This is a genomic window from Methylobacterium sp. BTF04 (assembly GCF_010692745.1).
Lineage (GTDB): Bacteria > Pseudomonadota > Alphaproteobacteria > Rhizobiales > Beijerinckiaceae > Methylobacterium.
On the sequence record NZ_JAAHTB010000012.1, the window covers coordinates 56826 to 114496 of the forward strand.

Annotated in this window: 47 protein-coding genes, 1 tRNA gene and 1 pseudogene (2 of these 49 cut by a window edge); 21 read left to right on the top strand and 28 right to left on the bottom strand. The window is 67.8% G+C overall.

Translation table 11 applies throughout. The features are described from left to right. The 8 genes from G3T14_RS09805 to truB all read left to right on the top strand — a co-directional run. Window positions 1-104: the final stretch of a hypothetical protein gene (locus G3T14_RS09805; RefSeq protein WP_163642175.1), read on the top strand. It extends 592 nt beyond the left edge of the window; only the last 104 of its 696 coding nucleotides appear in the window; the start codon falls outside the window, past its left edge; the stop codon is at window positions 102-104. Window positions 105-525: 421 nt separating this feature from the next. Beyond that, window positions 526-1212, top strand: a complete 687-nt coding sequence (locus G3T14_RS09810) for a hypothetical protein (RefSeq protein ID WP_163642177.1) — start codon at window positions 526-528, stop codon at window positions 1210-1212. Window positions 1213-1470: 258 nt separating this feature from the next. Then, window positions 1471-2232, top strand: coding sequence for a ribosome maturation factor RimP (gene rimP, locus G3T14_RS09815; RefSeq protein ID WP_163642179.1), 762 nt, complete (start codon window positions 1471-1473; stop codon window positions 2230-2232). 79 nt (window positions 2233-2311) lie between these two features. Continuing rightward, complete coding sequence (gene nusA / locus G3T14_RS09820; protein WP_163642181.1) at window positions 2312-3913, top strand: transcription termination factor NusA; 1602 nt, start codon at window positions 2312-2314, stop codon at window positions 3911-3913. Window positions 3914-4047: 134 nt separating this feature from the next. Beyond that, window positions 4048-4866 (top strand): RNA-binding protein, encoded by an 819-nt coding sequence (locus tag G3T14_RS09825; protein WP_163642183.1) that lies wholly within the window; start codon window positions 4048-4050, stop codon window positions 4864-4866. Next, complete coding sequence (gene infB, locus G3T14_RS09830; protein WP_163642185.1) at window positions 4867-7809, top strand: translation initiation factor IF-2; 2943 nt, start codon at window positions 4867-4869, stop codon at window positions 7807-7809. A gap of 153 nt (window positions 7810-7962) precedes the next feature. Beyond that, on the top strand, window positions 7963-8394 hold the full coding sequence (rbfA, locus tag G3T14_RS09835) for a 30S ribosome-binding factor RbfA (RefSeq protein WP_163642187.1): 432 nt from the start codon (window positions 7963-7965) through the stop codon (window positions 8392-8394). Window positions 8395-8496: 102 nt separating this feature from the next. Further along, window positions 8497-9540, top strand: coding sequence for a tRNA pseudouridine(55) synthase TruB (truB, locus tag G3T14_RS09840; RefSeq protein WP_163642189.1), 1044 nt, complete (start codon window positions 8497-8499; stop codon window positions 9538-9540). A 9-nt stretch (window positions 9541-9549) separates the two neighbouring features. Here the strand turns inward: truB and G3T14_RS09845 are convergent, their stop codons facing one another. The 3 genes from G3T14_RS09845 to G3T14_RS09855 form a co-directional block, all read right to left on the bottom strand. Further along, complete coding sequence (locus G3T14_RS09845) at window positions 9550-10722, bottom strand: M20 aminoacylase family protein (protein ID WP_163642191.1); 1173 nt, start codon at window positions 10720-10722, stop codon at window positions 9550-9552. 103 nt (window positions 10723-10825) lie between these two features. Further along, window positions 10826-11293 carry a Cu(I)-responsive transcriptional regulator gene (gene cueR, locus G3T14_RS09850; protein ID WP_163642193.1) on the bottom strand — a complete coding sequence of 156 codons (468 nt, stop codon included), beginning with the start codon at window positions 11291-11293 and terminating at the stop codon, window positions 10826-10828. Next, entirely contained in the window at window positions 11290-13800 is a 2511-nt protein-coding gene (locus G3T14_RS09855) for a heavy metal translocating P-type ATPase (RefSeq protein ID WP_163642195.1), read from the bottom strand. The genes cueR and G3T14_RS09855 overlap by 4 nt, the downstream gene beginning before the upstream one ends. Window positions 13801-13928: 128 nt before the next feature. Between G3T14_RS09855 and G3T14_RS09860 the strand changes: the two genes are divergently transcribed. Next, window positions 13929-14183, top strand: a complete 255-nt coding sequence (locus G3T14_RS09860; protein WP_163642197.1) for a hypothetical protein — start codon at window positions 13929-13931, stop codon at window positions 14181-14183. 6 nt (window positions 14184-14189) lie between these two features. Here the strand turns inward: G3T14_RS09860 and G3T14_RS09865 are convergent, their stop codons facing one another. The 10 genes from G3T14_RS09865 to G3T14_RS09910 all read right to left on the bottom strand — a co-directional run bounded on the left by G3T14_RS09865 (window position 14190) and on the right by G3T14_RS09910 (window position 25532). Further along, a complete protein-coding gene (locus G3T14_RS09865) occupies window positions 14190-15464 on the bottom strand; it encodes an ATP-binding protein (protein ID WP_163642199.1) in 1275 nt (424 codons plus the stop codon). Window positions 15465-15489: 25 nt separating this feature from the next. Next, entirely contained in the window at window positions 15490-16557 is a 1068-nt protein-coding gene (locus G3T14_RS09870) for a lysylphosphatidylglycerol synthase domain-containing protein (RefSeq protein ID WP_163642201.1), read from the bottom strand. A 204-nt stretch (window positions 16558-16761) separates the two neighbouring features. Beyond that, a complete protein-coding gene (locus G3T14_RS09875) occupies window positions 16762-17526 on the bottom strand; it encodes a PIG-L family deacetylase (RefSeq protein WP_163642202.1) in 765 nt (254 codons plus the stop codon). A gap of 4 nt (window positions 17527-17530) precedes the next feature. Beyond that, window positions 17531-18754, bottom strand: a complete 1224-nt coding sequence (locus G3T14_RS09880; protein WP_163642204.1) for a glycosyltransferase family 4 protein — start codon at window positions 18752-18754, stop codon at window positions 17531-17533. Beyond that, on the bottom strand, window positions 18751-19596 hold the full coding sequence (locus G3T14_RS09885) for a sugar phosphate isomerase/epimerase family protein (RefSeq protein ID WP_163642206.1): 846 nt from the start codon (window positions 19594-19596) through the stop codon (window positions 18751-18753). The genes G3T14_RS09880 and G3T14_RS09885 overlap by 4 nt, the downstream gene beginning before the upstream one ends. Next, on the bottom strand, window positions 19593-21182 hold the full coding sequence (locus G3T14_RS09890; RefSeq protein ID WP_163642208.1) for a YcaO-like family protein: 1590 nt from the start codon (window positions 21180-21182) through the stop codon (window positions 19593-19595). The genes G3T14_RS09885 and G3T14_RS09890 overlap by 4 nt, the downstream gene beginning before the upstream one ends. A gap of 16 nt (window positions 21183-21198) precedes the next feature. After that, complete coding sequence (locus G3T14_RS09895; protein WP_163642210.1) at window positions 21199-22203, bottom strand: Gfo/Idh/MocA family oxidoreductase; 1005 nt, start codon at window positions 22201-22203, stop codon at window positions 21199-21201. Next, a complete protein-coding gene (locus G3T14_RS09900; RefSeq protein WP_163642212.1) occupies window positions 22203-23387 on the bottom strand; it encodes a class I SAM-dependent methyltransferase in 1185 nt (394 codons plus the stop codon). Before G3T14_RS09900 ends, G3T14_RS09895 begins: the two co-directional genes overlap by 1 nt. Window positions 23388-23418: 31 nt before the next feature. After that, window positions 23419-24336, bottom strand: coding sequence for a hypothetical protein (locus tag G3T14_RS09905; protein WP_163642304.1), 918 nt, complete (start codon window positions 24334-24336; stop codon window positions 23419-23421). A 5-nt stretch (window positions 24337-24341) separates the two neighbouring features. After that, window positions 24342-25532 (bottom strand): inositol-3-phosphate synthase, encoded by a 1191-nt coding sequence (locus tag G3T14_RS09910; RefSeq protein ID WP_163642214.1) that lies wholly within the window; start codon window positions 25530-25532, stop codon window positions 24342-24344. 320 nt (window positions 25533-25852) lie between these two features. On the opposite strand from G3T14_RS09910, the gene G3T14_RS09915 reads away from it, so the two are divergent. Beyond that, window positions 25853-27001, top strand: coding sequence for a transglycosylase SLT domain-containing protein (locus G3T14_RS09915; protein WP_163642215.1), 1149 nt, complete (start codon window positions 25853-25855; stop codon window positions 26999-27001). A 16-nt stretch (window positions 27002-27017) separates the two neighbouring features. Here the strand turns inward: G3T14_RS09915 and G3T14_RS09920 are convergent, their stop codons facing one another. Both G3T14_RS09920 and G3T14_RS09925 read right to left on the bottom strand, forming a co-directional pair. Continuing rightward, window positions 27018-28712: a DHA2 family efflux MFS transporter permease subunit gene (locus G3T14_RS09920; RefSeq protein ID WP_163642217.1), complete on the bottom strand. Its 1695-nt coding sequence runs from the start codon at window positions 28710-28712 to the stop codon at window positions 27018-27020. Continuing rightward, on the bottom strand, window positions 28709-29968 hold the full coding sequence (locus G3T14_RS09925) for an HlyD family secretion protein (RefSeq protein ID WP_163642219.1): 1260 nt from the start codon (window positions 29966-29968) through the stop codon (window positions 28709-28711). Before G3T14_RS09925 ends, G3T14_RS09920 begins: the two co-directional genes overlap by 4 nt. Window positions 29969-30199: 231 nt before the next feature. On the opposite strand from G3T14_RS09925, the gene G3T14_RS09930 reads away from it, so the two are divergent. Further along, window positions 30200-30853, top strand: a complete 654-nt coding sequence (locus G3T14_RS09930) for an HdeD family acid-resistance protein (RefSeq protein WP_163642221.1) — start codon at window positions 30200-30202, stop codon at window positions 30851-30853. Between the two features lie 230 nt (window positions 30854-31083). Then, the gene (locus tag G3T14_RS09935) at window positions 31084-33567 is read left to right on the top strand and encodes a PBP1A family penicillin-binding protein (RefSeq protein ID WP_163642223.1); all 2484 of its coding nucleotides are present in this window, start codon (window positions 31084-31086) and stop codon (window positions 33565-33567) included. Between the two features lie 255 nt (window positions 33568-33822). Here G3T14_RS09935 and G3T14_RS09940 read toward each other — a convergent pair whose 3' ends face one another. Together G3T14_RS09940 and G3T14_RS09945 are read right to left on the bottom strand one after the other, a co-directional pair. After that, the gene (locus G3T14_RS09940; RefSeq protein ID WP_163642225.1) at window positions 33823-36183 is read right to left on the bottom strand and encodes an EAL domain-containing protein; all 2361 of its coding nucleotides are present in this window, start codon (window positions 36181-36183) and stop codon (window positions 33823-33825) included. Window positions 36184-36641: 458 nt separating this feature from the next. Then, on the bottom strand, window positions 36642-38111 hold the full coding sequence (locus G3T14_RS09945; RefSeq protein WP_204262771.1) for an AMP nucleosidase: 1470 nt from the start codon (window positions 38109-38111) through the stop codon (window positions 36642-36644). Window positions 38112-38315: 204 nt separating this feature from the next. Between G3T14_RS09945 and tsaA the strand changes: the two genes are divergently transcribed. Then, entirely contained in the window at window positions 38316-38807 is a 492-nt protein-coding gene (gene tsaA, locus G3T14_RS09950) for a tRNA (N6-threonylcarbamoyladenosine(37)-N6)-methyltransferase TrmO (protein ID WP_163642228.1), read from the top strand. Continuing rightward, a complete protein-coding gene (locus tag G3T14_RS09955) occupies window positions 38804-39505 on the top strand; it encodes an SGNH/GDSL hydrolase family protein (RefSeq protein ID WP_163642230.1) in 702 nt (233 codons plus the stop codon). The genes tsaA and G3T14_RS09955 overlap by 4 nt, the downstream gene beginning before the upstream one ends. On the opposite strand, the gene G3T14_RS09960 is transcribed toward G3T14_RS09955, so the two are convergent. Genes G3T14_RS09960 through G3T14_RS09970 form a run of 3 tightly spaced genes read right to left on the bottom strand, consistent with a single transcriptional unit; the run spans window position 39506 to window position 44860 of the window. Continuing rightward, a complete protein-coding gene (locus G3T14_RS09960) occupies window positions 39506-42598 on the bottom strand; it encodes an efflux RND transporter permease subunit (RefSeq protein WP_163642232.1) in 3093 nt (1030 codons plus the stop codon). Window positions 42599-42647: 49 nt separating this feature from the next. After that, on the bottom strand, window positions 42648-43721 hold the full coding sequence (locus tag G3T14_RS09965) for an efflux RND transporter periplasmic adaptor subunit (RefSeq protein WP_163642234.1): 1074 nt from the start codon (window positions 43719-43721) through the stop codon (window positions 42648-42650). Further along, entirely contained in the window at window positions 43718-44860 is a 1143-nt protein-coding gene (locus G3T14_RS09970; RefSeq protein WP_163642236.1) for an efflux RND transporter periplasmic adaptor subunit, read from the bottom strand. Before G3T14_RS09970 ends, G3T14_RS09965 begins: the two co-directional genes overlap by 4 nt. 104 nt (window positions 44861-44964) lie before the next feature. On the opposite strand from G3T14_RS09970, the gene G3T14_RS09975 reads away from it, so the two are divergent. Then, window positions 44965-45528 (top strand): TetR/AcrR family transcriptional regulator, encoded by a 564-nt coding sequence (locus G3T14_RS09975; RefSeq protein ID WP_204262765.1) that lies wholly within the window; start codon window positions 44965-44967, stop codon window positions 45526-45528. Window positions 45529-45531: 3 nt separating this feature from the next. Here the strand turns inward: G3T14_RS09975 and G3T14_RS09980 are convergent, their stop codons facing one another. Continuing rightward, window positions 45532-46431 carry a histone deacetylase gene (locus tag G3T14_RS09980; protein WP_348645248.1) on the bottom strand — a complete coding sequence of 300 codons (900 nt, stop codon included), beginning with the start codon at window positions 46429-46431 and terminating at the stop codon, window positions 45532-45534. Next, entirely contained in the window at window positions 46428-47426 is a 999-nt protein-coding gene (locus G3T14_RS09985) for an NAD(P)-binding protein (RefSeq protein ID WP_281409801.1), read from the bottom strand. Before G3T14_RS09985 ends, G3T14_RS09980 begins: the two co-directional genes overlap by 4 nt. A 78-nt stretch (window positions 47427-47504) precedes the next feature. Here G3T14_RS09985 and G3T14_RS09990 point away from each other — a divergent pair, with 78 nt between their 5' ends. Further along, window positions 47505-48650, top strand: a complete 1146-nt coding sequence (locus G3T14_RS09990; protein WP_163642240.1) for a glycosyltransferase — start codon at window positions 47505-47507, stop codon at window positions 48648-48650. Window positions 48651-48702: 52 nt separating this feature from the next. Here the strand turns inward: G3T14_RS09990 and G3T14_RS09995 are convergent. Further along, window positions 48703-48787 (bottom strand) — tRNA-Leu (locus tag G3T14_RS09995). A 145-nt stretch (window positions 48788-48932) separates the two neighbouring features. On the opposite strand from G3T14_RS09995, the gene G3T14_RS10000 reads away from it, so the two are divergent. Both G3T14_RS10000 and G3T14_RS10005 read left to right on the top strand, forming a co-directional pair. Further along, a complete protein-coding gene (locus tag G3T14_RS10000) occupies window positions 48933-49514 on the top strand; it encodes a YqaA family protein (RefSeq protein WP_163642242.1) in 582 nt (193 codons plus the stop codon). A 260-nt stretch (window positions 49515-49774) separates the two neighbouring features. Beyond that, the gene (locus G3T14_RS10005) at window positions 49775-50263 is read left to right on the top strand and encodes a disulfide bond formation protein B (RefSeq protein ID WP_163642244.1); all 489 of its coding nucleotides are present in this window, start codon (window positions 49775-49777) and stop codon (window positions 50261-50263) included. 36 nt (window positions 50264-50299) lie between these two features. On the opposite strand, the gene G3T14_RS10010 is transcribed toward G3T14_RS10005, so the two are convergent. From G3T14_RS10010 to G3T14_RS10025, 4 genes are all read right to left on the bottom strand, one after another. Then, entirely contained in the window at window positions 50300-50773 is a 474-nt protein-coding gene (locus tag G3T14_RS10010; RefSeq protein ID WP_163642247.1) for a DUF1178 family protein, read from the bottom strand. Window positions 50774-50799: 26 nt separating this feature from the next. Further along, complete coding sequence (locus tag G3T14_RS10015; protein ID WP_163642248.1) at window positions 50800-51645, bottom strand: carbon-nitrogen hydrolase family protein; 846 nt, start codon at window positions 51643-51645, stop codon at window positions 50800-50802. Continuing rightward, window positions 51642-51905, bottom strand: a complete 264-nt coding sequence (grxC, locus tag G3T14_RS10020) for a glutaredoxin 3 (protein WP_163642250.1) — start codon at window positions 51903-51905, stop codon at window positions 51642-51644. The genes G3T14_RS10015 and grxC overlap by 4 nt, the downstream gene beginning before the upstream one ends. An 88-nt stretch (window positions 51906-51993) precedes the next feature. Then, window positions 51994-52350: a response regulator gene (locus tag G3T14_RS10025; RefSeq protein ID WP_007558883.1), complete on the bottom strand. Its 357-nt coding sequence runs from the start codon at window positions 52348-52350 to the stop codon at window positions 51994-51996. 234 nt (window positions 52351-52584) lie between these two features. Between G3T14_RS10025 and G3T14_RS10030 the strand changes: the two genes are divergently transcribed. From G3T14_RS10030 to G3T14_RS10040, 3 genes are all read left to right on the top strand, one after another. After that, window positions 52585-53466, top strand: a complete 882-nt coding sequence (locus G3T14_RS10030; protein WP_204262773.1) for an N-formylglutamate amidohydrolase — start codon at window positions 52585-52587, stop codon at window positions 53464-53466. A gap of 167 nt (window positions 53467-53633) precedes the next feature. Beyond that, complete coding sequence (scpA, locus tag G3T14_RS10035; protein WP_163642254.1) at window positions 53634-55799, top strand: methylmalonyl-CoA mutase; 2166 nt, start codon at window positions 53634-53636, stop codon at window positions 55797-55799. A 159-nt stretch (window positions 55800-55958) separates the two neighbouring features. Next, complete coding sequence (locus G3T14_RS10040) at window positions 55959-57392, top strand: mannose-1-phosphate guanylyltransferase/mannose-6-phosphate isomerase (protein ID WP_163642256.1); 1434 nt, start codon at window positions 55959-55961, stop codon at window positions 57390-57392. A 193-nt stretch (window positions 57393-57585) separates the two neighbouring features. Here G3T14_RS10040 and G3T14_RS10045 read toward each other — a convergent pair. Continuing rightward, window positions 57586-57671: pseudogene (locus G3T14_RS10045) on the bottom strand (ATP-binding protein); its annotated part runs 820 nt beyond the window's last position; the annotation flags it as partial.

A 57671-nucleotide genomic window follows, 5' to 3' on the forward strand; every position in this document is an offset into this window, starting at 1 on the left:
CACTTTGCGCCCTGCTGGCGCAATGGGAGGCGGAAATCCTCGTCGGGAGCCCCGTGGAGCCGTACTGGCTGCGGACTGCGTTTCCGCTGGAGGGCGTTCGCTGACGCCCGTTACCTCGATCGCGTCCCGAATCAGCACTGGTTGCAGTCATGAAGCTGCGGTTCGGGAGTTCGCGTCCGTCAGTTGCCGCGCAAGTACAGCCCCGATCAGCCACGGGCGCCGGCCGGCCAGAGCGATGGGGGACGGCGGGTCAAGAATAGTCGAACTTTATCAGGCGTCCGCTTGCTCGAAGAAAACGCCGTTGTTTCGGATGGAATCCAGATCCGGTCATTCTCTAGCCACGGCGATACATCGCTAAGCTGTGATCAACGCCATTCCGTTCTCAACGTCGCTGATTCGAGTATAGTCTTTAAAATCCGTAGCAATGTCCGAACGATAAGGGAGTGGAACTCCTGCGAACTTGTCGGGCGGAGCACATCGACGGCTTCTAGACTCGCGTGCAATTAACCAATTCGGATTGAGCACATGACAGATGCGAGAGAGATAAAGACCCTTTTCAAATCCGTCGCATCACGAAATCCCGATTTATTTCTGCGCGGCCCATTTATAGCGCTAAAGCCAGTTGGGCATCTTTATAAAGGAATTTACATCGATCGAACGTTGACGAAAGATTTCTACAGTCCACGGCTCGTCGTTTTTCATCTCTTCGATTGGTGGCATAACATCGTCCCGAAGGAATCTGGGCGTTGGCTGGCACGGCGTACGGGCCTGCCAGGCGGCTGGTTTCACTCCGATCCGGTTGCGGCCCGCGAATTCATCGAGGTGGTGGAAGCGGACGCCTTACCTTTTCTGAGGGGACTGACCTCACTCGCAGAGTATTATGAGTTGAAGCTGAGCACGTGTTGCATCCCGCCGCTTCTCGCCTCCGATGAATTCGCGGTCGTCGTCGAGGTGGCTCTGGGCGATCTCGACCGCGCACGCCGCACATTTGCGCGGATCGAGCCGCACTATCTCGACATCGCCGGCGCATCGAACACGGTCAGGCGCGACGTTGCCGAACGGTTGACGCTGCTCGGGCATCATCTGATGGCCGATGACCGCGCCGCTCTGGCGACTCTCCTGCATCACTGGGAGCGAGAATCGGCCAGGAACTACAAGATCGAGGACTACTGGCAACCGACGCCGTTCCCTTTGGAAAATCAGCCGGCCTGAGCTAGGCTCCGCCGAACGCGCGGAGAAAACCGGTGCACGGATGACCCGGCACGGGCTGCGCGACGTTCGAAGCGCGGCACGTCGGTCAACACGAAAACGCTTGAAACCCGCCCGCGACAGGCTTACCTAGAGATCATCAGTTCTGGTTGCAGTCATGAGGCTGCGGTTCGGGAGTGGGCCCCACCGGGTCCGCTCTTTTTTATTGCCGCAATGCCCCGCACCGGATCACTTCACGTGAAGGCGGACTCAAAGCGCAGCATGGCGGACACTCCCGAAAAACGTCTGATCACCGAGACCGGCGTCGCCGCGCGGGTCGTCCAGGTCATCGAGGCCTCCATCGAAGGCCTGGGCTTCCGTGTGGTCCGGGTGCGGGTGTCGAGCGCCAATGGCTGCACCGTGCAGATCATGGCCGAGCGGCCGGACGGCACCATGTCGGTGGACGATTGCGAGACGGTGAGCCGGGCGATCTCGCCGCTCCTCGACCTCGACGACCCCATCGGCAAGCCGTACTACCTCGAAATGTCGTCGCCGGGCATCGACCGGCCGCTGGTGCGGGCGATCGATTTCGAGCGCTGGGCCGGCTACGAGGCCAAGATCGAGATGTCGATTCCCCTCGATGGGCGCAAGCGCTTCCGCGGCATCATTCGCGCCCCCAACCCCGACGGCGTCACGGTGCCGATCGACCTGCCCGACGTGAAGGCGGGCCTGCCGAGCCGCATCGACCTGCCGTTGCGCGATCTCGGCGATGCCTACCTCGTCCTCACCGACGAGCTGGTCCGGGAATCCCTGCGCCGCGGCGGCGGACCTCCGCCGATGCTCGACGAGGAAGACGAGAGCGAGGACGGCCCCGAGGCCGAGCCGGCGCCCCCGTTGAAGAAGAAGGTCTCGCGCCCGCTGAAGCCGAAGGCCTCGGCCAAGCCGAAGCCCGAGAAGATCGAAACCGAAGCGAGCCTCGCCAACAAGTCCAAGCCCATCCGCACCAAGGCGGTCCGGGTGAAGGAAGACGGCAAGCTCCACTAAAAACGCCAGGTCGGTCCCGCGCCGCTGCGGCGCAGAGCGACTCGAAAAAGTCTCACGACGAAGAGAAGGACGAAAACCGATGGCCGTCGTCAGCGCCAACAGGCTCGAACTCCTGCAGATCGCCGAAGCGGTCGCCCGCGAAAAGGTGATCGACCGCTCCATCGTCATCGACGCCATGGAAGAGGCCATCGCCAAGGCCGCTCGCTCGCGCTACGGCGCCGAGACCGACGTCCATGCCGAGATCGACCCGAAGACCGGGGCGCTCCGCCTGTCACGCCACCTCGTGGTGGTGGACCAGGTCGAGAACGACGCCCGCGAGGTCACCCTCGACCAAGCCCGGCGCTACAACCCCGGCGCCCTCGTCGGCGACGTGATCTCCGACACCCTGCCGCCGTTCGATTTCGGCCGCGTCGCTGCCCAATCGGCCAAGCAGGTCATCGTCCAGAAGGTGCGCGACGCCGAGCGCGACCGGCAGTTCGACGAGTACAAGGACCGCATCGGCGAGATCGTCAACGGCCTCGTCAAGCGCGTCGAGTACGGCAACGTCATCGTCGATCTCGGCCGTGGCGAGGGCATCGTGCGCCGCGACGAGATGATCCCGCGCGAGACCTTCCGTCCGGGCGACCGCATCCGCACCTACCTGTTCGACGTGCGCCGCGAAGTGCGCGGACCGCAGATCTTCCTGTCGCGCTCGCATCCGCAATTCATGGCCAAGCTGTTCGGCCAGGAAGTGCCCGAGATCTACGACGGTATCGTCGAGGTGAAGGCCGTGGCCCGTGATCCGGGCTCGCGCGCCAAGATCGCGGTGATTTCCCGCGATGGCTCGATCGATCCCGTCGGTGCCTGCGTCGGCATGCGCGGCTCGCGCGTCCAGGCGGTGGTCGGCGAGCTCCAGGGCGAGAAGATCGACATCATCCCGTGGTCCGAGGATCAGGCGACCTTCATCGTCAACGCGCTGCAGCCGGCGGAAGTCGTCAAGGTGGTGCTCGACGAGGAAGCCGACCGCATCGAGGTGGTGGTGCCCGACGACCAGCTTTCGCTGGCCATCGGCCGCCGCGGCCAGAACGTGCGCCTCGCCTCGCAGCTCACCGGCTGGGACATCGACATCCTGACCGAGGCCGAGGAATCCGAGCGGCGCCAGAAGGAATTCGCCGAGCGCACCGCCGTGTTCATGGAAGCCCTCGACGTCGACGAGACCGTCGGCCAGCTGCTGGCCGCCGAAGGGTTCCGCAACGTCGAGGAGATCGCCTACGTCGAGGCCGGCGAACTCGCCAACATCCAGGGCCTCGACGAGGAGAGCGGCACCGAGATCCAGGCCCGTGCGCAGGACCACCTCGCCCGCGTCGAATCCGAGTTCGATGCAAAGCGCCAGGAACTCGGCGTGCAGGACGAATTGCGCGAGATCGATGGCATCACCACCCCGATGCTGGTGGCCCTCGGCCAGAACGACGTGAAGACCATCGAGGATCTGGCCGGCTGCGCCACCGACGATCTCGTCGGCTACACCGAAGGCCGCGGCCCCGAGGCGACGCGCCATGCCGGCTATCTCGACGGCTTCGAGGTGTCGCGCACCGAGGCCGAGGCCATGGTGATGACCGCCCGTGTCCATGCCGGATGGATCGAGGCTCCGACCGAGCCCGAAATCGCCGAGGGCGAGGCCGAGGAAACCGCCTCCGCCTGATTCGCGACTCCGTGAAGACCCATGGGTGAGGACGGGGCGATGGCCTCGCCCTCACCTTCGTCTTTTCAGAAGACGGATCGAGACACCGATCCACCATCCCGATCCAAAGTACCGGCGAGGACGTTTTCAACAGCATGGTCCCTGATCCGACAGACCCGAGCGGCGATGCGCCCGAGCCGGACTTGAGCGATGCGCTCGATGCCGGGCTCGGTCGTGGCCGCTCGGGCGCCGAACGGACCTGCCTCGTCACGCGGGTGGCCCAGCCGCCCTCGAAACTCATCCGCTTCGTGCTGTCCCCCGATGGCGAGGTGGTGCCGGATCTGCGCGCGCGCCTTCCCGGTCGCGGCGCTTGGCTGACCCCGACCCGCGCCGCGGTGGCCGATGCCCTCAAGCGCCGCGTGTTCCAGCGTGCGTTCAAGACCAAGGATGCGGCGGCTCCCGCCGATCTCGCCGATCGAATCGCCGCGGGCCTGCGGGCGGATTTGCGCCAATCGCTGGCGCTCGCCAACAAGGCCGGCTGCGTCGTGGCGGGCTTTGCCAAGGTGGAATCGGCCATCGGCGACAAATTGGGCGTCGCCGGCGTGATTCAGGCGTCGGATGGCAGTGCAGATGGCCGTCGGAAGATCGCTGCGGCATTGCACCGGCGCTACGGCGATGCCATATCGCGGGTCCCGATCATCGATGACCTGTCCAACGAAGAATTGGACATGGCCTTGGGTCGGGATCATGTGATACATGCGGCTCTCGTCGCAGGAGTCGGGAGTACCGGCTGCCTTGCGCGTTGGCGTCGGCTCCGCTCCTTCGAGGGTTTGGCGACGACGGCCGAGGAGGCAGGTTCAGCCCGTAACAGGCGAACCGCTTCCGATCTGCAAGACGACGAAGTGACGGATTTGCCCGGCGCACAGCAGTTTGCCGGTTCACGGGACGATGGAAACCCTCAGGGTTTGGACTGAATGAGCGATACGAACAATCCGGGCGACAAGACGCAGGCGAGACCCCCTTCGAAGCCGCTGTCCTTGAAGCGCCCGATCGAGCAGGGAACGGTGCGTCAGAGCTTCTCCCATGGCCGCTCCAAGCAGGTCGTGGTCGAGACGGTGAAGCGCCGTGTCATCGGCGCGGCACCGGCCGCACCTGTGCGCGAGACGACACCGGTCGCACCTGCGACCCGCGTGGCGCCGCCGCCGCCCCCCGCTGCACCCCGGCCGGCCCAGCGCTCGGCATCGGGCGTCGTGCTGCGCACGCTGAGCGAGCAGGAGAGCAACGCGCGCGCCGCGGCGCTTGCCGATGCCCAGCGCCGCGAGGCGGAAGCCCGCAAGCGCTCCGAGGACGAAGCCGCACTGGTTCGCGAGCGGGAAGCCGCCGAACAGCGTGAGCGTGAGGCCGCGGAGGCCCGCAAGCGCGAGGACGAGGCACGCCGCGTCAAGGAAGAGCAGGAGCGTCTCGCCGCTGCCGAGGCGGCGCGCAAGCTCGCCGCCGAGGAAGCCGCGAAGGCCGCTGCCGCCGCTCCGGCCGAGGCCGAGCCGACCACGGCCGCTCCGGTGGCGGCCAAGCCGGTCTCCAAGACCGCGCCGATGGCGGCCGCTCCGTTGGTGACGAAGACCACGACGACCGCTCCGGCTCCCGCCCCGCGTCCGGCCACCCCGGCTGCTGCCCGTCCGGCTGCTCCCGCTGCCGCCGCTGGTGCTCCGGCGGCGCGCCCGCCGCTGACCGCACGGCCGACCCCGTCCGAGCCGCGCAAGACCATCACGGCGGACGTGCGCAAGCCGCGCGATCTGAACTTCATGGCCCGCCCCGCCCCGGCTCCCGAGCCGGAGGCGACGACGCCGAATGCGGCGACCGCCGCCCGTCCGGCCGGTGCCGCCGCGACCACGGCCCGTGCCCCGGGTCGTCCGCAGGCTGCCGAGGAGGAGAGCGAGCAGAAGCGCGTGATCCGTCGTCCGGGCATGCCGCTCAAGATCATCACGCCGCCCAAGACCCCGAAGCAGCCGGGCGGCGACCGGAATCGTGGACGTCTCACCATCGCCACGGCGACCTCGGGCGAGGACGAGCGTACGCGCTCCGTCGCGTCGTTCCGTCGTCGTCAGCAGCGGATGAGCGGCAACCGTCACGTCGAGCAGAAAGAGAAACTCTCGCGTGAGGTGACGATCCCCGAGACGATCACCATCCAGGAACTCGCCAACCGCATGTCGGAGCGGGCCGTGGACGTCATTCGCCTGCTGATGAAGCAGGGCGAGATCCACAAGATCACCGATGTGATCGATTCGGATTCCGCGCAGCTCATCGCCGAGGAGCTCGGCCACACCGTGCGCCGCGTCGCGGAGTCGGACGTCGAGGAAGGCCTGTTCAACGACGAGCCGGACCTGGAGGAGGATCTCGATCCCCGTCCCCCGGTGGTCACGATCATGGGTCACGTCGACCACGGCAAGACTTCGCTGCTCGACGCGATCCGCAAGACCACCGTGGTCTCCGGGGAAGCCGGTGGCATCACCCAGCATATCGGCGCCTATCAGGTCGCTGCGCCGTCCGGCGAGATGGTCACCTTCATTGACACCCCCGGCCACGCGGCCTTCACCTCCATGCGTGCCCGTGGCGCCAAGGTGACGGATATCGTCGTGCTCGTGGTGGCCGCCGATGACGGCGTCATGCCCCAGACGGTGGAGGCGATCAGCCACGCCAAGGCGGCCGGCGTGCCGCTCATCGTGGCGATCAACAAGATCGACAAGCCCGATGCGAACCCCCAGCGGGTCCGCACCGAGCTGCTGCAGCACGACATCCAGGTTGAGTCGATGGGCGGCGAGACCCTCGAGTTCGAGGTTTCGGCCAAGACCGGCGACGGTCTGGCGGATCTTCTCGACGGTCTTCAGCTCCAGGCCGAAATCCTCAACCTGCGCGCCAACGAGACGCGTGACGGTGAGGGTACGGTCATCGAGGCCAAGCTCGATCGCGGTCGCGGCCCCGTGGCCACCGTGCTGGTCCAGCGCGGCACCCTGTTCACCGGCGACATCGTCGTTGCCGGCGCCGAGTGGGGCCGCGTGCGCGCCCTCATCGACGACAAGGGCGAGAACGTTCCCTATGCCGGCCCGTCGGTGCCGGTGGAGGTGCTCGGCTTCAACGGCACTCCCGATGCGGGCGACCGTGTCGCGGTGGTTCCGAACGAAGCCCGTGCCCGTGAGGTCACCGAGTATCGTGCCCGCCAGAAGCGCGAGCGCATCGCCGCCCGTACCGGTGGCGCCAACCGCTCGCTCGTCGACATGATGCGCGACCTCAAGGAAGGCGCGGGCCGCAAGGAACTCGCCCTCGTCGTCAAGGGCGATGTGCAGGGTTCGGTGGAAGCCATCACCGGCGCATTGGAGAAGCTCGGCAACGACGAAGTGTCGGCGCGCATCCTGCTCGCGGGCGTCGGCGGAATCACCGAGTCGGACGTCACCCTGGCGGAGGCCTCGAAGGCCGTCGTCATCGGCTTCAACGTGCGGGCCCACAAGGAAGCGCGCGAGTCGGCCGAGAACAAGGGCGTCGAGATCCGCTACTACAACATCATCTACGACCTCGTGGATGACATTAAAGCGACCCTCTCGGGCATGCTGCCACCGACCCTGCGCGAAGAGCGTCTGGGCGAAGCGCAGATCCTGCAGATCTTCGACGTCTCGAAGGTCGGCAAGATCGCCGGTTGCCGCATCACAGACGGTGTCGTGCAGCGTGGCGCCCATGTTCGCCTCATCCGCGACAGCGTGGTCATCCACGAGGGCAAGCTCTCGCAGCTCAAGCGCCTCAAGGACGACGCGAAGGAAGTGGCGTCCGGTTACGAGTGCGGCATGTCGTTCGAGAACTTCCAGGACATGCGCGCCGGCGACACCATCGAGTGCTACCGGGTCGAAGAGATCCGCCGGACGCTCTGAACCGAACCCTGACCCTGAATGCGGCGGCCGCAGCCCCTGCTGCGGCCGCCGTTTTCTTTTGAGGAACGGCCGGGGCAACGGTCGCGTATCCGGTACGGATGCGCGACCTCGACGACGATCACCCGGACCCGACACGAAGCGCGACCCGAACCCATGGCTCAGAAACCCAATCCCACCGGCCCTTCGCACCGCCAGCAGCGGGTGGCAGAGCTGGTCCGCCACGCCCTGGCCGAAGTGCTTCAGCGCGGCGACGTGCAGGACGCGGTGCTGAGTGCGCACGTCATCACCGTGCCGGAGGTGCGGATGTCGCCCGACCTCAAGCTCGCCACGGCCTACATCATGCCGCTCGGCGGGCAGAACGAGGCCCCGGTGATCGCCGCCCTCGAGCGCAACAAGAAGGTGCTGCGCCAGGAAGTCGCCCGGCGGGTGAACCTGAAGTTCGCGCCCGACCTTCGCTTCCTGCGCGACGAGACCTTCGACGAGGCCGACCGGATCGACGCGCTGCTGCGCACCGACAAGGTTCGGCGCGATCTGGAAGCGCAGAAAACCGACCATGCCGACGGATCGGACCCCGAAGCGGCCTGAGCCGCCATCCGGGTTTCGCCACCGCAACACCGCCGCATCCCATCGTTACGAGACCGAACGGACCCGGCCCCGAGTGCGGCTGATCCATCGACCGAGGACACCATGAGCAACGAACCGACGATCGAGCGTCCCGAGGTCGCCGCACCCTTGCCGGTCGACCGGATCGACGGCGCGTCGGAGAGCCATCACTCCGAAGGTCGCCGTCCGCCGCGCGGTGCGCCGCGCCCGGATCGGCCCAAGCGCCGCGACGTCAACGGCTGGGTCATCCTCGACAAGGGCGTCGGCATGACCTCGACCCATGCGGTCGCGTTGGTGAAGCGCGCCTTCAACGCCAAGAAGGCCGGCCATGCCGGCACCCTCGATCCACTGGCCTCGGGCATCCTGCCGATCGCGCTCGGCGAAGCCACCAAGACGGTCCCGTTCGTGATGGATGGCCGCAAGGCCTACATCTTCACCGTGACCTGGGGCATCGAGACGGATACCGACGATGCCGAGGGTCGTCCGGTCGCCACCAGCGACGCACGGCCGGAGCGTGCGGCGGTGGAAGCCGCCCTCCCGAGCTTCATCGGCGCCATCGAGCAGGTGCCGCCGCGCTACTCGGCGATCAAGATCGCGGGCGAGCGCGCCTACGATCTCGCCCGCGATGGTGAGATCGTCGAACTCGTGGCGCGCCCGGTCCAGATCGACCACCTCGCCGTGGTCGAACACAGCCCGGAGCGCACGGTGATCGAGGCGGAGTGCGGCAAGGGCACCTATGTCAGGGCGCTCGCGCGCGATCTCGGACGGATGCTCGGCTGCTACGGCCACGTCTCCGCCCTGCGCCGGACCCGCGTCGGTCCGTTCGCCGAGGCGGCTTCCTGTGTCGTCGCCACCCTGGAAGAGGCCGGTCCCGACGGGAACGCCGCCAACCTCCAGCCGGTGGATACGGCGCTCGATGCCATCCCGTCCGTTGCGGTTTCGCGCGACATGGCCCTGCGCCTGATGCGCGGCCAGCCGGTTCTCCTGCGTGGCCAGGATGCCCCGACCGAGGGCAAGGCGTTCGCCACCTGCAACGGGATTCTGGTCGCGGTGGGTGATGTCGAGCGTGGCGAGTTGGTGCCACACCGGGTGTTCCATCTCGGCGGGACCGCGCCGTCGCGGAACTGAGCGATCGGCTCAGCCGCGCATCGGCAATCCGGTCTCGATCACCCGCGCCCAGAGCGAGGCCCCCAGGGGGGCCGCGTCATCGCAAAAGTCGTATTCGGGATGGTGCAGGCCGGCACTGTCGCCGTTGCCTAGGAAGATGTAGGCGCCGGGCCGGTGGGCGAGCATGTAGGAGAAATCCTCTGCCGCCATCATCGGCGCGACTTCGCGATTGACCTTGTCCTCCCCGACCAGGGAGGCGGCGACGTCGGCGATGAAATCCGTCTCGGCCGGATGGTTCTCGGTGACCGGATAGCCGCTGGCGTAGTCGATTTCGGCCTTTGCGCCGAAGCCCTGAGCGACATGGGTGACGATGGCGGCGATTCGCTCCTGCATCAGCGCGCGGACCGGCTTCGACAGGGCCCGCATGGTGCCCCGCATGGTCACGCATTGCGGCAGCACGTTGAAGGCTTCCCCGGCATCGAGGGCGCAGACCGACACCACGGCGCTATCGAGGGGATCGACCGAGCGTGAGACCACGGTCTGGAGCGCCATGACGATGTGGCTCGCCACCAGCACGCTGTCGATGGCCGCATGGGGCTGGGCGGCGTGGCCGCCCTTTCCGGTGATGGTGATGGTGAAGCGGTCGGTGGACGCCATGATCGGGCCGGGACGAATCGCGAACTGTCCCAGGGCCAGTCCCGGAATGTTGTGCATGCCGTAGACGGTCTCGACGCCGAAACGCTCCATCATGCCGTCGCGCACCATGGCCTCGCCGCCGCCGCCGCCCTCTTCGGCCGGCTGGAAGATCATCACCGCCGTCCCGTCGAAATCGCGGGTCTCGGTGAGGTACCGGGCGGCACCGAGCAGCATGGCGGTGTGACCGTCATGGCCGCAGGCATGCATTTTTCCGGGGATCGTCGAGCGGTAGGGCAGATCGCGCACCTCCTGGATCGGCAGGGCGTCCATGTCGGCGCGCAGGCCGATGGCCCGGTTCGACCCATGGGCGCGGCCCCGGATGATGCCCACCACCCCGGTCCGTCCGATCCCGGTGGCGACCTCGTCGCAGCCGAACGACCGCAGCTTGTCGGCGACGAAGCCGGCGGTGCGGTGGACGTCGTATTGCAGCTCGGGATGGGCATGGAGATCGTGCCGCCACGCGGCAATCTCGGCGGCGAAGGCTGCGATCCGGTCGAGGACGGGCATCGGGGTCATCTTTCGAGCGGCAGTGGCTCCGGAGCGCGCAGCAAACCAGAGGCCAGATCTGCGATCGACCGTAACCTTATGGGATGAACCGTCCACGACGTTCTCAGCGAGACGGCGTTCGTCCCACGCCAAAGGCAGGGTGGTGGGGCCCGTCGCCCGTTGTCGCGCCGGCCGCGAGATCGTCGAGGATCGGGCAGTCGGGGCGGGCATCGCCGCAGCAATGCTCGGCGAGATCGCTCAAGGTCCGGGCCATGTCCTCCAGCGCGGCGATGCGGCGGCGCAGATCGTCCACGTGTCCGAGGGCCAGGGCCTTCACCTTGGCGCTCGCCCGCGCGCGGTCCTGCCACAGAGCCAGCAATGCCTTGATGTCCTCCACCGAGAAGCCGAGGTCGCGGCCGCGCCGCACGAAGCGGAGCGCATGGAGGTCGGCGGGGGCATAGAGCCGATAGCCGCTCGCCGTGCGGGCGGCGGGGCCGAGCAGCCCGGTCTCCTCGTAATAGCGGATCATCTTGGCCGAGACGCCGGTGGCGCGGGCCGCCTCGCCGATGGTGATAGAATCGGCGGGCTTCATGCGGGCTGCCCTCCCCCGGCGCGGCGCAACCGCAGGGCGTTGGCGAGGACGAAGACGCTCGACAGGGCCATGGCCCCTGCCGCCAGCACCGGCGACAGCAGCGGGCCGCCGAACACGTAGAGTGCGCCCGCCGCCACCGGGATCAGGGCGACGTTGTAGGCGAACGCCCAGAACAGGTTCTGGCCGATGTTGCGCATCACCGCCCGCGACAACCGGATCGCGGTGACGATCCCGTCGAGGGCGCCCGACATCAGCACCACGTCGGCGCTCTCCACGGCGATGTCGGTGCCGGTGCCGATGGCGAGCCCGACATCGGCCTCGGCGAGGGCCGGGGCGTCGTTGATACCGTCGCCGACGAAGGCGACCGCGCCGAAGCGCGCCCGCAAGGCCTTCACCGCATCGACCTTGCCGCCGGGCAGGATGTCGGCCGAGACCTCGTCGATGCCGAGGCTGCGGGCGACACCCTTGGCAGCGCCGCGCGCATCCCCCGTCACCATCGCCACCACGAGCCCCTGCGCCCGCAGGGCCGCCACTGCTTCGGCCGCACCGGGCTTGATCGGATCGGCCACCGCGATCAGGGCCGCGAGGCGTCCATCGATGGCAGCGTAGAGCGGGCTGCGCCCCTGCGAATCGAGGCGCGCCGCCTCGGGGCCGAGCCGGTCGGTAGCGATGCCGAGCCGGTCCATGAGCCGCGCCGCCCCGATGGCGACCCTACGACCATCGACCTGTCCGGTAATTCCGTATCCGGCCACAGCCTCGAAATCGGTGACTGCGCCGAGCGGCAGAGCCTTCGCGGCCGCGGCGGCGACGATCGCCCGGGCGATGGGATGCTCGGAGCGCGATTCGAGGGCGGCGGCGAGGCGCAGCACGTCGTCGGCCGCAAAATCCGACGCCGGCAGCAGATCGGTGAGTATCGGCCGTCCCTCGGTCAGGGTGCCGGTCTTGTCGAGGGCGACCACCGTCACGTCGCGCAGGGCCTGCAGCGCGGTCCCGTTGCGGAACAGTACGCCGCGCTCGGCGGCACGACCGGTGCCCACCATGATGGAAGTCGGCGTCGCGAGGCCCATGGCGCAGGGGCAGGCGATAATCAGCACCGCGATGGCATTGACCAGGGCGAAGCCGAGGGCCGGGCTCGGGCCGAGGGCGAACCACGCGACGAAGGTCAGGGCGGAGGCGGCCATCACCGCGGGCACGAACCAGCCGGTGATCCGATCGACCAGGGCCTGGATCGGCAGCTTGGCCCCCTGCGCCGCCTCCACCATCGCGACGATCCGGGCGAGCACGGTGTCGGCGCCGGTCCTGTCCACCCTGAGGTCGAAGCTCCCGGTAGTGTTGAGGGTACCGCCCACCGCTTCGGCGCCGGCTTCCTTCGCGACCGGCACCGGCTCGCCGGTCACCATGCTCTCGTCGACGTAGCTCGACCCCGACACCAGCGTACCGTCGGCGGCGATCCGCTCACCCGGGCGCACCCGCACCACGTCGCCGATGCGGAGCGCCTCCTGCGCGATTTCGGTCTCGACCCCGTCACGCACCACACGGGCGGTCTTGGGCGCGAGATTCATCAGGCGCGCGATGGCCGCCCCGGTCCGGCCCCTGGCCCGGGCCTCCAGCGTCCGACCAAGCAGGATCAGCGTGACGATGAGGGTCGCGGCCTCGAAATAGAGATGCGCGGTGCCGGGCGGCAGGAGACCGGGCGCGAACGTCGAGACCAGGGAATACAGGTAGGCGGCACCGGCTCCCAAAGCCACGAGGGCGTTCATGTCGGGATGTCCGCGCAACAGGGCCGGTACCCCCTGGCGGAAGAACCGCCGGCCGGGCCAGGCGAGGACGAGGGTGGCGAGGGAGGCCTGCACCCAGGCGGCACCCGCCATGCCGAGCGTTCCGTGTACGGCCGCACCGAAACCGGGCACCAGATGCCCGCCCATGTCGAGGATGATCACCGGCAGCGCCAAAGCGGCCGCGAGGGTGAAATCCTTTCGGAGTGCGGCCGCCTCCGCATCCTGCCGGGCGCGCTGTGACCCTTCAGAGCTTCCGGCAACCACCGCGGCGCGGGGCTCATAGCCGGCCTTGCGCACCGCGGCCTCCAAATCGGCACGGTCCACCAGGCCGTCCGTATGGCGGATGGTGGCCTCGGCGGTGGCGAGATTGACCGACACCGCGGCGACGTTCGGCAGGGCGGCGAGCGCCCGTTCCACCCGTCCGACGCAGGAGGCGCAGCTCATCCCGTCGATACCGACCACCGTCGTCGTCTCCGGGACGACGTATCCGGCTTTCGCCACGGCCTCGCCCACGCTTTTGGCGGCGTCCGCGCCCGTGATGCTCAGGGTCGCCCGCCCGGTGGCGAGATTAACGGCGACATCCGACGCGCCGGGCAAAGCTGACAGCGCCCGCTCGACCCGGCCGACGCAGGACGCGCACGACATTCCGGCGATGGGAACCGTGAGCCGGCGCGGGGGCTCGGACGATGCAAGGGGAACGAGCGGGGAGAAATTCGATCGATTGTCCATGTCCCACCATGTGGGGCTTCCCATGGTGGGAAGGTCAAGGGTGGGGGGGATAATCGAGGGCCGCGGATTTTGAGCCGGCGACTCCGACATGCATGGCGCGGGCGCGCCATTCGGTTCATATGGTCCGGATGGCACACCCCCTCGACACCTGCATGCGGACGCTGAGCGCGCTGATCACCGCCGATATCCCGTCGGGGGAAGCCTCGGCGGATGCCAGCATCGTCGCCTATCTGGCGACCTTCCCCGGTCCGCAGAAGCAGATCGCGGCGCTCAGCATGCTCGATCACGCCATCGACCAGCGCCTCAGCCCGTCGCCGTTCCTGCCGATCCTGAAGGGCATCGTCGCCGGCCATTACGAAAAGCTCGGCACGACGCGGTCCTGAGGCCGTTCACTCGGCGGTGGATTCGACCTTCTGGGCCACCGGAGCTTCCGGTAGCAGCGCACGCACGGTGGTGCCGACATCCGGGGTACTCTCGATGACGAGCTTGCCGCGGTGGCGGTTGACGATGTGCTTGACGATGGCGAGGCCGAGCCCGGTTCCGCCCTTGTCGCGGCTCGACGCCACGTCGACCCGGTAGAACCGCTCGGTGAGACGCGGGATGTGTTCGGGCGCGATGCCCGGCCCGGCATCGCGAACCGCCAGGATGATCCTGGCCTTGCCGGGTGCGTCGCCGGAACTGCGCGCCAGCGAGACGACGACCATTCCGCCGCTGCTGCCGTACTTCACGGCGTTCTCGACGAGATTCTCCACCACGCGCAGCAACTCGTCGCGTTCGCCCAGGACCGGGAACGCGCCCTCGGCCTCAAGGGTCAGCGCGACCCCGCGCTCGCGGGCGAGCGGGCCTTGGGTGTCGACCATCTGCCGCGCGATCCGGCCGAGATCCACCGTCTTCGTCGGCGCCACGTGCTCGCGCAACTCGATGCGGGAGAGCGACAGCAGGTCGTCGATCAGGCGCGTCATCCGGTGCGCCTGGGTCTTCATGATCCCGAGGAAGCGCTCGCGGGCGGAGGCGTCGTTGCGGGCCGGGCCCTGCAGGGTCTCGATGAATCCGAGCAGCGAGGCCAGGGGCGTGCGCAGTTCGTGGCTGGCATTGGCGACAAAATCCACCCGCATCGCCTCCAGCCGCCGGGCGGAGGTGAGGTCGCGCAGGAACAGGACGACGTTGGGCTGGCCGCCCCCCGGCCCGTCCGGCATCGGCAGGGCACCGATCTGAACCTCGAAGGCGCGCTCGGTGGGCACCCGGGTGGTGTAGAGCGTCTTCAGCGGCAGCCCGGAACGCAGCACCTCCTCGATGCCGTCGAGGACATCGGGGGCGCGCAGGGCGAAGGAGAGCGGGTGGCGCACCTTCAGGGCCGGCAGCAGCGCGCGGGCGGCGGGGTTCACCTCAATGACGATAGCGCGCCGATCCACCAGAATGACCGGGTCGGGGATATTGGCGAGCAGCGCCTCGGCGATGGAATGTCGGGTGGGGGATTGCGCCTCGGGCGCCAATACGATGCGGGGCTGGCCGAGCGCTCCGATCACGCCACCGAGTGCCAGGGCGACGCCGGAGGCGGCGAGCCACGTCCCGTCGAGCGTCCCGTGCAGCCAGGCGACGCCGCCGAGCGCCACTGTCGCGACCGCCGCGGCCGTCCACGCGGATCGACGCGCTCCTCGTGCCATTCTGCCCCCGGTGATCCGTGCGGCGTCAGGCGCTCGCGCCCCCGCCATTTCGCGTCCGGCGGACGCGCTTGGCGACTTCGTAGACGCCGAGCATGGCCAGTGCGATGACAAACGGGACGAGATAATAGCAGACCCGGAACAGCAGCAGCGAGCCGAGCACCTGATCGCGCGGCAGGCTCGAGAGCGCGAGCAGGATGGTGGCCTCGAACACTCCGAGGCCGCCGGGCGCGTTCGACGCGATGCCCAGCATGGCGGCGAGCACGTAGATCGCCACGAAGGTGGTGAAGCCGATGGTGGTGCCCGCCGGCAGCAGCAGGTAAAGGGTGGCGGCCGCCGCGCAGACGTCGCCGATGCCGACCACCATCTGGCTGAGCGACACCGACGCGCCCGGCAATTCGAGGCGCCAGCCCTTCACCCGGACACTGCGGCGCTTCAGCGAGACCCAGGCGAGATAGACCACCACGGCGAGCAGGGCGGCAAAGCCGATGCCCTGGTTGAGCCGAATGCTGGTGAAGGTGAGTGCGGCGAGCTGGCCGGCCTCGACGATCAGGCTGAGGCCGAGCACCACGCCCATGCCGAGCCAGAAGGTGAATCCGGCGATCACCGTGAGCGCCGCGATCTTGGCCGCGCTCAAGCCCTTGCTGGAGTAGATCCAGTAGCGGATCGTACCCGCGGTGAGCAGCGGAAACCCGAGGGTGAAACTCACCGCGTAGCTCGTGAACGAGGCGAGTGCGGTGATCCGGTAGGGCACCTTGATCTTGAGCTGGCGCAACGCGAGCGCGTCGTAGCAGGTGAGAAACAGGTAGCTCAGGCCGACGAACAGGAACGCAGAGCTCAGCTGCTCGAAGGTGGCCGCGGTGAAGGCCGTATGGAGTTCGGCCCAGGTCACGGTCTGGGCGAGCTTCCACACCACGAACAGCGAGGCGGCGAAGATCAGCAGACTGGCGATGGTGCCGATCCAGGCGTAGCGCCCCTTCAACGACAACTTGTTCTCGGACGGCGGAGTCGAATCGCCCAGCGGGGTGGCCGCCGGCGTTTCAGCCTCGACCGCCTCGGCCAGGCCGAGCTTCTTGTGCTGTCCCACAAAATTCATCGTGTCGGCGTCCGCCTCCGCCGGGCTCCCCGCTCGACCTCGACGGCGGCATGGGTTGGCCCGCGCTTGTGCCGGACCGCGGCCCGTTGCCCGCATTTAGGGGCATCCGCCGCCAATTGCCAGCGACCGGCAACGGATGTGCCCAGGCGAGAAGCTGGAGCGTATTCGATGGCGAGGGCGTCAGCAGGGCGAAACGCCACGAATTCAGACGGCCTCGCCGACCGCCTGGGCCAGATCCATCGGGAGAGGCCCGGTGCGGCGGAAGCGCTCGACGCCGCCCTCCTCCGCGAGACGTGCGGCGAGGGCTTCGGCGCCACCGAACTGGAACCCGATCTGCGTCGTGTAGGCGGCGCAAGCGGCGGCCTTGGCGTTTTGTGCACGATCATCGAATGTGATCGCTACGTCGGGCAGGTCGGCGAAGCGCGCGCGCAGCGGCTCCTTCGGGCTCGCGCTGCGTACCGTGTAGGGGAAATCCCGCCACCACAGGATCGGCGCGACCGGCGCGAGATCCATCAGTGCCTGGACGACCTGGACGTGGTCGACATGCCCACCCACCGCTTGTGGCGCCAGGATCAGATCGGGCGTCGTCTCCGCCACCAAATCGCGAAATGTCCGGCTCAGGTCGGGCACGATGGCATCGTCGGCGCGGACGGCCGCGAACAAAGCCGGCGCCGAGGCGTAGCCGCGATGCGGCGCCTCGCGAAAACCGAGATGGACCGGTGCGCCGATCCCCAGCGCCCGCGCCGCCGCGACATCCTCGGCCCGGCGCAAAGCCATGTAGTCGATCTCGGGCCCGAGGCCCTTGTCGGTCTGGCAAGCGAGCGCGAATCCGGTGGGCTTAGGCACCGATCCGGTGAAGATCGTGGCCATCACCACACGCCATCCGGCCTGCGCGAGGCGATGGAGCGTGCCGCCGCAGGAGAAGGCGGCATCGTCGAGATGCGGCGACAAAGCGAGGGCGACGGGCATCGGCTCAGAGCAGGTGCGGTTCGGCGCGAAAGCGACAGGTCGGATCGTACGGCAGCGTGCCGGCAAAATCGGTGTCGGGCTTCGCGTGCACCTGGGCCGCGTAGACGTCCATGATCTGACCGCCGACCGCGCTCCACGAATAGACCCGGCGACATTCCGCGAGGCCGTCCTCAGCGAGACGCCGACGCAGCGGCTCGTCGGTGATGACGCGGGCGAGGGCATCGGCCAGTGCGACGACATCGCCGGGCTGGACCATGAGACCGTTCTCTTCGTCGCGCAGACAATCCGACACGCCCACCGAATGGGTCGAGACCACCGCGAGCCCAGCCGCCATCGCTTCCAGGATGGTGTTGGAGAACCCCTCCGCATAGGTCGGCGACACGAACACGTCGGCCTGACGATAGAGGTCCGGAACGGTGTCGTAATCGGCATATCCGGTGAAGCGGATTTCGCGCTCCGAAAAGTTCAACTCGGCCGCCAGGGCCTTCGACGAGTCCACATCCGGCCCGATCCCGGAAATGATCGCCGCGAATGGCACGCCGCGCGCCCGCAACAGGCCGAGCGCGTCGATGAAGTCGAGCACGCCTTTCCGGCGATCCACGCGGCCGTGGTAGAACAGGCGCACCGGGCCGACGTGACCGCCCGGACCCGGCGTGAAGCGCGCGGTGTCGACGGCACCCGGCACGATGGTGAAGCGGGCCGGGTCGGAGCCGAGCCGTTCGCAGACCTCGCCGACGAAGGATTGCCCGCCGATGAGCAGCGCGTTGGCGTGGGCCAGAACGGCGCACATGGCGACGCGGTGAGTCTCGCAGCACGAGCCGACCCAGTGGCCGTCTCCGCCCTGAATCGAGACCACGTTCGGCACGCCGATCGCCTTCGAGGCGAGCAAAGTCGCCCAGCCGGTGGGGTAGCCGTACTGCGCGTGCAGGATGTCGAAGGGCGTTTTCGCGTGCTCGGCGACGATGGTGGCGACCATCGTCTCGATGTCGCGCTCGAAATCGCCGTCGGTCTGCTCGCCGATCTGTTCGAGGCCGATGACCTTGACGCCGGGAACGGGCGGAGGCGGGCCGCCGCCATAGACCCGGGTACCGAACGCATCGCCGCGATACTGGCTGATCATCGTGACCTCATGGCCCGCCGCCACGAGTTCACGCAACAGGTTCTGCGCATAGACGCTCATGCCCGAGATGGCCGGGAAGTAGCGCCGGCTGACGAAGCAAATCCTCACGCGTGCGGCTCCGCCCTGTGCTTGCGGCATTCCTGCAGGAATTTCAGCGAGGCCGGGATCATCACGTCGGCCCGGTGGCTCTCGCGCGAGAGTTCGACGCAGATCAGCTTGGAGAAGCCGATGGCGTCGAGGGCGTCGAGCACTGCCGGCACGTCCATGTCGCCTTCACCGAACGGCAGGTGGATGTGCTGCCCGCGCTTCATGTCCTCGATCGCCACGGTGCCGATGCGATCGGCGAACTCGGCGATCGCGGCGACCGGCTCGCGCTCGCCGGTGACGAGGCAATGGCCGGTGTCGAGAGCGAGGCTCAGTCCTTCCACCGACAGGGCTGCGAAATCGTCGAGGGTCTCCACCAGCATGCCGGGCTCCGGCTCCAGGCACGGCACGATTCCGTGCTCCCGCGCATAGGCCGCGACTTCGACGAGGCCGTCCTGGAGCCAGTGCCTGGCCTGCTCGCGGTCGATGCCATCTTTGGGTACCCCGGCCCAGAACGACACCGCCTCGGCGTGCAGGATCGCGCCGATATCCACGGCGCGCTTGAGGAAGCCGATGCGGCGGGCGCGGCCGACGGCATCGCCGCTCACCAGGGTCGGCTCGTGCTTCATCTTCGGGTCGAGAAGAAACCGGGCGCCAGTCTCGATGACGCAGCCGAGGCCGAGGCGCTGCATCCGGCTCGACAGCGCCTGCGCGTCCTGCACCCAATGCTCGCCGAACGGGTCGAGGTGATAAATGTCGAGGGTGAGGGCGACGCCCTGGTAGCCGGCCTCGGCGATGAGATCGACGGCGTCGGTGAGGCGGTGGTTGGCCGCTCCGTTGGTGTTGTAGGCGAAGCGAAGACTCATGCCGCCCTCCCCTGCTGGGCGAGGCGGAACGGCGCGTGGTGCGATTCCGGCTCGCGGTAGAGTGGATAGTGCGCGCCGACGATGGTATCCGCCAGCGCCGTGTCGAACAGCGGCTGGCCGCCGAAGCGTTCGATAGCCTCCGGCGTCAACTGCACCGGACGCAGGGTCTCGCTCTCCTCGCCGAAGCGGATCAGCGGATGATCGCGCTCGAGGAGTTTCCGCGCGTTGCGCTCGCCGATGCGGTGGTAGCTCATGGTTTCGACTTCGAGACCCGGCACGATTGCCTTGACCACGCCGATACCGCCGCCGGGCGGCGCGCAATCGACATAGAGCACGTCGAACCCGGCCTGTTCGAGCCGGTCGCGGGCGATGCGGCCGCGCGCGTGGCCATCGGGCGCCGGTGTGGTCGGCAGCTCCGAAAACGCCTTGGTGCTGCGCTCGGAATAGACCGTCTCGCGCAGGTTGGCGGCCAGATCTTCGGGCGGCAGCACGATCCACTCGAGCATGGCCTTGAGCGCCCGGCTCTCCTCGAGATCGAGGCTCGGCAGGGCCTTGTCGATGAACGCCTTGACGTAGCCCGGAGGCGTGACGCGTTCGGCGAAATCGAGGGGGCCGTGGCCGAAGGCCTTGCGCACCCGCGCCGCTTGGAATTCGAGCAAAGCCTTGCGCAAGGCCCGCTCGCGATCGGGATCGCAGGCCTCGCCGCAGGCCGAGAGCGCGATGGGCACGGGGGTGTCGGCCAGATTCCGGTCGTAGCCGACCACGTAGATGTTGGTCAGTCCGAACTGGTCGGTGGCGAATTTCGGCAGCGCCTTGATGCCGAGCGCATCGAGACGGTCGAGCATCGCCCGCGTCTCGGGGCCGAGCCCCTCCGAGACGTCGAGCATCACGCCTTGGTCGAGGGCCCGGAACAGCAGGCCGTTGCCGTCGCGCTGCAGCAGTTCGAGCAGGCCATGGCCCAAAGCGAAGTCGATGTCCGGGCCGGCACCGAGACCGTTGGTGATGAGGTTGGTGAAGGGCTTGTAGCCCTCGGACAGCTCGAAATAATCGGTGGCCGCGATGTCCAGCGGCATCAGCACGGTCTCGCCGGTCCGGGCGCGCACGGTCTGGGTCCATTCGAGCGGCGTGGCGCGGCCGACCGGGCTTCCGGCGGGGAGGCACAGGGTCAGGGGATCGGCGACGGACTTCGCGCCGAACACCTTCACGAGGTCGTCGTAGCTGCCGCGCTCCTTCTTGCGCGGCATCACCGCCAACGACGGCATCAGGTTCTCGGCGATCTCCGCGACCGCGCCGATCAGTGCCTCGTCGTCGGTGGCGCCGTAGCCGATGCCGCTCGGCATCGCGCCGACGAAGAACGGATCGTCGAGAAACAGCGAAACGAACCAGACCGGAATCCCGGTGCGGTCGAGGGGTGCCAGCGGGAAGCCGACGATGCGGCCCTTCGGCAGGATGTCGAGATAGGCCCGCACGGGCTCGGGCAGAGTGGAGGGTAGGCCCTCGATCTGGCGCGGGCCGCCGTAAGTATAGGCGCGCGGCGACTTGATCCGGCTGTGGCGGGCCCGGTCGTCCTGGTCCTGTTCGGTCAAGGTCTGTGTCCGTTCCTCAAGGCAATGCGGCGTAGGCGCGGGCCAGCAGCCGCATCGTGTGCAGGTCGCGCGTCGCGCTGTAGGCCGCGCGTTCGTCCGGGCGACGCAGGGCCGAGCCGAATGCCCGCACCTGTTCGAGGAACGGCGAAGCCTGCGTATCGAAGGCGATAGGTTGGAACGTCCCGCTTATACCGTCGGTGAACGTCAGTGAACCGCCGGCCACCTGCCCCATCGTGTCGATGGCGGTGAGCTGCCCCTCGGTGCCGAGCACTTCGAGGCGGCGCCGTGGCAATGCGTCCGGACAATTGTAGGCGACATGCAAGTTGGCGAGGATGCCGGAGGCGGTGCGCCCGATCAGCAACGCCCCGTCGTCCACCGCATAATCCTGCGCCCTGGCCTGGGTCAGGGCCGCGAGATCGACGATGGATTCCCCGAGGAGGAAGTCAATAAGATCGAGCCCATGCGGTGCCAGGTCCATCAAGGCACCGCCACCGGCCTTCAGCGGGTCGATGCGCCAATTGTCCTGCCCGGCGAACGAGGTCCAATCCCGATGCAGCCAGCAGGCATAGACGATGCGGATCGTCGTGACCGTTCCGACACGGCCTTCCGCGATGAGGTCGCGTAGCGCCCGGTGAGCCGGGTGATGGCGCTGGTCGAACGCAGTCGCGTAGAAAGTGCTGTGCCGGTCCACCGCCACAACCATCGCCTCGGCATCGGCCAACGCGGCGGCCATCGGCTTCTCGCACAGGATCGCCTTGCCGGATGCTGCCAAAGCCTCGACAGCCTCGCGATGGAGGTGGTTCGGCGTCGCGACATAAACCGCCTCGACCTCGGGATCGGCGATCAGTTCGGCGACGCTTTCATAAGCGCGGGCCCCGTGGGCCTGCGCCGCCGCGCGCGAGGCCAGGCCCGGATCGGCGACGGCGACGAGGCGATGCCCGGCATCACGGATGCCCGGCGCCATGTAATCGCGCGCGACCCAGCCGTAGCCGACGATGCCCCAACCGACCCGATCGCCCATCACCACCGCTCCGGCAGGTCGACGAACTCGCGGACGCGCACACGGGTGGCCTCCGGCGTGTTCTCGCCGCCGGCCCAGTCGAGGGTCTCGGGGCCGGCCGAGTGCATCGGATAGGTGGCGCGCGCGGCGTATTCCGCCTCATAGCGCTCGGAGGGCCAGTGGATGGCGTATCCGCCGCCCGGCTCGGGCACGTAGAGCGGATTGAGGCGCAGTTTCGCCCCCTTTCGCGGCAGGGTGATGCCATCGAGGATCGGACGTGGCGCCGGACGCATGCCGGGGCCGGCCACCACGGAAAACGCCTCGCATTGCTTCAGGTCGAGGGGTGCGCGCGGCGACGGCGCCCGCTTCTCCACCAGAGCCCGGGTGAGTTCGGCGTCGTCATAGACAAGGCCATCGGGAAACAACTCGTCGATGTCGAGCGCGGACACCGCGCGTCCCGCCGAGAAACCGGGACAATCGCTGTTGTGGATGTGGCTCAACGCCAGCCAACCGTCGTCGCCGGCATTCTGGCGAAGGCAATCGAGGACCTCGGCCTTGCCGTCGAGAAAATAGAAGGCATCGTTGCAGACCACGAGGTCGACCGGCGCCTCGGGGATCGGCCAATGCGCCGACCCGGCATCGAAGCAGACGAACTGTGCCTTCGGGCCCACAACCCAGTGCCGGGCGACCCAGAGCTTGGCGAAGACCACGTCGGCGCCGGCGACCTTGATGCCGCGCAGGGCAAATTCGCGGAGATACTGGCCGATGCCGCAGGCGAATTCGAAGACGCAGACCGGATCGTTCCAGTGCGCTTCCAGCAGTGCCAGCCCGGCGAGATAGGTCGGGTCGCTCCAGCGATTGACGAAGTAATCGCCGACGCGGCCCCAGCCGAGGAGGCGAACCGCATCGCGCAGGGTCAGCTTGGCGTTGTCACGCACCAATTCATGCAGATCGAGGGGGTCGGCCGGCGGGCCGGTCCACCAATCGTCCTGATCGGCGAGCAGACCCTCCAGGGCAAGACCGCGCTCTCCGGTATCGAGGAGCTTGAGCGTCTGCCGGACGAGGTCCGCACGATTGGTCCTCAGATACGGAATCCCGTCGATCACCGGCCAGCGGGCGCCGGATTCGGCCTCCCGCAGCGAATGCGGGGTATCGGCCTTCAGAGGCTCGCCGGTCTCGGGCGAGTGAAGCATGAAGGGAATCATGGCATTGCATCCACGCGATCGACCGTTCGGATCACGGGATGCGCATATCCTTGAGCACGCGGTCGTGGAACCCCTTCACCGGCCCGGCATGGACGAGTTCCATCTCGTCGAGCACGGTGTCCATGGTCAGGGTCGCCGCACGCAGGTGCTGGGCGATCTGCAGAACCCGGTCGATGCAATCGGCCGAATGGAAGGCACCCCCCTCCGCAGTGGCATCGTCGGAAAGCACCGCGCGGGCGCGCGCAACCGTCTCGCGCAGGGCCGGGTCGAGTTCATCGAGCGCCCATTGCGTGGTGCGGGCCATGATCGGCAGAAGATGATCGCCGAGCAGCATCTCGCCGGTGAAACCGGCATCCGGCATCGCCGCGTTGTGGAAATGGTGGCTCATGGCGGCGAGGAAAACGAGCGTCGGATCAGCTCGGTAGAACGGGCTCAGCACCACGCCGTAGACCGCCACCATCAGGCAATGCTCGGCGTGGTTCTCGGGCGGTTCGAGCAGAATCCGTGGCTTGCCCGGACAGGTGACGCCGGCCCGGGGCTGCTGCGCCAGAGCTGCCACGAACACCGGCACTGGACCGGCGACGAAATCTTTCGGGTCTCGCAGCGACTCGCGAAGGCGGTCGCGAAGTCCGCCATCGACCTCTGCCGTCACGTCATCGAAGCCGGCGACCAAGACCGTCGCCGCATCCGCGGTCGAAAGTCCGGCCGATTCCAGAAAGGCGGCGTCGAGATCGCAGAGGCGCGATGCCGCCAGCGTCTTGGCGGTCACGTCGAGCGCCACGTCCTCGGCCGACGCGCCTCCGGTGAGCGCGCTCCAGCCCTGAGCGAACAGGCGCTCGGCGATGGAGCCGGTGCGCCCGGCCGAATGCACGCGCTTGAGGTCGTTGAGTTCGACGAGCAGCGCGCGCAGCGCCAGGGGAGCGGCCGGACCGCCGCTCTCCGAGGTCATGGACATCAGTTCACGCCGAGCCAGTCGAGCAGCATGGTCTGCTGCTTGCCGAAATCATGCTCGGGGCTTTCGCCGCTCGGCATCATCGGCGCCTTGAAGAAGGTCGACAGCTGCTGCTGCGGCCCACCGTCGCCACGCTTCTTGGCGAGATCGAGGACTCGAGCGATCTCGATCACGAGCGGTGCGGCCAGGATGGAATCCTTGCAGAGGAAGTTGACCTTGATCTGCATCCGCTGGCCCATGAAGCCGCTGACGTCGATGTTGTCCCAGGCTTCCTTGTCGTCGCCGCGCGGCCGGTAATAGTGGATGTGGACCAAGTGGTCCTCGACCGGATAGCCGAGGATCGAGTCCAGCACCGTGCCCTTGGTGTTGAGCTTGGACTGCAGCGAGTCCTTGTCGTTGAGGGCGAGACCGTCGCGATTGCCGAGGATGTTGGTGGAGAACCAGCCATCGACATGGAGCGCGCGGGCCTTGAAGGCCGGCGCCAGCACCGTCTTCATCATGGTCTGGCCGGTCTTGCCATCCTTGCCGGCCACCGGAACGTTGAGCTCCGTCGCCATCTGCAGGAGGGCGGGCACGTCGGCCGCGACGCTCGGGGTGAAGTTGGCGTAGGGGATGCCGCTCTTGATCGCCGCATAGGCGTACAGCATCGCCGGGCTGATCGATTCGTCGCTGGAATCGAGCCCCTTCTCGAAGGCGTCCACCGAATTGAGCGTCGCGACGGTCAGATCCGGCCAACGCTCGGTGGATGCCAGGTTCACGACCACCACCGCGTCGAGATTGCTCTCGAGGCGGAAACGGCGAAGGTCGTTGGCGATGACCGAGACCGCCTCGCGGTGGTCGGCGGCGACGATGCGGTTGCCGCCCTCGATGTTCTTACAGAACTTGGCGCTGCCCACCGCAGGCCACGGCTTGATGCCCTTGAGCACCTGCGCGCCGTTCTCGATATCCTGCTTCGTCAGCACGCCGTGGCCGGTGGCGGCGGAGGCGAGATCGTCGTCGTTCAGGTCCCAACCACCGAACACGAGGTCCTTGTAGTCGGCCATTCCGGCCACGGAGAGGCCTGCGAGCGGCAATCCATCGAGTCTGTTCGATCCGGATTTGATCATCTCGATGCCTGCGATGGCGGTGGTGGCGACAGCGCCACCCATGCCAACGAACGCTACGCCGACACGGCGACCGGTCTGCATGGTCATTGGGACAAGGCTTCCTTCATTGGGTCCGCGGGGCGTCAGGCTCGACTTTGGAGAGCGCACCCGTATGGCCCTAGCTAACTGGGCTCGTATTGCTTCGTTCCAAGCCCTCGGGGAAACGCCTTTTTGCCGCGGTTGGTCTGAACACGACCCGAACGAAGGGTTAAATATTCGTGAAAACAGAGCCTTAACCGTCCGTTAAGCCTGCCACGGTTGAATCACCGAGCTGTCCCAATCTGGTCACAGCGACCGGCGAGACGTCCCCTCGCTGAACTGACAGATCGAAGCCGCGCCCACGAAGGCGGCGGCACGAACAAGGACCAATGATGGGGTTTTTCCCGGAGCCGGCGCTCTGCGCCGACGACGTGAGCCGTCTCGTGCCCAACGAGACCTTCAATGCAGATTGTACCGTGGCCTGGCTGCCGCGGACCGAGCGCCGCGCGCGCCACACGCTTTCGATCCTGGGTCGTCGGACCCTTGCTATCCTACTGGCCGGCCTCGTCATCGGATCGAGCCTGCCGCAGAACGCAGTCGCTCCGGCGGCCTTCGCCCATGACCGCATCGACGAAAGCGCCATTGCGGCGCGCAGCATCACGCAAGCGGAAAGCGCTCAGAATGCCGGCGACTGGCTCGGGGTTCCCGTCGTCGAGCAGGAACCCGCGACGTTGGCGCTGATCGAGACCGATCTCGCTACCCTGGCCCCCACTCGGGATGCGGCAGGCACCGAGCGCCTGCGCTTCGGCGCCATGGAAGTGCCGCGCGAGATCGTCGATACGATCCTGCGGGCGGCCACCGAGACCAATGTCGATCCGGTCTACCTGATGGCGCTCGCCGATAAGGAATCGAGCTTCTCGACCACGGTCCGGGCCGCGACCTCCTCGGCCGAGGGATTGTTCCAGTTCCTGTCGACCACCTGGCTCGAACTGATCCAGACCTACGGCGCCCGCCACGGTCTCGCTACGGAAGCGGCCGCCGTCACCGGGCGCGGTCCCGCGATCACGATTTCCGACGAGGCGACGCGCACGCGCGTGCTGCGCCTGCGCCAGGATCCCTACGTCGCCGCCCTGATGGCCGGTGAGCTGATCACCCGCGACCGCGGTCGGATCGAACAGCGCATCGGGCGCGATCTGACCACGGCCGAACTCTATTTCGCGCATTTCCTCGGCACGTCGAGCGCCGGCCGCTTCCTCGCGCTCACCAGCGAGAAGCCGGATCAGGTGGCCAAGCAGGTGTTCAAGGCCGCCGCCCGCGCCAACCGTAGCCTGTTCACCGAAAAAGCCGGGCGTGGCCGCCGCAGCCTGACCATGGCCGAAGTCCGCGAAAAGATCGGCGGCATGATCGACCGGCGCCTCGACCGCTACGAAGGCGTCGCGGCGCTCGTCGCCCCGGTCGTCGCCGAGGCGATCCCGGACGCAGCCAAGCCGGTGGAGCGGGTGCGGGTGACCGAGGCGACGGCGCCGTCCGACGAGTAGACCTCCGGCAGGGGTATCAATGCCCGGCAGGAGCTTCGCCCCCGCGTTTGACGTTGCTGAGAATCATTGCCAGCGGCACCGCCGAGGCCGAGACGAGGCAGAGCGCCCAGAACACGTCGATATAGCCCCAGAACGCCACCTGATTCTGGAGCTGCTGACCGATCCAGGCGATGGCCTGGCTCTGGGCCTCGACGCCGGTGGCGCCGTGGGCCTGGAAGTACTGCGTCACGGATTTCAGCGTTGCCTGGTAGTTCGGATTGGCCGCGTTGATGCTCTCGCCGAGCCGGCTCTGGTGAAATTGCTGACGGTAGGCCAGCACGTTCTGCGCGAGGCAGACGCCCATCGAGCCGCCGACGTTGCGGGCGACGTTGATCAGCGCGGACGCCTGATCGGTCTGCGACTTGTCGATACCCTCGTAGGACGCCGCCGTGATCGAGATGAAGATCATCGGCAGACCGATGCCGATATAGACGCGGGACCACGCGAAGAACCCGAAGCTCACGTCGCCATAGAGCCGGGTCAGATCATACATGGCGAAGGCCACGATCGCCGCGCCGCAGGCGATGAGATATTTCGGCTGGACCAGCCCGGAGACGCGCCCGATCACCAGCATCATGACGACGGTGACGAGGCCGCCGGGGGCCAGGACGAGTCCGGCCAGGGTGGCGGTGTAACCGAAATATTCCTGCACGAGCTGCGGGATGAACTGCGTAGTGGCGATCAGGATGGCGCCGGTCGCCATCATCACCAGGAAGCACGAGCCGAACTGGCGCGAGCCGAGCAGCTTCAGGTCGATCACCGGGTTCTTACGGGTCAATTCCCACGGGATCATCGCCACGAAGGCGACTGCGCTGATCACCGCGAAGACGATGATGAAGTTCGAGCCGAACCAATCCTTGCGCTGGCCTTCGTCGAGGACAACCTCGAGCGCCCCGAGAAAGGTCGCGACCAGGATGAACCCGACGACATCGAAGCGCACGCCCTGCCGGCGCAAGCGTTTGCGCTCCGCCACCGCGCTCGGCGGGTCCTCGAGCAGCAGGTTCATCAGCACGAGTGCGACGATGCCGATCGGGCCGTTGATGAGGAAGCACCAATGCCAGGACACGTTGTCGGAGAGCCAGCCGCCGAGGGTCGGCCCGACCACGGGGGCCACCACCACCGCGAGACCATAGAGGGCGAAGGCCTGTCCGCGCTTGGCCGGCGGGAACGAATCCGCCAGGATCGACTGGGCCAGCGGCGCCATGCCGCCGCCGCCGAGCCCCTGGAGCACGCGGAAGGCGAGGAGTGATTCGAGGTTCCAGGCAAAGCCGCACAGCACCGAGGCGACGGTGAACAGGGCGATGCTCCACATGAAGAACGCCTTGCGGCCGAATCGTTTGGCGAGAAAGCTCGATGCCGTGAGCACGATGGCATTGGCGACGAGATAGCTCGTCACCACCCAGGCCGCCTCGTCCGGCCCCACCGCGAGGCCGCCCGAGATGTAGCGCAAAGCCACGTTGGCGATGGTGGTGTCGAGCACCTCCATGAAAGTGGCGAGCGACACCACGAGTGCGATCGCCCATGGGTTGTGACCGCCGGGAGCTTTGGCCTGGGTGTCGGCCTTCGGCTTGGTCTGGGTGTCGGCCTTCGGCTTGGCTTGCGATCCAATCCGAGAGGCAGCAGGACCCGACTTCGCCCGTCCACCGCCGGCCGCGCCGGCGCCCGCACTCATCGCACGTGGACCTTGGGGACGATCGACATGCCCGGGCCGATGGCGACGTCGGTTGGCCACGCGTCGACGACGATCTTGACCGGGATGCGCTGGACCACCTTCACGTAATTGCCGGTGGCGTTCTGGGCCGGCAGCAGGCTGAAGGCGGTGCCGGAGCCCGGCTGCACCGACTCGACGTGCCCGGTGATCTTGCGATCGGGATAGGCGTCGATGGCGATATCGGCATGCTGGCCCGGCCGCATGTCGGCGATCTGCGTCTCCTTGTAGTTGGCGATCACCCAGATATCGTCGGGAACGAAGGTCGAGAGGGTTTGCCCGGCCTGGGCGAACTGACCCTTGGCGCCTGAGAGCTGAACCACGCGTCCCGCTTGAGCCGCCGTCACGGTGGTGTAGCCGAGGTTCAGGGTAGCCTGCGCCACCTGCGCCTCACCCATGGCGAGGTTGGCCTGCGCCCCCGCCTTCTGCGCTTCGAGCGCACCGATCTGGGTCTTGGCGGCGAGCACGCTCGCCTGGGCACTCTTCAACCCGGCCTGCTGCTGGTCGAGGGTCGATGTCGAGGATTGCGAGCGCTGGATCGTCCCGGCACCGCGCTCGGCGAGGTCGCGGTAGCGCGCGGCATCTTCCTGCGCGAATTTCAGCGAGGCCTCGGCTTGCGTCACCTGCGCCGCGGCCACCGCGACCTGCGCCTGCTGCCCGGCGATCTGCGCGTCGAAATTGGCAATCGACGCCTTTGCCGAGGCCACCTGCGCTTTGGCCTGCGCGAGAGCGACGTCGTAGTCGCGCCGGTCGATCTGGAACAGGGTGTCGCCGGCCTGAACGTGCTGGTTGTCGGTGACCGGCACCGCCACGACGTAGCCGGCGACCTTCGGCGAGACCGAGAATTGCCGGGCATCGACGAAGGCGTCGTCGGTGGATTCGAACGGATGGAGCGCCAGAAGCCAGTAGAGATACCCGGCGATAGCCAGCACAACGATGCCGAGGACGATGGCGGCGGTCCAGAGCGGGTGGCGCCGGATCAAGCCGGGCTTGGCCGTATCGTCCTCGGCGTCCGCGTCGTCGGACGCATCGGATTGCGGCGCGTCGTCCTCCGCCGCCGGCTGGTCCTGGTCCTGGCCGTCGCGCGCTTGCGGTGGCTGCTCGTGACCGCCGACGTCCATGATGTCACGATCCGGCTTGCCGCTCGCGGACACGTCGGCCTTGGGCGCATCGATAGTTGGCGCAGGCCTGCCGGCTTCGCCTTGCTGCTCCTCGAGCATGTTTCGCTGTCCAACCCCGGCGTCGCGGACATCGCCGCAATGCCCCCTAGCCCGCCTCGATACCCTCAAGGGACGCCAAGTATTTTAGTTCCGGCCGCGCGGATGAACCGCAGACGGGCCCGGCGCAGGAGCGGATGGGGAACGCACGTAGGCGAGCGGCGTTCACGCGGCAGGGACAGCCGGACGGTGATGTACGGTTTCCGACGTGGTCCCCAGTAACGGAGTGATGCGATGACCTCGGGAACACCGATCCAGCCCACCGGCGGAGACACACGGACTTCGGTCGTACCGCCGATCGGGCTTCAGCGCCTCGACGCGATGAGCACCGTGCTCGCCCGCAACTGGTGGCTCGTGGCGCTTCGCGGCATCGTCGCCATCGCCTTCGGCATCGTCGCCTTCGCGGCGCCCGGCGCGTTCGTGCTGTCCTTGGTGCTGTTCTTTTCCGCCTACATGCTGGTCGACGGCCTCGTGACCATCGTCGCCTCCGTGCGCGCGGCACAGCATCACGAGCGCTGGGGCTATCTCCTGGCAGAAGGCATCCTCGACCTCATCGTCGGCGTGGCCGCGATCCTCGCGCCGGCCGCCGCGGTGTGGGCCTTCGTCTACCTCGTCGCACTCTGGGCCCTGGTCACCGGCGGCCTGATGCTCGCCGCGGCGTTCCGGTTGCACCTGCATTACGGGCGCTGGTGGCTGGCGCTCGGCGGCATCGTCTCGGCGCTGTTCGGGCTGGCGCTGCTCATCAATCCCAGCATGTCGGCCCTGGTGCTGACCTGGTGGTTCGGCGGGTATGCGGTGGCCTTCGGGATCATGCTGCTGATCCTCGCCTTCAGCCTGCGCGGACGCCACGATGCGGCGGGCCGGCCACTACCGGCACCCCGCGCCTGAACCGAGTATTGCACCACCCGGCGGATTCCGGAGACAAATCCGACGTGGATGCGCTGGAGATCGGATCGGTCCGTCCGTTCCGACCGGCTCCCCTCTGAAGCGCGAGGGCGGCGGAGAGGGGTGTTCCCACTCTCCGATGCGGCTACACAGCTTGGACCGTCCTTCTCCGTCAGGGGGAAGGTCCCCCGCTCAGGACGCCTCGATCTCCGGGGCCCTCATCCGGATTGTGTATGAACCCCGTCGATCCGGAACGACCGAACTCCGAGCGTGCTCCACCCACCGGCACGTCCAATCAGCAGGAGGCGCAAGAGGCCCGAGCGGCGGCACGCGAGGCGGCGGCGGCGGCCCGCACCCTCGGGCGGCAGCTCTGGCTTCTCGTCGCGAGCGGCGCGCGCAGCGCCGGTCGAGGGGCTAGGAGCGCAGCGCGCGCCACGGGGCCGGCCGCCCAACGCTTGATGCGGCGGACGCCGCGCCCCGCACCAGTTGCACCCACGGCAACCGCGTTGTCCGATATTGCGGTGCCGCCGGTCGGCAGGGCGGCCCGCCTGCGCGCTCGTCCGGTTGTCGCCGCTCTCCTCGCCGTAATCGCCCTGCCGCTGGTGCTGCTTGCCGGGCTGGTGATCTACAGCTTCCTCACCCTTCCGCCGCTGGGTGGCGTGGTGCCGGAGGTGGGCCAACGCGCGCTCACCGTCGAGGCCGACGATGGCAGGGTCTTCGCCACCCGCGGGGCGTTCCAGGGCCAGAAGCTCGTCGCCGCCGACATGCCGCCTCATCTCGCCCAGGCGGTGGTCGCCATCGAGGACCGGCGCTTCTATTCGCATTGGGGCGTCGACCCGCGCGGCCTGATGCGGGCGATGTGGCGCAACGCCGTCGGCGGCGGGGTGCGCGAAGGCGGCTCGACCATCACGCAGCAATATGTCCGCCTCACTTCGCTTACCCAGGAAAAGACCCTGCGGCGCAAGATCCAGGAGGCGTTCCTGGCCCTGCGTGTCGAGAGCACGCTGTCGAAGGACGACATCCTGCTCGGGTACCTCAACACCGCCTATTTCGGCGCCGGCGCCTACGGCATCGATGCCGCCGCCCGGCGCTATTTCGGCAAGGGCGCCAAGGCCCTGACCCTGCCGGAGGCCGCGATGCTGGCCGGGCTGGTGCGCGCGCCGTCGCAGCTCGCCCCCACCCGCAATTTCGGCGGCGCCAAGGAGCGCGCCGACGTGGTGCTGCAGACCATGGTCGAGACCGGGGCGATCACCGCCAAGGAGGCCGACACGGCGCGCGCCCAGACCATCACCCTGCGCACGCCGCCCGAGACGCCTCAAGGCACCAACTACTTCCTCGACATGGTGGCGGCCGAGGCCAAGAAGCTCGCCGACACCACCGGCGACGTCACGGTGCGCACCACCCTCAACCTCGATCTCCAGAGCCTCGCCGAGGGCGTGGTCGCCCGGCGCCTCGACGCGGAAGGGCCGAAGAAGAAGGCCTCCCAGGCCGCCATGGTGGTGCTCAACAAGGAGGGCGCCGTCCTGGCTCTGGTGGGCGGACGCGACTACGAGGATAGCCAGTTCAACCGCGCCACCCAGGCCAAGCGTCAGGCCGGGTCGCTGTTCAAGCTGTTCGTCTACCTCACCGCCTACGAGAACGGCTTCACGCCGGAGACCGTGCTGGTGGACCGCCCGGTGCAGATCGGCGATTGGGAGCCGCAGAATTCCACCGGGCGCTTCAAGGGCGCGATGCCGCTGCGCTCGGCCTTCGCCCAGTCGGTGAACACGGTGGCGGCGCAGCTCGCCGACGAGGTCGGCATTCCCGCCGTCATCGCCACGGCGCGCAGCCTCGGCGTCGTCTCCGACCTGCCCAACGTGCCGAGCCTCGCCCTCGGCTCGGCGGAGGTGACGCTCCTCGAAATGACCCGCGCCTATGCCGGGGTGCTCGCCGGGGCGGCGCCCATCGATACCCATGCCATCCATGCCATCCGGGGCGGCGCGCCCGAGCCGCTCTATCTGCGCGCCGAGGCGAAGCCCGGCACCGCGTTGCCCACCGAGGCTCGGGCGATGATGCTGGATTCGCTCCAGGCCGTGGTCGATGGCGGCACCGGCAAGGGCGCCCGGGTCTCCGGCATGCCGGTGGGCGGCAAGACCGGCACGACGCAGGATTACCGCGATGCCTGGTTCGTCGGGATGACGCCGGACCTCGTCGTGGGCGTCTGGGTCGGCAACGACGACAATGCGTCGATGAACCGGGTCGGCGGCGGCGACATCCCCGCGAGCCTGTTTCGCGATTTCGTACAGCGCGCCTCGGCGCAGATGGCGCGCGGACGCAAGCGTCCGCCTGCCGCCGCACGGGCCGAACCGGCCCCGGCCAAGGAGGTCGCCCCGGCCGTCGCGCCCGGGAACGGCGTCCGCGGCGTACCGGAGGTGATCGATACCGGGACGCTCGCGTTCCGCGGCCGGACCGTGCGCCTGCTCGGCGTCGAGGGCGAAGGCGGGGCCTTGGCACGGCAACTCGCGCGCTACCTGCGCCGGCGCGAGGTCGTGTGCACGCCCGCGGCGGCGGATACAGGCGCCGCCCCGCTACGCTGCCAACTAGAGGGCGACGACCTCGCCGCGCTCATCCTCGCGGCCGGCGGCGCCAGGGCGTCGGACGATGCGCCGTCCGATCTTCTCGCCGCCGAGGAGCAAGCCCGCTCGGAGCGCGCCGGATTGTGGCGGCGGGAACGGTAGAGTCAGCGCGTCGCGACTTGTGGAGTCGACTGGGCCCTCGCGCCGTCTCGGGTTTGCCTCAAACCGGCTGACGATCTCGGTGGGTAAGGGCGCAACAGGTTCCCTCTCCTTCCAGGAGAGGGGACCGGCGCTTGAAAGAAATGGAAGCTATCAAGCCGCGAACGTTCAAGTTTTACCTTTTCGATAGCAAGCACAATACATCGACGATCGATCGAAACGGATTGACGAACCCTTCCTCTCGATGCCGGCGCTAGACTAAGCCGCCTGGCTGATCTCGCCCGGCACGCTACACTGAACCTTCGAATCCGGTCGGCCGATCAAATAGCCTTGCACGGCGTCACACCCGATCGATCGAAGAAGGTCGAGCTGATCGAGGCTCTCCACGCCCTCCGCCAATGTCGGGATATCCATGTCGCGGCCCATTTGGGTCACGGCTTTGATGACGGCGAGGCACTGCTTGTCGTTCAGCGCCGCGGCGACGAAGCTCCGGTCGATCTTGATCCGATCGAGGGGGAGATCGCGCAGGTGGGCGAGGGACGAATAGCCGGTTCCGAAATCGTCCATCGCAATCTTGATGCCGAGCTGGCGGAGGGCCGCCAGGGTATGGACGATCTGCCGTCCGTCTTCGACGAGTGCGGTCTCGGTGAGTTCGAGTTCCAGGCGATGCGCCGGCAGGCCACTTTGCGCCAAAGCGCCGACGACATGAGCCATGAGCAGCGGAGAGCGTAGTTGCACCGCCGACACGTTGACGGCGAGGTGCTGCTCGGCCGGCCAGGTGGCCGCTTCACGGCAGGCCTGCTCCAGAACCCATTTTCCGATGGGGACGATCAAGCCGTTGTCTTCTGCCAGAGGAATGAACTCGACCGGTGAGACCAAGCCGCGGTGCGGATGGTTCCAGCGGATCAGCGCCTCGAAGGCGACGACCCGATCGGTCGCCAGCGCCATGATGGGTTGATACACGAGGTGGAACTGCTGCTGTGCGAGCGCGGACCGCAGATCGTTTTCGAGATGGAAGCGTTCGGTGTGCGCTTCGATCATCCCGGTTTGATAGTTCATCGCCTGCCCGCCACCGCGGCGCTTGGCTTCGTACAGGGCGATGTCGGCGCGCTGCATCCAATCGTCGGGGCCGGTGCTGTCGCCGACGCTACAGATGCCGATGCTGCATCCGATCGTGACCGTCACGGTGTCGAGGGTGTAGGGCCGCTCGATATCCATGACGATCCGTTGGGCCAGTTCCTCTCCGAACAGGTGATCACCCGGCGTGATGATCGCCAATTCGTCGCCGCCGTGCCGGGCAATGAAACCCTCCTCGCCGAGTTGGCTGCGCAGCCGACCTGCCACCGCCACCAGGAGCCGATCGCCGATGGCATGACCGAAGGTGTCGTTGACCGACTTGAAGCGATCCAGGTCGAGCAGGAGCAGGGTCGATCGCTCACCTTTGCGATAACCCGCCAGCATGCGCTCGCTGAGGCCGAGCCTGTTGGACAGCCCCGTCAGGGGATCGTGATAGGCGAGGTGTAGTATTTTTTCCTGAGCGCGCCGGTCCCGGGTCACGTCCTCGTAGGTGAGCACGGCGCCGGTCGCGACCGGTTGGCAGGCGATCGACAGAATACGACCGTCGTCGAAATGGTGTTCGATCCGGGTCTCCTCTGTCTTGCCCATCCAGAGCCAATGGTTGTGCAGCACTTTGGTGACCCGATCGGCATCCCAGCTGTTGGCATCTCCCGTTGCCTGGAGAAATTGCTCGAGGCGCATTCCCGCGAACAGATCGTCCGATGACAGGCCGAGCATTCCGCAAAGGCGCTGGTTGTAGAGTTCGACCCGTCCGCCGGGCGAGATCTTGAGGATGCCATTCGACATGTTCTGGAGGGCGGTCGCGAGCACGTTGAGATGGGCCGTCTCCTGCGCTTCGAACCGCTTGGTGGCGGCGAGCGCGATGAAGGCCCCGAGGATCAAGATTGCCGCGCCGGCAGCAGTCAGCACGCTCAAGGCGACTTGGATGTTCGAGACGAGGTCACCGACGCGTTGGCCATCGAGCACGGTCCCGGCCAGGGAGATGAAGTGCGTGCCGCAGACCGCCATCACGATGAGCAGGCAGGGAACGAGATACGGACGCCGTCCCTTGGGCAGGGCGCGGATCAGGGCCAGAAATGCCGCGCCCCAAAGGCACGCAAGTCCATTCGCCAAAACCGACTGGCTCTGGGTGCACCCTTCCAGGGCCGCCATGCCGGTGATGTGCATCGCGCCGATACCGAGCCCCGCTGCTGCCCCGAGGGCGCCGCGCAGGGATCGGCTGGACGGCAGTGCGGACAGCGCGAACGGGAGGCCGACCGCTATGACGGCGATCCCTGCCGATGCCAGCGTGGTCGCGTACTGGTAGCCGAGGATGATGTCGGTTCGATAGCCGAGCATGGCCATGAAGTGGGTCGTCCAGACCCCCAAGCCGGCCGCGAGCGCGGTGCCGAAGAGCCATCTGCCCCGACGTCCCCGCGGCGCCACTTCTGCCTTATGGAGCAGGTGCACCATCAGCCAGGCGCTGAGCGCGCAGATCGTCGCCGCGGCCAACACGAAGCTGACCGCCTGACTCTCCAAAAGCGTAACCAGCGTGAGCATCATGCGGCCTTATCAAGCAAAATACCTTAGTCTTTTGTGTAAGCCTTAGGTAAATAAGTGATTACTCTTCCCTTAAAGCGTCGTTCGACCGGCGCGCTCGTAGAGTTTATTATGACACATGCATCCATCACTATGTTGTGATGCAAAGGATTATCTTGGCATAGGGCGTCGAGGGTGGTTTTCCGAAGAAACCGAGTGTCGCCCGCGGAAGGCGCCCAGGGCCCGGCAGCGCCGATCACGGCGCGCGGGGTCTCGCGAAGCAAGGACATGTCAGAGTTGGTCGACTAAGGCCGCTGTGCCGCCGATCCGCTCGAAGGCGGGCGGGCCAAAACCGATCCGAGCGGGACGGCGCGCAGGACCACCGAGCGCAGAATTTGGACGGACGGATTTCGCCGACCCGATGGCATCAGATCGGCGCCGCCCATTGTCGGGGCGTCGCCTGCTTTCGTCCGGAACGCCCCCTACCGAAACGGCGGCTCGTCGAAACTCCTGAGCTTGCGCGAATGCAGGCCGTGCCGGTCGGCCCGGAGGATATCCAGCGCCGACAGGCCGATCAGCAGGTGTTCGGCCACCGCCCGCTCGTAGAACGCGTTGGCGGCGCCGGGCAGCTTGATCTCGCCGTGGAGCGGCTTGTCGGAAACGCACAGCAGGGTGCCGTATGGAACCCGCAGGCGATAGCCCTGGGCCGCGATGGTGCCGCTCTCCATGTCGACGCCGATGGCGCGCGACAGGTTGATCCGCCGCCGCTCCTGGCTGAAGCGCAGTTCCCAGTTGCGGTCGTCGTAGGTCACCACCGTGCCGGTGCGCAGGCGCCGCTTGAGATCGTCGCTGGCCTCGCCGGTGACGCTGGCGGCGGCGGCCTGGAGCGCGAGCTGCACCTCCGCCAGGGCCGGGACCGGCACGTCGGGCGGCACCAGCTCGTCGAGGATCCGGTCGCGGCGGAGATAGCCGTGGGCCAGCACGTAGTCGCCGATGGTCTGCGATTGGCGCAAGCCGCCGCAATGGCCGACCATCAGCCAGCAATGCGGGCGCAGAACCGCGAGATGGTCGGTGATCGTCTTGGCGTTGGAGGGGCCGACGCCGATATTCACCAGGGTCGTGCCCTGCATCGTGCCGTCGGGTCCGCGCGCCACCAGATGGTAGGCCGGCATCTGGTACTTGTGCCAGGGCGAGGCGGCGATAAGTGCGGTCGGGTCCACCGACGCCGCCTCCTCCCGCGAGACGCTGAGGCCGCCGGGCAGGATCATCCGTTCGAGCCCGTCCTCGCCGCGTGCCAGCCGTTCGAGACCGTGCCGGATGAAGCCGTCGACGTAGCGGTGATAGTTGGTCAGCAGAATCCAGGGCTGGACATCGCGCCAATCGCAGCCGGTGTAATGGACGAGCCGCCGCAGCGAATAATCGACCCGGATGGCGTCGAACAGCGCGAGCGGGCGCGGGGCATCGGGTTCGTCGTGCCACAGACCGTCGGCGATCTCGTCGCCCACCACGGAGAGCAGCGGGACTGGGAAATAGGTGGCGAGGTCGCGCGGGCTCGGGCCGCCGCGCCCGAGATCGGTACCCGGCTCGATCACGTAGGGATACGGGATTTCCTGGGCGCTCAAGCCGACTTCCAGGCTGGCGCCGTAATCGCGCACCAGCGGCGTCAGCTGTTCGAGGAGATAGCTGCGAAAATGATCGGGCTGGGTGACCGTGGTGGCGTAGGTGCCCGGCGCCTGGAACTTCGCCGTGGCGCGGGCGACCCGCGGCATCGGCCCCGACGGCTGGTAGGTGATCCGCAATTCGGGATAGCGGAACTGCAGGCGTTCGGTCTGGTCTGGGGCCGGGCCACCGTCGAGATAGCGTGAGAGCGCCGCCTGGAGCGCGCCGGTGGCCCCGGTGTGCAGTGCGGCGAGCCGGTCGACGGCCGTCTCGGGATCGGAGACCGATTCCATCGGTCGCAATTCGTCGCGGATCACGGTGCCTCCTCGCAGAACCCTCGGAAGAGGCTTACACGCCCGGCCCGTGCGGTGCGACCTCATGTGTCTGCGGATCAGCACTGCGCCCCGCATCCGGCAAACTTGCAGTCCGGGCAAACTTGACCGAAACGCTCGCTCCAGCACCGGCACCGGGCCGGACGAAAGACCGAGGCCTGCAGCATGAGCGACGCGACCGAGCGGCGGCCCGGCGAAGAGGCCATCGTCCTGCCGGACGCCTACGATGCCGGGCTGTACTTCATCGGCCATATCCGCACCCCCTGGGTCGAGCGCTCCGACTGCCCGAAGAACGGCTTGCAGACCGACGCGGTGTGCACCGTGATGGTAGACGAGACCTACGCGGCCGGCCTCCAGAACGTGGCGGGCGCGAGCCATCTCATCGTGCTCTACTGGATGGACAGGGCGGCCCGCGACCTCGTGCGCCAGCAGCCGCGCCACGCGCCCGGCAACCGCGGGACCTTCTCGTTGCGCTCCCCCGCCCGGCCGAACCCCATCGCGCTCTCGGTGGTGGAGTTGTTGCAGGTCGACGGCCGGAGCCTGTCGGTGCGAGGGCTCGACTGCCTCGACGGCACGCCGCTCCTCGACATCAAACCGTATTTCGCCTCGACGGATTCGCGGGCCGACGCCACCGTCGACCGCGCGGGCAATCCATGAAGCGCCAAGTCTGGCTCGGCCTCGGCGGCGTCGTGCTGCTCGGGGCCGGCGCGGCCATCGGCTGGTCGGCGAAGCCGTCGGCGCTGAACGCCCGGCTCTACGCCCAGAACCGGCTCATCGCGGTGCAGGTCCACCTCGAGGAGGCGCCGCCCGACTACATCCTGATCGCAGGCGATTCGCAGGCCGAGTTGCAGGACACAGCGCAGCGCACTTGCGAATTGGAGATCGTCAATGGTGGCCTGAGCGGGGCGACGGCGGCGGTCTATGCCGACCTGTTCCAGACCCTGAAGGTGCCGGTGCGCGCCCGCGTCGCCGCCCTCACGGTGGGCACCAACGACCTCAACCGGAAGGGCGATCCGACCTCGACGGCGGGTGCAGCGCGATTTACGGCCTCGGTGGAGCGCATCGTCCGTGAACTCCAGGCGGTGAGCGCGCGGGTGGTGGTCACCGCCGTGCCGCCGATCGGCCGCGAGGTCGGCAACCGTCTCGATCCAGCGGCGGTGGGGGTCTATTCGCGGGCGATCCGCGACCTGTGCCAGCGAATCGGCTGCGACTACGCCGACCCCTTCGCGCATCTGCGCGACGGCGACACCGGCTACGCCTTGCCCGGCGCGTTGCGCGACGGCCTGCATGTCGCCGGCTATCGCAGCGTGCAGCGCGCCCTCGAACCCGCGCTCTGCCCTGGCAATCCGGGCTGATCAGGCGGCCTGGACCTGCCCGTCGGCCCCGTGGATCTTGCGCGGGGTTCCCTTCGGCGGCGCCTTGATCCGGTACCAGCCGACATAGAGGGCGGGCAGGAAGAACAGGGTCAGGAGCGTCGCGGCCAGGATCCCGCCGATCATCGCGTAGGCCATCGGCCCCCAGAACACCTCGCGGGCGATGGGGACGAGGCCGAAGCTCGCCGCCGCCGCCGTCAGCAGGATCGGCCGCATGCGGTGGCAGGTGGCATCCACCACCGCATCCCAGGGCGCGAGGCCGTCGCGCTCGTATTCGTCGATCTGGGTCACCAGGATCACCGAGTTGCGCACGATGATGCCGATGAGCGCGAGCACGCCCAGGATGGCGACGAAGCCCATCGGCTTGTTGAACAGCAGCAGCGCCGCCGCGACGCCGATGATCCCGAGTGGGGCCACGCTGGCCACGAGGAACAGCTTCTGGAAGCTCTGGAGCTGGATCATCAGGAACACCGCCATGGTGAGCAGCATCACCGGCGCCACCGCCGCGATCGGCCCCTGCCCCTTGGCGCTCTCCTCCACGGCGCCGCCCACCGCGAGGGTGTAGCCGTCGGGCAGGGCCTTGCGGAAGGCGACGATCTGCGGGTCGAGCTGCGTCACCACCGTCTGCGGCTGGGTGGTGTCGGCGATGGCGGCCCGGACCGTGATGGTGGGCAGGCGGTCGCGACGCCAGACGATGGGTTGCTCCAGCTCGTAGCCGATGGTGGCGAAGGCGAGCAGCGGCACGACGCTGCCGTTCGCCAACGGAATCTGCAGGCTCTGGAGGGTGTCCAGCGAGTTGCGCTCCACCGCCTGGGCGCGGCCGACCACGTCGACGAGGTAGATCGAGTCGCGCACCTGGGTGATCGTACGCCCGCCGACGATGCCGTTGAGCAGGCCGGCGATGTCCTCCGAGGTCACCCCGAGCTGGCGCGCCTTATCCTGGACGATGCCGACCTTAAGCACCTTGCCGGGCTCGTTCCAATCCAGGGTCGGGACGTCGAGATGCGGATTGGCGCCGACGATGCTGGCGAGCGCCAGGGCTTGGCTGCGCAGCTTCTGCAGGTCCGGTCCGCTGATGCGGTACTGCACCGGGCGCCCCACAGGGGGGCCGAGATCGAGGGAATGGATCAGGAAGTCGGTGCCGACGAACTGGTCGCGAGCGAGCTTTTCGAGCTTCACCTTCATGCGCTCGCGCGCCTCGATCGACGTCGTCTCGATGACGATCTGGCCGAAGAAGGCGTTGCCGAGTTGCTGGTCGAGAGGCAGGTAGAAGCGCACCGCGCCCTGGCCGACATAGGACGACCAGCGTGCGATCTCGGGGTCGCCCACCAGCGTCGCCTCGAAGCGGTCCATCTGGCTCTTGGTCTCGGCGATGCTCGCATTCTGCGGCAGCGTCATGTCGACGAGGAGTTCGGGCCGGTCCGAGGACGGGAAGAATTGCTGCTGCACGAAGCCCATCCCGACGATCGACAGGGCGAGCAGGCCGACACAGCCGGCCACCGTCACCCAGCGCCAGCGCATGGCGCCGAGCAGGCTGGCGGTGAACATCCGCATGAGGCGGCCGGGCTTGCCGTGGTCCTTGTGCTTCATCTGGGCCGGCAGCAGCTTCATGCCGATGAGCGGCGCGAACAGCACCGCCACCACCCACGAGACGAGGAGCGAGGCCGCGATCACCACGAACAGCGAGTAGGTGTACTCGCCCGCCGACGAGCCGTTGAAGCCGATGGGGAGGAAGCCCGCCACAGTGACGAGGGTGCCGGTCAGCATCGGGAAGGCGGTGGAGGTATAGGCGAAGGTGGCCGCTTTCTTGAGCGTGTCGCCGGCCTCCAGCCGCGCGACCATCATCTCCACCGTGATCATGGCGTCATCGACCAGGAGCCCGAGCGCGATGATGAGGGCGCCGAGCGAGATGCGCTGAAGGGTGACCCCCATCACGTTCATCACCACGAACACGATGGCGAGCACCAGCGGGATCGAAAGCGAGACCACGAGGCCGGCGCGCCAGCCCAGGCTGATGAAGCTCACCGCGAGCACGATGACCACCGCTTCCACCAGCGCCTTGGTGAAGCCGCCCACCGCCTCCTCGACGATCTTGGGCTGATCCGACACGAGGTGGATGCCAACGCCCACCGGCAACTCGCCTTCGAGGGCGCGCATCCGCTGCTTCAGGTCGTGGCCGAAGGTGAGCAGGTTCCCCGACGGCTGCATGGCGATGGCGAGGCCGATCGCCGGCTGCCCGTTGAAGCGGAACAGGTCGGTGGGCGGATCGGTGAAGCCGCGCGAGATCTCGGCGACGTCGGAGAGCCGGAAGAAGCGGTCGTTCACCCGCAGGTTGATCGCCCGCAGGCTGTCCTCGTCCACGAATTGGCCGCCGACCCGGACGGAGACCCGCTCGGGACCGGCCTGGATCACCCCCGACGGGGCGATGGCGTTTTGCGACTGCAGGGTCTTGATGACCGAGTTCATGTCGAGGCCGAGGCCCGCGAGCTTGCGGGTGGAGAAGTCGAGGTAGATCACCTCGTTCTGGGCGCCGAGCAGCTGCATCTTGCCGGCGCTCGGGACCTTCTTCACCTCGGCGCGGACGCGTTCCACGTAGTCGCGCAGCTGGCGCATGGTCACGCCGTCAGCGGTGAAGGCGTAGACGTTGCCGAAGACGTCGCCGAATTCGTCGTTGAAGAACGGCCCCTGCATCCCCTGCGGGAAGGTGCCCTGGATGTCGCCGATGCGCTTCCGGACCTGGTAGAAGATCGCCGGAATGGTCTTGGGCGGCGTGGTCTCGCGCAATTGCACGAACACCGTGGTCTGCCCGGGCGTGGTGTAGCTGCGGCTGAAATCCACCGCGTCGATCTGCTGGAGCTCCTTCTCGATCCGCTCGGTGACCTGATCGAGGGTGTCGCCGATGGTGGCGCCGGGCCAGCGCGCCTGCACGATCATGGTCTTGATCGCGAAGGGCGGGTCTTCCTCGCGGCCGAGCTTCTCGTAGGCGAGGAACCCCGCCACCACCGAGATCAGCATCAGGAACCAGACAAAGGAGCGATGCTCCAGCGCCCATTCGGACAGATTGAAGGACTTCACGAAATGCTCTCGCGTATCGAGGATCGCGGTGGATCGGCGCGGACGCCGATCACGAGGCCTTGTCGAACAGGCGCACGGCCTGTCCTTCGCTGAGGGTGTGGATTCCGGCCATCACGACACGGTCGCCGGGGGCGAGGCCTTCGGCGATCGTGACGCGGTCGGCATTGCGTTGCGTAACGGTGACGGCGCGTTTGACCACGCTCTTACCGTCCGGCGCCACGAGCCAGACGAAGTCGTGGCCGTCCACGGTCAGCACGACGGTGGCCGGGAGAACGAAGCGCGGCGACAGCGGGCGCGATAGCGACACCGTCAGGGTCGAGCCGAGGCGAAAGGCCGGGGACGGATCGACCAGCGTCATGCGGATGCGCCGGGTCCGGGTGGTGGGGTCGGCGAACGGCGCGGTCTCGCGCACCTTTGCGGTGGCGGTCACGTCCGGCGCGCTCTGCAGCGCCACGGTGAACAGGGCGTCCTTGGGCATGGCGCCGACGAGATCCTCGGGGATGTCGACCACCGCCTCGCGCTCCTCCGGCCGGGCGATGGTCGCCACGGCTTGTCCGGCGCTCAGCACCTGACCGACCTCGGCGCTGCGCACGGTGACGACGCCGTCGAAATCGGCACGCAATTCGGTGTAGCCCATCTGGTCGCGGGCCTTCTGCAGGCTCGCCTGGGCCTGGGCGAGGCGGGCCTGGGCGGTGTCGCGGCTCGCCACCGCACTGTCGAGCTGGGCCTGCGCGACGTTGCCGCCGATCATCAGGCGGCGGCGGCGCGCCTCCGTCGCCGTGGCGTTCTCGGCCTGGCCTTCGGCATCAGCGAGGTCGGCCTCGGCCCGGGTCATGGCAAAGCGCGTCACCACCGGATCCAAAGCGGCGATGCGTTGGCCCTTCTTGACCACGTCCCCCATGGTCACGTCGCGGGCGATGACCCGGCCGGCGATCTGGAAGCCGATCTCGGACTGATAGCGCGGCGCGACGAAGCCGGCGAACGGCCCGAACACCTGTGCGGTGATCGGCTTGGCCACCGTCGTCAGCACCGGGCGGACCGGACCGGGCGGCGCCTCTTCGGCGGGCTGGCAGGCGGCCAGCACCGTGGCGAGACCGAGCCCGCAGAGCATCACCCGGATCATCGGACGGCCTTCGTCAGCGCAGGGTCGATGGTCTCGGCCACCGCGACGGCCTGGCCCGGTCGCAGAAACTGGATGCCCGCAATCACCACCTCGTCGCCCGGTTCGATTCCGCTCGACAGGGCGATGGTGTTGGGACCGTAGCGCTCGATCACCACGGGACGCGGCGCCACCGTACCGCTAGCGGCATCGCGCACCCACACTGCCGGCCCATCATCCCAGCGGTAGAGGGCCGACCAGGGCAGCACGATGGCCGAGTGCGACTGGAACTTGCCGGTGCCGATCACCACCGCGCCCAGCGCCATGGCGGGCGGGGTCTGCTTCAGCCCGACCTTGACCCGGACAGTGCCGGAGGCAGCATCGACGCTCGGCGAGATCTCCCGCACCGTGCCCACCGCCTTCACCGTGGAATCGGCCTGCAGCATCACATCGACATTCTTGCTCTCGGGCGGGGCCGCCAGCACCGCCTCGAACACGTTGAACACCGCGTCGCGCGGGCCGTCCTGGGCCATCGTTAGGACGGTCTGGCCCGCCTGGACCACCTGTCCGACCTCGAAACTGCGGCTCAGTACGATTCCGTCGACGCCCGCCTTGAGGTCGGTATACGAGAACTGCTCCTGGGCGGTGCCGAGCGCGGCCTTGGCGGAATCGACCGCGGCCTGGGTGGTGCGCAATTGCTGTTCGGCATCGTCGAAGCTCGGCCGAGTGGTGTAGCCACTCGCCATCAGGGTTTCCTGACGCTTGAACGCGACCTTGGCCTGGGTCAGCAGCGCTTCGGCCGAAGTGAGCGCGGCCTGGGCATTGGCGAGGTTGGCGCGCTGTTCCTGCGGGTCGAGCCGGGCCAGCACCTGATCGGCCCCGACGTGATCGCCGACCTCGACGAGGCGCGTCGCGATCTTGCCGTTGGTGCGGAACGAGACGTTGACCTGGGACTGGGCCTGGATATCGCCGGTGAAGATCAGGTCGGCGGCGATGGTGGACCGCTGTGCCACCACGGTCCGTACCAGAGCGAGCGCGGGCTTGCCTTCGACGCCTTTCCCTTCGGCCGCCGATACGGGCGAGCCGAGCAGAGGGATCAGCGCCGGCAAAGCGACCGCAACGCGCCCCAAGCCGAGGCCCCGAACCGTGTACAGACCGCGCATGCCGCCTTCGCCTCAATCCGACTCTATCGATCGAAACTCCTATCTGCTATCTTACCGACCGTCCAGACGGTTTTTAGAACGTATTCGTTTCAGCGGGGGCTGTGATGACCAAGGCGCGCACGCGGCGGGACGATCGACCGGAGATCATCCTGGATGCCGCCGAGCGGCTGATCCGGCGATCGGGGACCCGCACGCTGACCATGGACGCGGTCGCGGCCGAAGCCGCGTTGAGCAAGGGCGGCGTACTGCACCACTACGCCTCGAAGGACGCGCTGATCGCGGCACTCGCCGAGCGCAAGGTCGCGCGCCTGCAGAGGGAGATCGCCGAGCTCGAAGGGCTGCAGGCACCCGGGCCGGCCGCGATCCCCCTCGCGATGATCGCCCATGCGCGCCGGACCTACGCCGAGGAGGATGGATTCCCGCGGGCGCTGCTCCTCGCCAACGCCGAGAGCCCTGAGGTCTGCCCCGGCTTCGGCACCTTCCTCAAGGAACGGCTCGCCACCATGGAGGGCATCGCGCACCACCCCGGCGACGGCAGAATCCTGACCTTTGCGATCGTGGGGCTGATGCTGGCACGCACGCTCGGCTTCCACAGCCTGGAGGGCGAGGACCTCGACCAGACCTTCGCGGCCTTGGAGAATGCCGCACGGGAGCTTCCGCGGACGTAGGTATCAGGCCGCTGCGGCCATCGCCTCGAACACCAGGGCGTGGCGCGCGGCGAGCGCGTCGACGTCGTTGGAATAGCCCCCGCCGATCACCGCCACGAGGGGAATGCCGCGACGGCGCGCCTCCCCGACGACGAACCGGTCGCGCGCGGCGAGTCCGGCATCGGTGAGCGCGAGCCGCCCGAGCCGGTCGTCCCGGTGCGGATCGACGCCGGCATTGTAGAACACGAGGTCGGGTCTGATCCGGTCGAGCAGCGGGCCGACATGCGCCTCCAGCGCATCGCGGTATCCGGCATCGTCGAGCCCATCGGGCAACCCGACGTCGCGGTCACCGGCGATCTTGTGCGTCGGGTAGTTCTTCTCCGCATGCAGCGACAGCGTGAACAGGTCGGGGCTGGTGCTCAGGCAATCGGCGGTGCCGTCGCCCTGATGCACGTCGCAATCGACCACGAGGGCGCGCGCGATGGTGCCCTCGCGCTGCAGGGCGCGGGCGGCGATGGCGACATCGTTGAAGATGCAGAACCCGGCCCCCGAATCGCGCCGGGCGTGGTGGCTGCCGCCGGCGGTGCTGCCCGCTAGCCCATGGATAAGAGCGAGACGCGCGGCGAGCAGAGTCCCACCGACGGAGGCGCACGAACGGGCGACGACGCTGGCCTCCACCGGCAGGCCGATTGCCCGCTCGATAGGAGGCGGCACCGCGAGCGCCAGCACGGCCTCGACATAGGTACGGTCATGCGCGCCGGCGATGAGATCGGCATCGGCCGGCTCCGGGCGCACGAATCCGTTGGGTGCAAGGCCGCGCGCGGCCAGGATCTCGGCGAGGCGGCCGTATTTGCGCATGGGGAAGCGATGCCCGTCCGGCAGGTTCGCCTGATAGGCCGGATGGAAGACGATGGGCAGCGTCACGCCAAATCCGCGCCGATCCGGGCCGCCAGCGCGCGGCCGCTATCGAAGGCCGCCTCGATCCGGGGGCCGAGGCAACCATCGCCGCAGACGCCGAGCCGCAAGGCGGGATCGTAGAGGCAGGGCTCGCCCAGCGTCGTTTCCAACAGGGCGTAGCGCCACCGATGCGCGCGGGCATAGGCCGGTGTCAGAGGGCGGCCGGCATGGCGGGCGAGCGCGGCGAGCAAGGCCGTTTGGACACGCTCCGCATCCTCCTCGAGATGAGCCCGCGACCAGTCGGGGGTGGCGTGGATGACGAGGCGCGTACCGCTCCCCCGACGACCCGGCTTCTCGTCCTCGCGAAACACCGTGCCGACCGGCCCATCGGCATCGACAAGGTCCGATCCGGGTAGATCGCACGCACCGTCGAGGGCGACCATCAGTGTCCAGCACGGCGCATAGGTGGGACGCTCGATTCCCGGCAGGGACAGGCCGCTGGTATCGAGCAAGCGGATCACCTGCGGCGTCGGAAAGCTGATCGCCACGGCATCGAATGCCTCCTCCACCGCGGTCTCCGTGACCGTCAGGTGCCATCGCGACCCTTTCCGGACGAGCGCCGTCACGGTGTGGCCGGGCCTGACATCGAGCCCGGCGAGCAGGTCGCGCACCGGCGCGGTCATGCCGGGCGTCCCGACCCATCGGCCGGTCTCACCCCAGGGCGCGACGATCCCGCGCGTGTGCCAATCGGCGAGCGCAGCGGCGAAATCCGGTCCGTGCGCGCGCATGAACTGCGCCCCGTGATCGAAGGCGAACCCATGGTCGGCCACGCGCCGTGTGGCCATGCGGCCACCGATGCCGCGCCCCTTGTCGAGCACCGTCACGGCGAGCCCGGCCTGGGTCAGTCTTCGGGCCGCGATGGCCCCCGCCATCCCGGCTCCCAGAATTGCCACCCGCCCCGGCTCACCCACGCTGTCATCTCCCCGAGACGCGGCGCCGGCGGCCACGCATCCGGCTGTCATACGACTGAAACAGCACGCCTGTTAGGCCCCTCGGTATCGGGGTGCGATGCGCCGCACCGGATGTGGGAGACGCTGCGGATGCTCGACGACGCCGAGACCGGCATGGTCCTCGCCCTGTCATTGTGTGCGGCTCTGACGCTGATCAACCTCGCGAGCCTCGCGCTGGCGGCGCGCCGGATCGGCCGGCGCCACGGCACCTCCGCTTTCCCGCAAGGCGCGGCGATCTCGCTGGTGCGTCCGGTCTGCGGCCTGGAGGCGTTCAGCGAGGAGATGCTGACGCGCGGCTTCCAGCTCGCCTATCGCGACTACGAGATCATCTTCTGCGTCGCCGACCGCGCCGACCCGATCATCCCGTTGCTCGAACGCCTGAGGGCGCTGCACGCCCACGTACCGACCCGAATCATCATCGGCGACGAGCGGGTCAGCGACAATCCGAAGCTCAACAATTGCGTGCGTGGCTGGGAGGCGGCGCGGCACGACTGGGTGGTGCTCGCCGATTCCAACGTGCTGATGACGCCCGACTACCTGCAGCGGCTCCAGGCGCCGTGGCGTGGCGATACAGGGCTCGTCTGTTCGACGCCCATCGGCGCACGCCCGCACAATTTTGGCGCCGAGCTCGAATGCGCCTTCCTCAACACCCTGCAGGCGCGCTGGCAATATGCCGGCGAGGCCCTCGGCCTCGGCTTCGCCCAGGGCAAGAGCATGCTGTGGCACAAGCCGTTCCTGGAGGCGCGCGGCGGCATTCGGGCGCTGGCCGCCGAGATCGCCGAGGATGCGGCCGCGACCAAGCTGGTGCGGGCGGCCGGTGCCCGCGTCCACCTCGTGGCCTCGCCCTTCGAGCAGCCGCTGGGGCGCCGGTCGTTCCGTGAGGTCTGGTCGCGCCAGTTGCGCTGGGCGCGCCTGCGCCGGGTGACGTTCCCGCTGTTCTTCGCGCCCGAGATCGGTACCGGACCGGTGCTGCCCTTCGCCATCGCCTTCGCGTGCGTGCCGACCCTCCCGGTCGCGGCGGGTCTGATCGGGCTCACCGCCCTCTGGTACGGGGCGGAACTCGCCCTGGCCGTCCGCGCCGGCTGGCACCATTCGGCGCGCCTCGTCCTGGCGTTCCTGGTGCGCGATACGGTGATCCCCGCCGTCTGGGCGAGCGCCTGGATCCAGAGCGCCATCGTCTGGCGCGGCAACGCGATGGATATCCGACCCAAGGTCGCGCGCCCCACCCCGGCCTGAACGGCTAAAGGCAACGCTCCTGCTCTGTCACGGAGTGGGATCTGTCGACGCGTGGTGCGGGCGGTCGGAATCGAACCGACACTCCTTGCGGAACCGGATTTTGAATCCGGCGCGTCTACCAATTCCACCACGCCCGCAGCGCACGCCTCATGGCACACCTTCGCGATTCGGGCCAGAGGCGTTTTCTCGCGGGGGGATGTCGCTGGTGCGCTCGCCACGTCCCCTTCGGTATGCTCAAACAGCGCCGCTTCCCGCCACGAGAACCCCGGACCGAGACCGCCCATGATCCGCCGCCTCTACGAGTGGATACTCGCGCTCGCCGGCAAGCCGTCGGCCCCCTGGGCCCTCGGCGCCGTGGCCTTCGCGGAGAGTTCGTTTTTCCCGGTGCCCCCCGACGTGATGCTGGTGCCGATGGCGGTGAGCCGGCCCGACCGGGTGTGGTTCTACGCGCTCATCACCACCCTGTCCTCGGTGGCCGGCGGCATCCTCGGTTACGCCATCGGCGCGCTGCTCTACGATTCCATCGGGCAATGGCTGTTCCGGGTCTATGGCCTCGCCGACAAGGCCGAGACCTTCCAGGCCTCCTACGCCCAGTACGGGCATTGGGTGATCCTGCTGAAGGGGCTGACGCCTATCCCGTTCAAGCTCGTCACCATCACCTCGGGCTTCGCCCATTACGATCTGTTCTGGTTCATCGTGCTGTCGCTGATCACGCGTGGCGCGCGCTTCTTCATCCTCGCCGGATTGCTCGGGCGGTACGGCGTCCAGATCCGCGGCGTGCTCGACCGGCACCTCAACGTCGTGGCGGCGCTCGCCGTGGCGTTGATCGTCCTCGGCTTCGTGCTGTTCAAGGTGCTGCTGTAGATCTATCTCGGTCTGCACGAACTCGACCGGATCGGATTGGTCCGACCCACACCCTCACCTGAGGTGCCGCGTCAGCGGCCTCGAAGGAGACCTCCAGTGTCCGTGTGATCCCTGGAGCCCTCCTTCGAGGCCTCCGCTTCGCTGCGGCTCCTCAGGATGAGGTGGGTTGGTTGGATCGGTTCGATCCGCTCGATTGGATAAGCATATCCGCACGCACCGCCTTCAGCGCGCGGGTTCTCGTTTCGAAAGAGTGCCTTCAGATGGATTTCACCTCGCTCCTGCGCTTGCGCCGCGCCGCGCTGGTGCTTCTCTTCGGCGCGGTGCTCACGTTGGCCGGCGCGTTCTATTTCCAGTGGGGGCTCGGCTACGTGCCGTGCAAGCTCTGCCTGACCGAGCGCCTTCCGTATTATGCCGCGATACCCCTAAGCCTGCTGGGGCTGTTCCTGCCGGAGCGCCTGACGCGCCTCGTCCTCGGCCTCGCCGCCCTCGGCCTGCTCTACGGTGCCGGCCTCAGCGTCTATCATGCGGGTGCCGAATGGGCCTTCTGGGCCGGCCCGAGCGATTGCGGCGGCGGTTCGGGGGCCAATCCGGGCAACGTCGCCGATTTCATGACCGCGCTCCAGACCACGCGGGTGGTCGATTGCTCCACCGCCGCATGGCGCCTGTTCGGTGTCTCGCTGGCCGGCTGGAACGCCGTGATCGCCTTCGTGCTCGCCTCGGTCGCCGGGACGTCTGCCGCCAAACCCTGATCGTAACCTGGCTCGAACGCCGCTTTAAGCGGGAATTCAGTGTCGGTCGTCCGGCAGCGGCGCGACGTCAATCCCCTCCTCCACCAAGGCGCGGGCTTCGTCGAGGCTCGCCTGACCGTAGATCGGCCGGGCCGGGCTCTCGCCATAATGCATGCGTCGTGCTTCTTCGGGGAAATGCGCTCCGACATCGTCGGCGGTCTTGGTGACGTGCTCACGCACCGCGCGGAGCAGAGCGCGCAGGCGCTGTTCGGGCTCCGCCAGCATCGTGACCGCATCGGGCGCCGCCGCAGGAGCGGGAAGCGTCGCCTCGGGCTCGTGCTTGGGCTCGGGTGCGGCCGTTCGGTCAGCGCGCGCGATGGACGGCGCCATCATGCCTTTGGTCACCTGCGCGGTGCCACAGAACGGACAGGTGACGAGGCCGCGTGCCGCCTGTTCGTCGTAGGATCCGCTCGACGGAAACCAACTCTCGAAGTCGTGGCCGCCGTCGCAGACCAATGTGTACCGGATCATGGTTTCGCGCTTGAGGGCCGTCTTCGTCAGGCGGGATGCCTGATCCGCTCGATGGTGAACGGCTTGGCGTGCTGCAGCGCCGGGATACGGGCGCGGGCATCGACGACGCGGGCGAGATCGATCTCGGCGAGGATCACGCCGGGCTCCGCGCCGCCGGCATCCGCCAGGACCCGGCCCCATGGGTCGACGATGAGCGAATGGCCGTAGGTGTCGCGGCCGTCCTCGTGGTGACCGCCTTGCGCGGCCGAGATCATGAACGAGCCGGTCTCGATGGCGCGCGCCCGGTGCAGCACGTGCCAATGCGCCTCGCCGGTCTGCTTGGTGAAGCAGGCCGGCGCCGTGATGATCGTCGCCCCCGCCTCGGCCAGCGCCCGGAACAGGGCGGGAAAGCGCACATCGTAGCAAATGGCGATACCGATCGGCGCCCACGGCGTGTCGGCCACCACCGCGCAGGCGCCACCGGTATAGGTCGAGGATTCGCGCCAGCGCTCGCCGTTGGGCAGATCGACATCGTAGAGATGAAGCTTGTCGTAGGATGCGGTGATCGCACCCTGCGCATCGATCAGGAAGGCGCGGTTGGCGATCTTGTCGCCGTTGCGCACGGCGAGCGACCCGATCTGGATCACGATGCCGCGCTCGCGCGCGACCTCACGCAGGGCGGCGAGCGTCGGGTCGTCGTCCTGCCCGGTGACGTGGGCGAACAGGCTAGCCTTGTCGCGCTCCACCAGGGAGGTCATCTCGGGGGTCTGGACGTAATGCGCGCCCTTGTCGGCGGCCTCGCGCACCAACGCGACGGCGGCGTCGCGGTTGGCGAGCGGATCGCGCCCCGAGCGCATCTGGACGCAGGCGGCGATGAACCGGGGCTCGGTCATGGCGCGACCGCGACCATCGGCTCGAGCTTGCCGGCGCCATTCAGGGCATAAAGATCGTCGCAGCCGCCGACATGGGCGTCGCCGATGAAGATCTGCGGCACGCTGGTGCGGCCGCCGGCCCTCTGGACCATGGCAGCGCGCGAGCCGGCCGTCTTCTCGACGTCGATCTCGGTGAACACGATGCTCTTTTCGCGCAGCAGGCTTTTCGCCGCCGAGCAATAAGGGCACCAGGCGGTGGTATAAATCGTGACCGGCTTCATCGTGGATACGCCCCGCGGCAATCCCTTCAGCATATAGGTGAGCCGGGAGGTTCTTCCTACTGGTGAGTTCAGCGCAGCCGAATCGGCTTTACGCAGCCATCAGCTTCTCGACCTCGTTGACGAGATCGCGCAGGTGGAACGGCTTCGAGAGCACCTTGGCGTCCTTCGGAGCCTTGGAATCCGGGTTCAACGCCACCGCGGCAAAACCCGTGATGAACATCACCTTGATGTCGGGGTCGAGTTCGGTGGCGCGGCGGGCGAGCTCGATGCCATCCATCTCCGGCATGACGATGTCGGTGAGCAGCAGTTCGAACGGCTCTTCGCGCAAGCGGTTATAGGCCGAAAGGCCATTGTCGAACGACAGCACGTCGTAGCCGGCGTTCTGCAACGCCTTGGCCAGGAAACGGCGCATGTCGTTGTCGTCTTCCGCCAGGAGAATCTTCATCGAGCGGCGTCCTGTGCCTTTGGGTCGGTGTGTTCTTTCCACAAAGCGCCAACTTGGTAAACAAGGTGTTGAGATCTCGACCAAGCGTGCGTGTTCTGCGGCACCCCGTCCATACCGAAGCGATGCGTGCCGCAGTAGACACAAGCCCCCACCGCACGCAATGTGTGGGCTCGTAGTTCCGCCCCGCCCGAGGCGACCCCTTCCGCGATGACAGAGCCGTTTCCGAACCAGACCATGCCGGGGACGCCTGCGTTCGATCCGCCCTTCGCTGTCGACGAGCCGGAAGCGCACACTCTTCCCTTCGTATTCAACACCCCGCATTCCGGGGCGGTCTATCCCCGCGCCTTCGTGGCGAACTCGCGCCTCGACGCCCTCGCCCTGCGCCGGTCTGAGGACGCGCATGTCGACCGGCTGTTCGGGCCGGTGGTGGATCTCGGCGCGCCGCTGATGCGGGCGAACTTTCCGCGGGCCTATCTCGACGTGAACCGCGAGCCCTACGAACTCGACCCACGGATGTTCGACGGGCGCCTTCCGGCCTTTGCCAACACCCGCTCCATGCGAGTGGCGGGCGGTCTCGGCACGATTCCGCGCGTGGTCGCCGACGGCCAGGAGATCTATCGCGGGCGCCTGCCGGTGGAGGATGCGGTCGAGCGGATCGAGACCCTGTACAAGCCCTATCACCGCACCCTGCGCGGCCTGGTCCAGCGCACGGCACGGACATTCGGCCATGCCATCCTGGTGGATTGCCATTCGATGCCGTCGTCGAGCCTCGGGCGCGACGAGGGCGCGAGGGCGGATTTCGTGCTGGGAGATCGCTTCGGCACCGCCTGCGCGCCGCTTCTGATCGATGCGTTCGAGGACCACCTGCGGGCCCGCGGTTTCCGCACCGTTCGCAACAAGCCCTATGCCGGCGGCTTCATCACCGAGCATTACGGCGAGCCGAATGTCGGCCGCCACGCGCTGCAGGTGGAGATCAACCGCGCCCTCTACATGAACGAGGCCAGCCTCGCGCTCGGTCCGGGTTTTGCGGAACTGGTGTGGCACCTGCGTGAGGTCGTCGCCGCCGTGGCGCGGGATGTGGGCGACCTGACCCCGCGCCGGATGGCAGCCGAATAGGCCACGCGGCGAGAAACGCTTGAGAGCGCGCCAAAGAAAATTTCGCGAGAAGCGCCGAATTCGAAGTTTTGCTTGCTGCGCCGGCCTTCGCTCTCGGGATAGGAGTAGCCCGCGCGGCGCGCTTACTTATAATGCGCCCCAACATGACGCCGCACGAGCACGCCAACATGACGTCACGCATTCCCGATTTCGCGACCGTCGCCTATGCGGCCGACGCCGTTCCGGCCCCGGTGCCGCCCGCGGGCGAGCCCTGGATGACGCCCGAAGGCATCCCGGTGAAGGGCATCTATGGCCCCGCCGACCGCGAGGGGATCGAGTTCCTCGACACCTATCCGGGCGTGGCGCCGTTCCTGCGCGGCCCCTACCCGACCATGTACGTCACCCAGCCCTGGACCATCCGGCAATATGCCGGCTTCTCCACGGCCGAGGATTCCAACGCATTCTACCGGCGCAATCTGGCGGCCGGTCAGAAGGGCCTGTCGGTGGCCTTCGATCTCGCCACACACCGGGGCTACGATTCCGATCACCCGCGCGTCTCGGGCGATGTCGGCATGGCGGGCGTGGCCATCGACTCGATCTACGACATGCGCACCTTGTTCTCCGGCATCCCGCTCGACGAGATGACGGTGTCGATGACCATGAACGGGGCGGTGCTGCCGATCCTGGCGCTTTACATCGTGGCGGCCGAGGAGCAGGGCGTGCCGCCTGAAAAGCTCGCGGGCACGATCCAGAACGACATCCTCAAGGAGTTCATGGTCCGCAACACCTACATCTACCCGCCCGCGGGCTCGATGCGGATCATCGGCGACATCTTCGCCTATACCTCGACGCACATGCCGAAGTTCAATTCGATCTCGATTTCCGGCTATCACATGCAGGAAGCCGGGGCGACCAACGACCTGGAACTCGCCTACACGCTCGCCGACGGCGTCGAATACATCAAGGCGGGTCTGGCCGCCGGCCTCACCATCGACAAGTTCGCGCCGCGCCTGTCGTTCTTCTGGGCGATCTCGACGAACTTCTTCATGGAGATCGCCAAGATGCGGGCCGCGCGCCTGATCTGGGCCAAGCTCGTCAAGGAGTTCGAGCCGAAATCCGACAAGTCGCTGCCGCTGCGCACGCACAGCCAGACCAGCGGCTGGTCGCTCACTGCGCAGGACGTCTTCAACAACGTCACCCGCACCTGCATCGAGGCGATGGCGGCGACGCAGGGCGGCACCCAGTCGCTCCACACCAATGCCCTCGACGAGGCTTTGGCCCTGCCCACCGACTTCTCGGCCCGGATCGCGCGCAACACCCAGCTCTTCCTGCAGCAGGAAAGCGGCACCACCCGGATCGTCGACCCGTGGGGCGGCTCGTACTATGTCGAGAAGCTGACGCAGGACATCGTCACCCGCGCTTGGGAGCACCTGCGCGAAGTCGAGGAACTTGGCGGCATGGCCAAGGCCATCGAGGCCGGCATCCCGAAGCTGCGGATCGAGGAGGCCGCCGCCCGCGCCCAGGCCCGGATCGATTCGGGCCGGCAGACCATCGTCGGCGTCAACAAGTTCAAGCCCGAGGACGACCGCGCCATCGAGTTGATGCGCGTCGACAACGGCAACGTCCGCACCCTGCAGATCGACAAGCTCAAGCGGCTGCGTGCCGAGCGCAACCAGGCCGAGGTCGACGCGGCCCTGGAAGCCCTGACGAAAGCGGCGCAGGGCGAGGGCAACCTCCTGGCTCTCGGCATCGAAGCCGCGCGGGCCAAGGCCACGGTGGGGGAAATTTCCGACGCCCTCGAGAAGGCCTGGGGCCGGCATCGCGCCGAAATCCGCTCGATCTCGGGCGTCTACAAGCGAGAGGTTGGGGGCATGTCGCCGGCAGTCGAGACGGTTCGCCACCTCGTGGAAGCCTTTGAGGAGAATGACGGGCGCCGTCCGCGTATCCTCGTCGCCAAGATGGGCCAGGACGGGCACGACCGCGGCCAGAAGGTGATCGCCTCGGCCTTCGCGGATCTCGGCTTCGACGTCGATATCGGGCCGCTCTTCGCCACTCCGGCCGAGGCCGCGCGACAGGCGGTTGAAAACGACGTCCACATCGTCGGCGTGTCGTCGCTGGCCGCCGGCCACCTCACACTGGTGCCCGAGCTCAAGGCGGCGTTGACCGAGCAGGGCCGCGCGGACGTGATGATCGTCATCGGCGGCGTCATTCCGCCGGGCGATTACGACGCCCTCTATGCCGCTGGAGCCTCGGCGATCTTTCCGCCCGGCACCGTGATCGCCGAAGCGGCGGTCAAGCTGATCCAGGAGCTGAACGGCCGACTCGGCTATGCCGAGCGCCAAGCCGCCGAGTGAAGCCGCCGAGTGAATGGCGGTCGCTCACCACGTTGTGGGTTCGGCGGGCTCACCCGGTAGCGATTCTGCAGGCGAGTCGCTAGAAACGAAGGTGTTGCAGTGCGGTCGGCGGCGTATGCGCAGGACCGGGGTCTCTAGAGTTTCGAGGGTGTGATCGCGATGTCGGAGATGGCCGGTCACCTGATCCACCCCGTCATCCTGTGCGGTGGCTCCGGTACGCGGCTCTGGCCGGCCTCGCGCGAGAGCATGCCGAAGCAATTCACGCCGCTGGTGAATGCCGACAGCTCGACGTTTCAGGAGACCGCGCGACGCCTGACCGACACGAGCGTGTTCTCACGCCCGGCGATTCTCACGAGCAGCGACGCCCGCTTCATCGTCGCCGAGCAATTGGCCGGCGCCCGTATCGCGGCGGATATCATCCTCGAGCCCGAGCGCAGGGATTCCGCCGCCGCCGTAGCGGTGGCGACCCTGCATGCCGCGCGCCGCGACCCGCAGGCCGTGGTGCTGATCCTGGCGGCGGACCACGTCATCGGCGACACCGACGGCTTCGTTCAGGCGGCCAAGGACGCGGCCGCCGGCGCGCGGGCCGGCTGCATCATGACACTGGGCATCAAGCCGACGAGCCCGGCCACGGGCTACGGCTACATCCATGTCGGTACCGCGGTGGAGGGCGCTCCGGGCTCACACCATATCGAGCGCTTCGTGGAGAAGCCGGACGTGGCCGGGGCCGAACGCCTGATCGCGGAGGGCGCCCTGTGGAATTCGGGCTACTTCCTGTTCCGCGCCGACGTGATGCTCGCCGAGCTCGAGGCACATGTGCCCGAAATCCTGCGCGCGACCAGAGCCGCCCTCGACGGCGCGGTGACGGACCTCGACTTCATCCGGCTCGACGCGGCGGCCTTCGGTGCGGCACCGAAGACCTCCATCGACTATGCGGTGATGGAACGGACCGCGCGGGCCGGCGTGCTGCCGGTCTCGTTTCCGTGGTCCGATGTCGGCACCTGGGACGCCGTCTGGGAGGTGTTGCCCCACGATGCCAACGGCAACGCGCTGCGCGGCCGTGTCGAGACCATCGACACCCATGGCAGCCTGATCCACAGCGAGGGAGATCACATCACCGCTGTGGTCGGCCTCGACGACGTCGTTGTGGTGACGACCCCCGATGCGGTGCTGGTGACCTCGAAATCCCGCTCCGGACAGGTCAAGGATCTGGTCACGCAATTGCGCGGCAAGGCCCACCCGGAGGCCGACGCCCACCGGCGGATGTACCGGCCCTGGGGCTGGTACCAGCGCATCGACATCGGAGAGCGCTTCCAAGTGAAGCGCATCATGGTCACGCCGGGCGGCCGGCTTTCGCTGCAGAAACACTTCCACCGGGCCGAGCACTGGGTCGTGGTCAAGGGCACCGCGGAGGTGACCCTCAACGAGTCCGTTGTGCTCGTGCACGAGAACGAGGCGATCTACCTGCCGATCGGCTCGATGCACCGCCTCACCAACCCCGGCAAGATCCCCCTCGAACTCATCGAAGTCCAGGTCGGCGGCTATACCGGCGAGGACGACATCATCCGCGTCGAGGATATCTACGGACGCTAGCTCGTCAGGAGAATCGCCGGACGCCGGGTCTCGGAACGAGGTCGGCGGGTCGATCACCGGCGAAATGCCGGAATCGTTTATCGTTCGATCGTCGAGAAGCTGATCAGGACCCTCGCTAGGGTCATTCAGGAAGCCCATTCGATTGCGCCCTCTGCTTTCCACCCTCGGCTGAGTGGTCGCCACCAACCAACGGCTACGCCGCCACCGGCCGCTCGGCCCGTCCGCGGTAGCTCAAGGCCTCGGCCAGATGAACGCGGCGCACCTGAGCCTCGCCGTCGA

What these genes read in the sequence shown, in the direction of transcription:
- G3T14_RS09810 (WP_163642177.1), top strand. Translation starts at nt 526, where the DNA reads ATGACAGATGCGAGAGAGATAAAGACCCTTTTCAAATCCGTCGCATCA.
- rimP (WP_163642179.1), top strand. Translation starts at nt 1,471, where the DNA reads ATGGCGGACACTCCCGAAAAACGTCTGATCACCGAGACCGGCGTCGCC.
- nusA (WP_163642181.1), top strand. Translation starts at nt 2,312, where the DNA reads ATGGCCGTCGTCAGCGCCAACAGGCTCGAACTCCTGCAGATCGCCGAA.
- G3T14_RS09825 (WP_163642183.1), top strand. Translation starts at nt 4,048, where the DNA reads ATGGTCCCTGATCCGACAGACCCGAGCGGCGATGCGCCCGAGCCGGAC.
- infB (WP_163642185.1), top strand. Translation starts at nt 4,867, where the DNA reads ATGAGCGATACGAACAATCCGGGCGACAAGACGCAGGCGAGACCCCCT.
- rbfA (WP_163642187.1), top strand. Translation starts at nt 7,963, where the DNA reads ATGGCTCAGAAACCCAATCCCACCGGCCCTTCGCACCGCCAGCAGCGG.
- truB (WP_163642189.1), top strand. Translation starts at nt 8,497, where the DNA reads ATGAGCAACGAACCGACGATCGAGCGTCCCGAGGTCGCCGCACCCTTG.
- G3T14_RS09845 (WP_163642191.1), bottom strand. Translation starts at nt 10,722, where the DNA reads ATGCCCGTCCTCGACCGGATCGCAGCCTTCGCCGCCGAGATTGCCGCG.
- cueR (WP_163642193.1), bottom strand. Translation starts at nt 11,293, where the DNA reads ATGAAGCCCGCCGATTCTATCACCATCGGCGAGGCGGCCCGCGCCACC.
- G3T14_RS09855 (WP_163642195.1), bottom strand. Translation starts at nt 13,800, where the DNA reads ATGGACAATCGATCGAATTTCTCCCCGCTCGTTCCCCTTGCATCGTCC.
- G3T14_RS09860 (WP_163642197.1), top strand. Translation starts at nt 13,929, where the DNA reads ATGGCACACCCCCTCGACACCTGCATGCGGACGCTGAGCGCGCTGATC.
- G3T14_RS09865 (WP_163642199.1), bottom strand. Translation starts at nt 15,464, where the DNA reads ATGGCACGAGGAGCGCGTCGATCCGCGTGGACGGCCGCGGCGGTCGCG.
- G3T14_RS09870 (WP_163642201.1), bottom strand. Translation starts at nt 16,557, where the DNA reads ATGAATTTTGTGGGACAGCACAAGAAGCTCGGCCTGGCCGAGGCGGTC.
- G3T14_RS09875 (WP_163642202.1), bottom strand. Translation starts at nt 17,526, where the DNA reads ATGCCCGTCGCCCTCGCTTTGTCGCCGCATCTCGACGATGCCGCCTTC.
- G3T14_RS09885 (WP_163642206.1), bottom strand. Translation starts at nt 19,596, where the DNA reads ATGAGTCTTCGCTTCGCCTACAACACCAACGGAGCGGCCAACCACCGC.
- G3T14_RS09895 (WP_163642210.1), bottom strand. Translation starts at nt 22,203, where the DNA reads ATGGGCGATCGGGTCGGTTGGGGCATCGTCGGCTACGGCTGGGTCGCG.
- G3T14_RS09900 (WP_163642212.1), bottom strand. Translation starts at nt 23,387, where the DNA reads ATGATTCCCTTCATGCTTCACTCGCCCGAGACCGGCGAGCCTCTGAAG.
- G3T14_RS09905 (WP_163642304.1), bottom strand. Translation starts at nt 24,336, where the DNA reads ATGACCTCGGAGAGCGGCGGTCCGGCCGCTCCCCTGGCGCTGCGCGCG.
- G3T14_RS09910 (WP_163642214.1), bottom strand. Translation starts at nt 25,532, where the DNA reads ATGACCATGCAGACCGGTCGCCGTGTCGGCGTAGCGTTCGTTGGCATG.
- G3T14_RS09915 (WP_163642215.1), top strand. Translation starts at nt 25,853, where the DNA reads ATGATGGGGTTTTTCCCGGAGCCGGCGCTCTGCGCCGACGACGTGAGC.
- G3T14_RS09920 (WP_163642217.1), bottom strand. Translation starts at nt 28,712, where the DNA reads ATGAGTGCGGGCGCCGGCGCGGCCGGCGGTGGACGGGCGAAGTCGGGT.
- G3T14_RS09925 (WP_163642219.1), bottom strand. Translation starts at nt 29,968, where the DNA reads ATGCTCGAGGAGCAGCAAGGCGAAGCCGGCAGGCCTGCGCCAACTATC.
- G3T14_RS09930 (WP_163642221.1), top strand. Translation starts at nt 30,200, where the DNA reads ATGACCTCGGGAACACCGATCCAGCCCACCGGCGGAGACACACGGACT.
- G3T14_RS09935 (WP_163642223.1), top strand. Translation starts at nt 31,084, where the DNA reads ATGAACCCCGTCGATCCGGAACGACCGAACTCCGAGCGTGCTCCACCC.
- G3T14_RS09940 (WP_163642225.1), bottom strand. Translation starts at nt 36,183, where the DNA reads ATGATGCTCACGCTGGTTACGCTTTTGGAGAGTCAGGCGGTCAGCTTC.
- G3T14_RS09945 (WP_204262771.1), bottom strand. Translation starts at nt 38,111, where the DNA reads ATGGAATCGGTCTCCGATCCCGAGACGGCCGTCGACCGGCTCGCCGCA.
- tsaA (WP_163642228.1), top strand. Translation starts at nt 38,316, where the DNA reads ATGAGCGACGCGACCGAGCGGCGGCCCGGCGAAGAGGCCATCGTCCTG.
- G3T14_RS09955 (WP_163642230.1), top strand. Translation starts at nt 38,804, where the DNA reads ATGAAGCGCCAAGTCTGGCTCGGCCTCGGCGGCGTCGTGCTGCTCGGG.
- G3T14_RS09965 (WP_163642234.1), bottom strand. Translation starts at nt 43,721, where the DNA reads ATGATCCGGGTGATGCTCTGCGGGCTCGGTCTCGCCACGGTGCTGGCC.
- G3T14_RS09970 (WP_163642236.1), bottom strand. Translation starts at nt 44,860, where the DNA reads ATGCGCGGTCTGTACACGGTTCGGGGCCTCGGCTTGGGGCGCGTTGCG.
- G3T14_RS09975 (WP_204262765.1), top strand. Translation starts at nt 44,965, where the DNA reads ATGACCAAGGCGCGCACGCGGCGGGACGATCGACCGGAGATCATCCTG.
- G3T14_RS09985 (WP_281409801.1), bottom strand. Translation starts at nt 47,426, where the DNA reads ATGACAGCCGGATGCGTGGCCGCCGGCGCCGCGTCTCGGGGAGATGAC.
- G3T14_RS09990 (WP_163642240.1), top strand. Translation starts at nt 47,505, where the DNA reads ATGCTCGACGACGCCGAGACCGGCATGGTCCTCGCCCTGTCATTGTGT.
- G3T14_RS10000 (WP_163642242.1), top strand. Translation starts at nt 48,933, where the DNA reads ATGATCCGCCGCCTCTACGAGTGGATACTCGCGCTCGCCGGCAAGCCG.
- G3T14_RS10005 (WP_163642244.1), top strand. Translation starts at nt 49,775, where the DNA reads ATGGATTTCACCTCGCTCCTGCGCTTGCGCCGCGCCGCGCTGGTGCTT.
- G3T14_RS10010 (WP_163642247.1), bottom strand. Translation starts at nt 50,773, where the DNA reads ATGATCCGGTACACATTGGTCTGCGACGGCGGCCACGACTTCGAGAGT.
- G3T14_RS10015 (WP_163642248.1), bottom strand. Translation starts at nt 51,645, where the DNA reads ATGACCGAGCCCCGGTTCATCGCCGCCTGCGTCCAGATGCGCTCGGGG.
- grxC (WP_163642250.1), bottom strand. Translation starts at nt 51,905, where the DNA reads ATGAAGCCGGTCACGATTTATACCACCGCCTGGTGCCCTTATTGCTCG.
- G3T14_RS10025 (WP_007558883.1), bottom strand. Translation starts at nt 52,350, where the DNA reads ATGAAGATTCTCCTGGCGGAAGACGACAACGACATGCGCCGTTTCCTG.
- G3T14_RS10030 (WP_204262773.1), top strand. Translation starts at nt 52,585, where the DNA reads ATGCCGGGGACGCCTGCGTTCGATCCGCCCTTCGCTGTCGACGAGCCG.
- scpA (WP_163642254.1), top strand. Translation starts at nt 53,634, where the DNA reads ATGACGTCACGCATTCCCGATTTCGCGACCGTCGCCTATGCGGCCGAC.
- G3T14_RS10040 (WP_163642256.1), top strand. Translation starts at nt 55,959, where the DNA reads ATGTCGGAGATGGCCGGTCACCTGATCCACCCCGTCATCCTGTGCGGT.